Annotated in this window: 56 protein-coding genes (1 of these 56 only partly in view); 27 read left to right on the top strand and 29 right to left on the bottom strand. The window is 72.0% G+C overall.

Annotated features, from left to right (window positions below; all coding sequences use genetic code 11):
- Nucleotides 1-552: the 3' portion of a hypothetical protein gene (locus AC061S_RS28610; RefSeq protein WP_478688767.1), read on the top strand. Its footprint begins 579 nt before the window's first position; only the last 552 of its 1,131 coding nucleotides appear in the window; the start codon falls outside the window, past its left edge; the stop codon is at nucleotides 550-552.
- 96 nt (nucleotides 553-648) lie between these two features.
- Here AC061S_RS28610 and AC061S_RS28605 read toward each other — a convergent pair whose 3' ends face one another.
- The 3 genes from AC061S_RS28605 to AC061S_RS28595 form a co-directional block, all read right to left on the bottom strand.
- Complete coding sequence (locus AC061S_RS28605) at nucleotides 649-1,593, bottom strand: 3-oxoacyl-ACP reductase (RefSeq protein WP_478688766.1); 945 nt, start codon at nucleotides 1,591-1,593, stop codon at nucleotides 649-651.
- 24 nt (nucleotides 1,594-1,617) lie between these two features.
- Nucleotides 1,618-2,694, bottom strand: a complete 1,077-nt coding sequence (locus AC061S_RS28600) for a Zn-dependent alcohol dehydrogenase (RefSeq protein WP_478688765.1) — start codon at nucleotides 2,692-2,694, stop codon at nucleotides 1,618-1,620.
- A 68-nt stretch (nucleotides 2,695-2,762) separates the two neighbouring features.
- The gene (locus AC061S_RS28595) at nucleotides 2,763-3,635 is read right to left on the bottom strand and encodes a MaoC/PaaZ C-terminal domain-containing protein (RefSeq protein WP_478688764.1); all 873 of its coding nucleotides are present in this window, start codon (nucleotides 3,633-3,635) and stop codon (nucleotides 2,763-2,765) included.
- 318 nt (nucleotides 3,636-3,953) lie between these two features.
- Here AC061S_RS28595 and AC061S_RS28590 point away from each other — a divergent pair, with 318 nt between their 5' ends.
- Nucleotides 3,954-4,331, top strand: a complete 378-nt coding sequence (locus AC061S_RS28590) for a response regulator (protein WP_478688783.1) — start codon at nucleotides 3,954-3,956, stop codon at nucleotides 4,329-4,331.
- 109 nt (nucleotides 4,332-4,440) lie between these two features.
- Here AC061S_RS28590 and AC061S_RS28585 read toward each other — a convergent pair whose 3' ends face one another.
- The gene (locus AC061S_RS28585) at nucleotides 4,441-5,748 is read right to left on the bottom strand and encodes a cytochrome P450 family protein (protein WP_478688763.1); all 1,308 of its coding nucleotides are present in this window, start codon (nucleotides 5,746-5,748) and stop codon (nucleotides 4,441-4,443) included.
- A gap of 183 nt (nucleotides 5,749-5,931) precedes the next feature.
- Here AC061S_RS28585 and AC061S_RS28580 point away from each other — a divergent pair, with 183 nt between their 5' ends.
- A complete protein-coding gene (locus AC061S_RS28580; RefSeq protein ID WP_478688762.1) occupies nucleotides 5,932-6,957 on the top strand; it encodes an amidohydrolase family protein in 1,026 nt (341 codons plus the stop codon).
- A gap of 103 nt (nucleotides 6,958-7,060) precedes the next feature.
- On the top strand, nucleotides 7,061-7,573 hold the full coding sequence (locus AC061S_RS28575) for a hypothetical protein (protein ID WP_478688761.1): 513 nt from the start codon (nucleotides 7,061-7,063) through the stop codon (nucleotides 7,571-7,573).
- A gap of 35 nt (nucleotides 7,574-7,608) precedes the next feature.
- Here the strand turns inward: AC061S_RS28575 and AC061S_RS28570 are convergent, their stop codons facing one another.
- From AC061S_RS28570 to AC061S_RS28555, 4 genes are read right to left on the bottom strand one after another with little or no spacing between them, the layout of a single operon-like run.
- A complete protein-coding gene (locus AC061S_RS28570; protein ID WP_478688760.1) occupies nucleotides 7,609-8,820 on the bottom strand; it encodes a thiolase C-terminal domain-containing protein in 1,212 nt (403 codons plus the stop codon).
- A 31-nt stretch (nucleotides 8,821-8,851) separates the two neighbouring features.
- Entirely contained in the window at nucleotides 8,852-10,984 is a 2,133-nt protein-coding gene (locus tag AC061S_RS28565; RefSeq protein WP_478688759.1) for an acyl-CoA dehydrogenase, read from the bottom strand.
- Between the two features lie 38 nt (nucleotides 10,985-11,022).
- A complete protein-coding gene (locus AC061S_RS28560; protein WP_478688758.1) occupies nucleotides 11,023-11,589 on the bottom strand; it encodes a hypothetical protein in 567 nt (188 codons plus the stop codon).
- Nucleotides 11,590-11,597: 8 nt separating this feature from the next.
- On the bottom strand, nucleotides 11,598-12,236 hold the full coding sequence (locus AC061S_RS28555) for a hypothetical protein (RefSeq protein WP_478688757.1): 639 nt from the start codon (nucleotides 12,234-12,236) through the stop codon (nucleotides 11,598-11,600).
- Nucleotides 12,237-12,420: 184 nt separating this feature from the next.
- On the opposite strand from AC061S_RS28555, the gene AC061S_RS28550 reads away from it, so the two are divergent.
- Together AC061S_RS28550 and AC061S_RS28545 are read left to right on the top strand one after the other, a co-directional pair.
- On the top strand, nucleotides 12,421-13,692 hold the full coding sequence (locus tag AC061S_RS28550) for a sensor histidine kinase (RefSeq protein ID WP_478688756.1): 1,272 nt from the start codon (nucleotides 12,421-12,423) through the stop codon (nucleotides 13,690-13,692).
- Between the two features lie 4 nt (nucleotides 13,693-13,696).
- The gene (locus tag AC061S_RS28545) at nucleotides 13,697-14,365 is read left to right on the top strand and encodes a response regulator (RefSeq protein ID WP_478688755.1); all 669 of its coding nucleotides are present in this window, start codon (nucleotides 13,697-13,699) and stop codon (nucleotides 14,363-14,365) included.
- Between the two features lie 19 nt (nucleotides 14,366-14,384).
- On the opposite strand, the gene AC061S_RS28540 is transcribed toward AC061S_RS28545, so the two are convergent.
- The 5 genes from AC061S_RS28540 to AC061S_RS28520 all read right to left on the bottom strand — a co-directional run bounded on the left by AC061S_RS28540 (nucleotide 14,385) and on the right by AC061S_RS28520 (nucleotide 19,952).
- Nucleotides 14,385-16,382, bottom strand: coding sequence for a serine/threonine-protein kinase (locus AC061S_RS28540; RefSeq protein ID WP_478688754.1), 1,998 nt, complete (start codon nucleotides 16,380-16,382; stop codon nucleotides 14,385-14,387).
- Between the two features lie 182 nt (nucleotides 16,383-16,564).
- On the bottom strand, nucleotides 16,565-18,043 hold the full coding sequence (locus tag AC061S_RS28535; RefSeq protein ID WP_478688753.1) for a phosphodiester glycosidase family protein: 1,479 nt from the start codon (nucleotides 18,041-18,043) through the stop codon (nucleotides 16,565-16,567).
- A 2-nt stretch (nucleotides 18,044-18,045) separates the two neighbouring features.
- Nucleotides 18,046-18,816: a peptidase inhibitor family I36 protein gene (locus AC061S_RS28530; protein ID WP_478688752.1), complete on the bottom strand. Its 771-nt coding sequence runs from the start codon at nucleotides 18,814-18,816 to the stop codon at nucleotides 18,046-18,048.
- A 67-nt stretch (nucleotides 18,817-18,883) separates the two neighbouring features.
- Nucleotides 18,884-19,144: a DUF397 domain-containing protein gene (locus AC061S_RS28525; RefSeq protein WP_478688751.1), complete on the bottom strand. Its 261-nt coding sequence runs from the start codon at nucleotides 19,142-19,144 to the stop codon at nucleotides 18,884-18,886.
- Nucleotides 19,104-19,952: a helix-turn-helix domain-containing protein gene (locus AC061S_RS28520; RefSeq protein ID WP_478688750.1), complete on the bottom strand. Its 849-nt coding sequence runs from the start codon at nucleotides 19,950-19,952 to the stop codon at nucleotides 19,104-19,106. Before AC061S_RS28520 ends, AC061S_RS28525 begins: the two co-directional genes overlap by 41 nt.
- An 84-nt stretch (nucleotides 19,953-20,036) precedes the next feature.
- On the opposite strand from AC061S_RS28520, the gene AC061S_RS28515 reads away from it, so the two are divergent.
- The gene (locus AC061S_RS28515; RefSeq protein ID WP_478688749.1) at nucleotides 20,037-20,453 is read left to right on the top strand and encodes an ATP-binding protein; all 417 of its coding nucleotides are present in this window, start codon (nucleotides 20,037-20,039) and stop codon (nucleotides 20,451-20,453) included.
- Between the two features lie 14 nt (nucleotides 20,454-20,467).
- On the opposite strand, the gene AC061S_RS28510 is transcribed toward AC061S_RS28515, so the two are convergent.
- The 5 genes from AC061S_RS28510 to AC061S_RS28490 all read right to left on the bottom strand — a co-directional run bounded on the left by AC061S_RS28510 (nucleotide 20,468) and on the right by AC061S_RS28490 (nucleotide 24,339).
- The gene (locus AC061S_RS28510) at nucleotides 20,468-21,784 is read right to left on the bottom strand and encodes an outer membrane protein assembly factor BamB family protein (protein WP_478688748.1); all 1,317 of its coding nucleotides are present in this window, start codon (nucleotides 21,782-21,784) and stop codon (nucleotides 20,468-20,470) included.
- A 164-nt stretch (nucleotides 21,785-21,948) separates the two neighbouring features.
- The gene (locus AC061S_RS28505; RefSeq protein ID WP_478688747.1) at nucleotides 21,949-22,686 is read right to left on the bottom strand and encodes a CTP synthase C-terminal region-related (seleno)protein; all 738 of its coding nucleotides are present in this window, start codon (nucleotides 22,684-22,686) and stop codon (nucleotides 21,949-21,951) included.
- Nucleotides 22,687-22,895: 209 nt separating this feature from the next.
- Entirely contained in the window at nucleotides 22,896-23,246 is a 351-nt protein-coding gene (locus AC061S_RS28500) for a hypothetical protein (protein ID WP_478688746.1), read from the bottom strand.
- 358 nt (nucleotides 23,247-23,604) lie between these two features.
- Entirely contained in the window at nucleotides 23,605-23,856 is a 252-nt protein-coding gene (locus AC061S_RS28495; RefSeq protein WP_478688745.1) for a hypothetical protein, read from the bottom strand.
- A gap of 87 nt (nucleotides 23,857-23,943) precedes the next feature.
- A complete protein-coding gene (locus AC061S_RS28490) occupies nucleotides 23,944-24,339 on the bottom strand; it encodes a hypothetical protein (RefSeq protein ID WP_478688744.1) in 396 nt (131 codons plus the stop codon).
- Nucleotides 24,340-24,389: 50 nt separating this feature from the next.
- Between AC061S_RS28490 and AC061S_RS28485 the strand changes: the two genes are divergently transcribed.
- Nucleotides 24,390-24,566 (top strand): hypothetical protein, encoded by a 177-nt coding sequence (locus AC061S_RS28485; protein ID WP_478688743.1) that lies wholly within the window; start codon nucleotides 24,390-24,392, stop codon nucleotides 24,564-24,566.
- 516 nt (nucleotides 24,567-25,082) lie between these two features.
- On the opposite strand, the gene AC061S_RS28480 is transcribed toward AC061S_RS28485, so the two are convergent.
- Both AC061S_RS28480 and AC061S_RS28475 read right to left on the bottom strand, forming a co-directional pair.
- Nucleotides 25,083-25,298, bottom strand: a complete 216-nt coding sequence (locus AC061S_RS28480) for a hypothetical protein (protein ID WP_478688742.1) — start codon at nucleotides 25,296-25,298, stop codon at nucleotides 25,083-25,085.
- A 323-nt stretch (nucleotides 25,299-25,621) separates the two neighbouring features.
- A complete protein-coding gene (locus AC061S_RS28475) occupies nucleotides 25,622-25,744 on the bottom strand; it encodes a helix-turn-helix domain-containing protein (protein ID WP_478688741.1) in 123 nt (40 codons plus the stop codon).
- Between the two features lie 210 nt (nucleotides 25,745-25,954).
- Here AC061S_RS28475 and AC061S_RS28470 point away from each other — a divergent pair, with 210 nt between their 5' ends.
- From AC061S_RS28470 to AC061S_RS28445, 6 genes are all read left to right on the top strand, one after another.
- A complete protein-coding gene (locus tag AC061S_RS28470; RefSeq protein ID WP_478688740.1) occupies nucleotides 25,955-26,695 on the top strand; it encodes a TnsA-like heteromeric transposase endonuclease subunit in 741 nt (246 codons plus the stop codon).
- Nucleotides 26,696-26,745: 50 nt separating this feature from the next.
- Nucleotides 26,746-28,806, top strand: coding sequence for a transposase family protein (locus tag AC061S_RS28465; protein ID WP_478688739.1), 2,061 nt, complete (start codon nucleotides 26,746-26,748; stop codon nucleotides 28,804-28,806).
- Entirely contained in the window at nucleotides 28,797-29,843 is a 1,047-nt protein-coding gene (locus tag AC061S_RS28460) for an ATP-binding protein (protein WP_478688738.1), read from the top strand. The genes AC061S_RS28465 and AC061S_RS28460 overlap by 10 nt, the downstream gene beginning before the upstream one ends.
- Nucleotides 29,840-31,081, top strand: a complete 1,242-nt coding sequence (locus AC061S_RS28455; protein ID WP_478688737.1) for a hypothetical protein — start codon at nucleotides 29,840-29,842, stop codon at nucleotides 31,079-31,081. Before AC061S_RS28460 ends, AC061S_RS28455 begins: the two co-directional genes overlap by 4 nt.
- Nucleotides 31,082-31,170: 89 nt before the next feature.
- Nucleotides 31,171-32,076 (top strand): LysR family transcriptional regulator, encoded by a 906-nt coding sequence (locus tag AC061S_RS28450; protein ID WP_478688736.1) that lies wholly within the window; start codon nucleotides 31,171-31,173, stop codon nucleotides 32,074-32,076.
- A gap of 112 nt (nucleotides 32,077-32,188) precedes the next feature.
- Nucleotides 32,189-34,033: a serine/threonine-protein kinase gene (locus AC061S_RS28445; protein ID WP_478688735.1), complete on the top strand. Its 1,845-nt coding sequence runs from the start codon at nucleotides 32,189-32,191 to the stop codon at nucleotides 34,031-34,033.
- Nucleotides 34,034-34,043: 10 nt separating this feature from the next.
- Here AC061S_RS28445 and AC061S_RS28440 read toward each other — a convergent pair whose 3' ends face one another.
- Complete coding sequence (locus tag AC061S_RS28440; RefSeq protein WP_478688734.1) at nucleotides 34,044-34,667, bottom strand: hypothetical protein; 624 nt, start codon at nucleotides 34,665-34,667, stop codon at nucleotides 34,044-34,046.
- 215 nt (nucleotides 34,668-34,882) lie between these two features.
- On the opposite strand from AC061S_RS28440, the gene AC061S_RS28435 reads away from it, so the two are divergent.
- The 4 genes from AC061S_RS28435 (at nucleotide 34,883) to AC061S_RS28420 (ending at nucleotide 39,178) form a co-directional block, all read left to right on the top strand.
- Entirely contained in the window at nucleotides 34,883-35,524 is a 642-nt protein-coding gene (locus tag AC061S_RS28435; RefSeq protein ID WP_478688733.1) for a class I SAM-dependent methyltransferase, read from the top strand.
- A gap of 531 nt (nucleotides 35,525-36,055) precedes the next feature.
- The gene (locus AC061S_RS28430) at nucleotides 36,056-37,093 is read left to right on the top strand and encodes an N-acetylmuramoyl-L-alanine amidase (RefSeq protein ID WP_478688732.1); all 1,038 of its coding nucleotides are present in this window, start codon (nucleotides 36,056-36,058) and stop codon (nucleotides 37,091-37,093) included.
- A gap of 149 nt (nucleotides 37,094-37,242) precedes the next feature.
- On the top strand, nucleotides 37,243-38,064 hold the full coding sequence (locus AC061S_RS28425) for a hypothetical protein (protein ID WP_478688731.1): 822 nt from the start codon (nucleotides 37,243-37,245) through the stop codon (nucleotides 38,062-38,064).
- A 103-nt stretch (nucleotides 38,065-38,167) separates the two neighbouring features.
- Complete coding sequence (locus AC061S_RS28420; RefSeq protein ID WP_478688730.1) at nucleotides 38,168-39,178, top strand: LLM class F420-dependent oxidoreductase; 1,011 nt, start codon at nucleotides 38,168-38,170, stop codon at nucleotides 39,176-39,178.
- Nucleotides 39,179-39,189: 11 nt separating this feature from the next.
- Here AC061S_RS28420 and AC061S_RS28415 read toward each other — a convergent pair whose 3' ends face one another.
- Entirely contained in the window at nucleotides 39,190-40,140 is a 951-nt protein-coding gene (locus AC061S_RS28415) for an NADP-dependent oxidoreductase (protein ID WP_478688729.1), read from the bottom strand.
- Between the two features lie 81 nt (nucleotides 40,141-40,221).
- Here AC061S_RS28415 and AC061S_RS28410 point away from each other — a divergent pair, with 81 nt between their 5' ends.
- On the top strand, nucleotides 40,222-41,172 hold the full coding sequence (locus tag AC061S_RS28410) for an AraC family transcriptional regulator (RefSeq protein WP_478688728.1): 951 nt from the start codon (nucleotides 40,222-40,224) through the stop codon (nucleotides 41,170-41,172).
- 342 nt (nucleotides 41,173-41,514) lie between these two features.
- Nucleotides 41,515-41,979 (top strand): hypothetical protein, encoded by a 465-nt coding sequence (locus AC061S_RS28405; RefSeq protein ID WP_478688785.1) that lies wholly within the window; start codon nucleotides 41,515-41,517, stop codon nucleotides 41,977-41,979.
- 26 nt (nucleotides 41,980-42,005) lie between these two features.
- Here the strand turns inward: AC061S_RS28405 and AC061S_RS28400 are convergent, their stop codons facing one another.
- Together AC061S_RS28400 and AC061S_RS28395 are read right to left on the bottom strand one after the other, a co-directional pair.
- Complete coding sequence (locus tag AC061S_RS28400; RefSeq protein ID WP_478688727.1) at nucleotides 42,006-42,419, bottom strand: hypothetical protein; 414 nt, start codon at nucleotides 42,417-42,419, stop codon at nucleotides 42,006-42,008.
- Nucleotides 42,420-42,519: 100 nt separating this feature from the next.
- Nucleotides 42,520-43,017 carry a hypothetical protein gene (locus tag AC061S_RS28395; RefSeq protein ID WP_478688782.1) on the bottom strand — a complete coding sequence of 166 codons (498 nt, stop codon included), beginning with the start codon at nucleotides 43,015-43,017 and terminating at the stop codon, nucleotides 42,520-42,522.
- A 288-nt stretch (nucleotides 43,018-43,305) separates the two neighbouring features.
- On the opposite strand from AC061S_RS28395, the gene AC061S_RS28390 reads away from it, so the two are divergent.
- Nucleotides 43,306-43,608: a hypothetical protein gene (locus tag AC061S_RS28390; RefSeq protein ID WP_478688726.1), complete on the top strand. Its 303-nt coding sequence runs from the start codon at nucleotides 43,306-43,308 to the stop codon at nucleotides 43,606-43,608.
- Between the two features lie 73 nt (nucleotides 43,609-43,681).
- Here AC061S_RS28390 and AC061S_RS28385 read toward each other — a convergent pair whose 3' ends face one another.
- From AC061S_RS28385 to AC061S_RS28375, 3 genes are all read right to left on the bottom strand, one after another.
- Nucleotides 43,682-44,785 carry a prenyltransferase/squalene oxidase repeat-containing protein gene (locus AC061S_RS28385; RefSeq protein ID WP_478688725.1) on the bottom strand — a complete coding sequence of 368 codons (1,104 nt, stop codon included), beginning with the start codon at nucleotides 44,783-44,785 and terminating at the stop codon, nucleotides 43,682-43,684.
- The gene (locus tag AC061S_RS28380) at nucleotides 44,782-45,528 is read right to left on the bottom strand and encodes a class I SAM-dependent methyltransferase (RefSeq protein WP_478688724.1); all 747 of its coding nucleotides are present in this window, start codon (nucleotides 45,526-45,528) and stop codon (nucleotides 44,782-44,784) included. Before AC061S_RS28380 ends, AC061S_RS28385 begins: the two co-directional genes overlap by 4 nt.
- A gap of 61 nt (nucleotides 45,529-45,589) precedes the next feature.
- Nucleotides 45,590-46,927, bottom strand: a complete 1,338-nt coding sequence (locus AC061S_RS28375; RefSeq protein ID WP_478688723.1) for a glycosyltransferase family 4 protein — start codon at nucleotides 46,925-46,927, stop codon at nucleotides 45,590-45,592.
- A gap of 247 nt (nucleotides 46,928-47,174) precedes the next feature.
- Between AC061S_RS28375 and AC061S_RS28370 the strand changes: the two genes are divergently transcribed.
- Entirely contained in the window at nucleotides 47,175-47,849 is a 675-nt protein-coding gene (locus AC061S_RS28370) for a TetR family transcriptional regulator (RefSeq protein WP_478688722.1), read from the top strand.
- A 242-nt stretch (nucleotides 47,850-48,091) separates the two neighbouring features.
- On the opposite strand, the gene AC061S_RS28365 is transcribed toward AC061S_RS28370, so the two are convergent.
- The gene (locus tag AC061S_RS28365; protein ID WP_478688781.1) at nucleotides 48,092-48,325 is read right to left on the bottom strand and encodes a ferredoxin; all 234 of its coding nucleotides are present in this window, start codon (nucleotides 48,323-48,325) and stop codon (nucleotides 48,092-48,094) included.
- Nucleotides 48,325-49,803 (bottom strand): aldehyde dehydrogenase, encoded by a 1,479-nt coding sequence (locus AC061S_RS28360; protein ID WP_478688721.1) that lies wholly within the window; start codon nucleotides 49,801-49,803, stop codon nucleotides 48,325-48,327. The genes AC061S_RS28365 and AC061S_RS28360 overlap by 1 nt, the downstream gene beginning before the upstream one ends.
- A gap of 234 nt (nucleotides 49,804-50,037) precedes the next feature.
- On the opposite strand from AC061S_RS28360, the gene AC061S_RS28355 reads away from it, so the two are divergent.
- The 5 genes from AC061S_RS28355 to AC061S_RS28335 form a co-directional block, all read left to right on the top strand.
- Nucleotides 50,038-51,102 carry an MBL fold metallo-hydrolase gene (locus AC061S_RS28355; RefSeq protein WP_478688720.1) on the top strand — a complete coding sequence of 355 codons (1,065 nt, stop codon included), beginning with the start codon at nucleotides 50,038-50,040 and terminating at the stop codon, nucleotides 51,100-51,102.
- Nucleotides 51,103-51,402: 300 nt separating this feature from the next.
- Nucleotides 51,403-52,665, top strand: a complete 1,263-nt coding sequence (locus tag AC061S_RS28350; RefSeq protein WP_478688719.1) for a prenyltransferase/squalene oxidase repeat-containing protein — start codon at nucleotides 51,403-51,405, stop codon at nucleotides 52,663-52,665.
- Complete coding sequence (locus AC061S_RS28345) at nucleotides 52,665-53,327, top strand: SCO2322 family protein (protein WP_478688718.1); 663 nt, start codon at nucleotides 52,665-52,667, stop codon at nucleotides 53,325-53,327. Before AC061S_RS28350 ends, AC061S_RS28345 begins: the two co-directional genes overlap by 1 nt.
- Nucleotides 53,324-54,667, top strand: a complete 1,344-nt coding sequence (locus AC061S_RS28340; protein WP_478688717.1) for an energy-coupling factor transporter transmembrane component T — start codon at nucleotides 53,324-53,326, stop codon at nucleotides 54,665-54,667. Before AC061S_RS28345 ends, AC061S_RS28340 begins: the two co-directional genes overlap by 4 nt.
- Before the next feature lie 7 nt (nucleotides 54,668-54,674).
- Nucleotides 54,675-55,494: ABC transporter ATP-binding protein (locus AC061S_RS28335; RefSeq protein WP_478688716.1), on the top strand; the 820-nt coding region annotated here is incomplete at its 3' end.

The following is a 55,494-nucleotide window of genomic DNA, read 5'->3' as shown; positions in this document are numbered from 1 at the left end:
CGGCGGGCCGGGGAGATCTCGCCGCTGCTCCAGATCGCGGAGGCCAGCAACGACCGGCTGCTCCTGGCCGATCCCGACAGCGGGCTGCTGCTGATCCGCTCGGACGCGCCGGGCGAACCCCGGCTCGGCTGGGGGGTCCTGGGCAGTGCCCGCCCGGTCCGCTTCCCGGAGTGCCTGCGGGCCGTCGGGGCCACGGCGACGCCGTTCGCGGTGCAGCCGGGGCAGGTGCTGATGCCGGAGAGCTGCGGGGTGGCCCTGCGGGTGGACGAGGCCGGCGACGGCTACGGCGGCTCCGTGGCCGGGCTGGCCCTGTGGCGCCCCGCCGACCGGCACGTGTTCCGGCTCGGCGCCCCGGCCGGCTGGCTCGGCGCGACGGGCCGCTGGACCCCGGAGGGCCGCCTGCACCTCCCGTACGCCACCCCCGAAGTGCCGTGCGGCCTCCTGGGCATGACCCTCCCGGTCGCCCCGCCCCCGCCCATCCGCCTGGACCCCATCCCCCTCCCGCCCGCACCCGCCCGACCGATCCCGTTGCAGCAGGCCCCGCTGGGGTGAGCGACGACGCCGGGCCCGGGGTTCGACACCCCGGGCCCGGCGCTCGCGTACTGGCGTACTGGCGTACTGGCGTATCCGTTGTATCCGTTGCAGCCGTCAGCCGTCGTGCTTGAGGCCGAGGACTTCGGCCGCCGCGAAGGTCTCGTTCGGCGGGCGGGAGTCGTAGTGCGGGGTGAGGACTTCGTCGAGCTCCTCGTAGGAGAAGGACTCCTTGGTGGTGTCGAACTTCGCCGCCACCTTCGGGCGCTCCATGACGACCACGATGCCGCCGTGGACGACGAACAGCTGTCCGTTGGCCTTCGCCGAGGCCGGTGAGGCCAGGTAGCCGACCAGCGGGGAGACGTGCTCGGGGGCGAGGGCGTCGAGCTTGCCCTCCTCCGGGACCTGGAAGCCCGCGAAGACGTCCTCGGTCATCCGGGTCCGGGCGCGCGGGCAGATGGCGTTGGCCGTCACCCCGTACTTGGCGAGCGCCAGGGCGGTGGACGTGGTCAGGCCCACGATGCCGCCCTTGGCCGCCGCGTAGTTGGGCTGGCCGGCGGAGCCGCCGAGGAAGGCCTCGGAGGAAGTGTTGATGATCCGGCCGTAGACCGGTCCGCCGGCCGCCTTGGAGCGTTCGCGCCAGTGCACGGAGGCGAAGTGGGTCGTGTTGAAGTGGCCCTTGAGGTGGACCCGGATGACCGAGTCCCACTCCGGCTCCGACATCGAGAAGACCATCCGGTCGCGCAGGATGCCCGCGTTGTTGACCAGGATGTCGAGCTTGCCGAAGCTGTTCACCGCAAGCTCGACCAGCTCGCGCGCCTGCTCAAAGTCGGCCACGTCGCCCAGGTGCGCCACCGCCTGTCCGCCCGCGGCCCGGATCTCCGTCGCGACCTCCTCCGCCGGGGCGGCCGAGGCCTCGCCGGAGCCGTCGCGGCCGGGCTGCCCGAAGTCGTTGACGACCACGCTCGCGCCGAGCCGGGCGAGTTCGATCGCCTCGGACCGGCCGAGGCCGCGGCCCGCCCCGGTGACGATGGCGACGAGTCCCTCAAGTGGCAGTGACATCCGTACGGTTCCTCTCGAAACGGGTCAGAGTTCGATGCAGGTGCGCAGGGCCACGCCCGTACGCATCTGGTCGAGCGCGTCGTTGATCTCGGCGAGCTGCACGCGGTGCGTGATCAGGCCCGCCAGGTCCACCCGGCCGGCCCGCCACAGCGCGATGGTGCGCTCGTAGGAGCGGAGCACGTCGCCGCCGCCGTACATCGACGGCAGGATCTTCTTCTCGTCGAAGAAGAGGGAGAACATGTTGATCGAGTAGTTGTCGTCGAGGGCGCCCGCGCCGACCACGACGACGGAGCCGCCGCGGCGGGTCATGTCGTAGGCGGTCTTCGTGGTCGCGGACTTGCCGACGACCTCGAAGACGTAGTCGAAGCCCTCGCCCGCGGTGATGCGGTTCTTGGCGTCGGCGAACTCCTCCGGGGAGACCGCCTCGGTGGCGCCGAAGCGCAGTGCGGCCTCGCGCCGGGAGGCGACCGGGTCGACGGCGATGATCTGGGCCGCGCCCTGCACCTTGGCGCCCTGGATGACGGAGATGCCGACGCCGCCGCAGCCGATGACGGCGACCGAGGAACCGGCCTCCACCTTGGCGGTGTTGATGGCCGCGCCGAGTCCGGTGGTGACTCCGCAGCCGATCAGGGCGGCGATGTCGAAGGGCACGTCGTCGGGGATGGGTACGGCGCAGCCCGCCGGGACCACCATCTCCTCGGCGAAGGTGCCGGTGCCCGCGAAGCCGAAGATGCTGCTGTCGCCGCGCTGGAAGTTGGGGGTGGCCACGTTGCCGAAGGCCTCCAGGCACAGGTGGCCCTGGCCGCGCCGGCAGGAGGGACAGTGGCCGCAGGGCGGGAGCCAGCAGACCAGGACCCGGTCGCCGATCTTGTGGCTGGTGACGCCGTCGCCCACGTCGGTGATCACGCCGGAGCCCTCGTGGCCCGGGATGAAGGGGGCGGGCTGCGGGAGGACGCCGCTCATCGCGGAGAGGTCGGAGTGGCACAGGCCGGTGGCCTTGATGCGGATCTTGACCTTGCCGGGGCCGAAGCCCACGGCCTGCATGTCCTCGACGACTTCGAGCTTGTCCTGGCCTATCTCGCTCTGGAGTGCTGCGCGCACGGTGCGGCTCCTTCTGTGGGTGTGCGGGTTTCTCGCGTGCTTCGGCTGCTCCGGCTACTGCGTCCGGCTCAGCCGTGTTCGACGACGGTGTCGGCGAGGACCGGGGCGTCGTCCCGGTCGGCGGCGCTCACCGTGACGAGGACCCGGCCGGGCTCCTGCCACATCCGGATCCGCAGGGTCTCGCCGGGGAAGACGATCCCGGCGAAGCGGGTGCGGTAGGAGCGAACGCGGGACACGTCGCCGTCCAGGACGGTGTCGACCACGGCCTTCAGGGTCATGCCGTACGAGCACAGGCCGTGCAGGATCGGCTGGTCGAAGCCGGCCATCTTGGCGAACTCGGGGTCCGCGTGGAGCGGGTTCCAGTCTCCGGAGAGGCGGTACAGCAGCGCCTGCTCCTCGCGGATCTTCCGCTCCTCGATCCGGTCGGGCGCCCGCTCGGGCTGCTCGGCCTTGACGGAGGGGCCGCGGTCGCCGCCGAAGCCGCCTTCGCCGCGCACGAAGATCGACGCGTCGGAGGTCCACAGCGGCCCGTCGGCGTCCGCGACCTCGGTGCGCAGGACGATCACGGCGGCCTTGCCCTTGTCGTAGACCGCGGCGACCTTGGCGGTGGAGGCGGCCTGCCCCTTGACCGGGATGGGCCGGTGCAGCTCGATGGACTGGCTGCCGTGGAGCACGTTGGCGAGGTTGACCTCGATGCCCGGGGCGGCGAGGCCGCCCATCATGGCCATGCCGGCGCCGGCGACGGTCGCGAAGCTGGGGAGCACGTGGAGCTTGGACTCCAGGGTGTAGCGCAGCTCGTCCGGGTCGGTGGCGGCCCCGGGGTTGTTCGGGGAGGTCCCCGCGCCGAGTCCGAGGTGGTAGAGCTGGATGTCCTTGTGGTCCCAGGCGATGTTCCCCTGGCGGGGTTCGGCGGCGAGGGCCTTGGCGGCATCGATCGGCATGGGCGTGCTGCTCCCTGTGTTGGAAACACCGTCTTTGGGGCACCGGCTGTGTGGCACCGGTCGTGAACCGGCCGTACGGCACCGACTGCGGAAGCGCGGCGCCTTGGAAGACCTCGGCGCGGCCGTCCGCACCGTCGGCCGCACCGAGGTCGTATGCGGGACCGGCGCCTAGAACGCGTTCTAGGTTGCCGGTGAGGGAATGTATAACGCACGCCCCAGCACTTGGGAAGAGTCCTGACTCCCCGTCAGGCTCACTTCGTCCGCGGCGCGTTGCGCGGGCAGGCGGCCCTTCGCCCCTACCCTGGCCGGGTGGATGAGATGCCCGTTTCCCTGCCCCCCGCCCGATCCCTGCGGGTGCTCCTGGACCCGCCCAACCCGGCCCTGGCGGTCCTCCTCGGCCTCCAGCCGGACATCGAGGTCGTGACTTCGGCGCTCGCCCGCCCGGCGGTGGCGCTGACGGAGTCGGTGGACCGCGTCCCCGTGCTCCTGGCGGATGATCCGGAATGCCGGATCCTGGTGATGACGGGCTCCGCCCATCCGGGCCTGCCGGAGGCCGCGCTCGCCGCCGGCGCGGCGGGTCTGGTGCTGCGGGACGGCCCCGTCGAGGACCTCGCGGACGGCATCCGCCGCGCCTCCCGGGGGGAGTCGGTGGTCGACCCGGCGCTGGCGGCCCCACAGGCGCCGCAGGCCTCGTAGGCCCTGCCGCCTGCCGGACATGCGCCCGCCCCGCGGGTCCTTCCGGAGGATCCGCGGGGCGGGCGGGGTCGTGTGCGCGTGGAGGGTGTGGAGCGCGTGGAGGGCGTACTCAGCCGGAGGCGGGTGCCGTCCAGTCGTCGACCGTCCGCGACGGGTCCAGCGCGATCGGAAGCCGCTCCAGCCCGCGGAACGCGGGGAAGGGCCCCTTGAGCCACTCCTCCTCGCCCGCCCCCCGCGTCGCCAGGACCATGTCGGGGAACCGGTCGAACAGGGTCGTCAGAGCGGTCTCCAGCTCCATGCGGGCGAGCGGGGCGCCGAGGCAGTAGTGGGGTCCGTGGCCGAAGCCGAGGTGGGTGCTCTGCAGTCCCTCCCGCGTCACGTCCAGGGTGTCCGGTGCGGGGAACTTCTCCGGATCGCGGTTCGCCGAGGCGATCGCGATCTGCACGAGAGAACCCTTGGGGATGGGGGTTCCCCCGATCTCCATGTCCTCGATGGCGTACCGGAACGTGGAGGTCTCCACCGAGCCTTCGAACCGGACGAGCTCATCGATCGCGTGGGGCAGGAGTTCCCGGTCCTCCTGAAGGAGGTGGAGCTGATCGGGGTGCGTCAGCAGGTCGAAGACGGCGTTCCCGATCTGGTAGGTGGTGGTCTTGTGCCCGGCGAAGAGCAGCACCCAGATCATCGACACGAGTTCGTCGTCGGTCAGGGACCCCCCGTCGTGCTGTGCCTCGATCAGCACACTGAGGAAGTCCTCCGAGGGGCGCGCGCGTTCGCGGGCGATGAGGCCGGTGAAGTAGGTCCGCAGCCAGTTCTCGGCCGCGGCCAGGTCACTCGCCATGTCCTTGCTGAACCGGGCGCGCGTCACGTTGCCGAACCACTTCAGGACGTCCGTGCGCTCGTCGCCGACGATTCCGAGCAGTTCGCAGATGACCATCACGGGAAGCGGAAGGGCGAACGACGCCATCAGGTCGACGGGAGAGTCCGTCGGGCACCGGTCCAGCAGTTCGTCGGCGATCTCCTGGATGCGCGGGCGCAGGTCTTTGACGTGGCGCGGTGTGAAGGCCTTGTTGGCGATCTGGCGCAGCCGGGTGTGCCGGGCGCCGTCGGCGAAGAGCAGGTTGTCGTCGAGCGCCTCGCACGTGTCCCCGAAGACGGCGTGGTAGAGGTCGGGGCGCTCGTGCATGTCCTTTCCGATGCGCGGATCGGAAAGCACCTGCAGGGCATCGTCGTACCGGGTGATCAGGTACGTCGCCACCCCGTTCCGCGTCGTCAACCGGGCGACGGGGGCCTGCTCGCGCAGTGACTGGTAGACCGGATAAGGGCACGTCCGGTACTCCGGCGTGCCCATGGACACGGCTGCCACGGCTTTGTCGACCGGGAGGCCGTCACTCACTGCCACTGCGGGTTCGGTCGTCACGGGCTCAGACCTCTCGTGGGGCTCGACTGTCCAGCCACCTCACTCCCTCTGCCCGGGGGCCGAAAAACGCCGAAAAACACGGATTACCCCGTTCGGGCCCGAAACTACGCCCGCCCGAGCGGATCGGCCGGGTCCCCGTCCTGTCCCGCGAACACCCGCGCGGGACGGCCGTAGGGTCCCCCCATGCCGGACATCGCAGACCTCACCCCGCCGGACGACGGCAGTCGCCACCGGATCGACGTCCACCACCACTTCTGCGCCCCGGAGTGGTTGGAGTGGGCCGAGGGCCAGGGCCTGGTGAACCGGAAGGCCCTTCCGCCGTGGGCGCGCTGGGATTCCGCGGCGGCCCTGGACCTGATGGACCGGGCCGGCATCGCCACCGCCGTCCTCAAGCCGATGCTGCCGGCGCGCTACGCGACCTCCGCGCAGCTCCGCGAAGCCACGGCCGTCACCCTGCGGGCGGCGGCGGAGGTGGCGGACGCGCATCCGGGCCGCTTCGCGTTCCACGCCCCGCTGTTCCTCGACGACCCGGAGGTCTCGCGCTGGGCGCTGCGGCGCGGGCTCGACGAGCTGGGGGCGGTGGGGGTGAACGTGACGGCGAACTACGGGGGCGTCTACCTGGGCGATCCCTCCTACGACCCCCTCTTCGCCGAGCTCGACGAGCGGTCCGCCGTCGTGGACACCCATCCGCACAACCTGCCGCTGCCCGGCGGGGGCGCGGGCGGAGGCCCGGGGGCGGTGGCCGTTCCGGGGATCCCGCACTTCCTGTGCGACTTCCTCCTGGACACGACGCGGGCCGCGCTGAACATGATCCACAAGGGCACCCTGGACCGGTTCCCGAACCTGTCGGTGATCCTGCCGCACGCGGGCGGCTTCCTCCCGCACATCGCCACCCGCGTACAGGCCTTCGCGGGCGCGCTCACTCCGCCCGTGGAGCCGGCGATGGTCCGGGACCACCTGCGCCGCTTCTACTACGACACGGCCGGGCCCATGTCCCCTGCGGGCACCCTGCTGGCGATGGCGGACCCCGACCGCATCCTCTTCGGCAGCGACTGGCCGGCGTGCCCGGCGGCGATGGTCACGGACATCGCCCTGCCGGCGCTGGCGGACGACCCCGCGCTGACACCGGCTCACCGTCGGGCGGTCAACCGGGACAACGCGCTGCGCTTGATGCCGAGCCTGGCTCCGCTGAGCCCGGCGCGCGTCTGAACAGCGACTCGGCCGGAACCCGGTTCTCTGCGGAGTCTAGGATCCACACGGCGGTCAGCGCAGAGCAACGACCGGTCCTCGACAAGAGAATGGAAGGCTGATCGTGGCCCGTTACATACGCGTGGGAGCGGTTCTGCTCATCGGGGGCCTGATCGCGGGCGGCACGGTGTGGGGCGGGGTGACGTTCGCCGAAAGCATGGAAGCCGAACTCGGCGACCCCGCCGCGGTTGCCACCGCGGCCCCCGCCGAGCGGCCCGTCGGTGACGTCCTCACCGCTGCGCAGCGCGCCGACCTCGGGCCCGACGTCGCCACCGGCCGCGAAGGCGGCGACGCGGTCGCCACCGCCCACGCGGCGGTGTGGGAGGACAAGGACATGCGCCTGGCGAAGATCCCCGTCGTCCTCACCAACCCCGGGGATGCGCAGCGGCGCGTCGAGATGCGCCTGAGCGTGTACTCCGCACGCGGCGAGGGGGCGCACTCGCTGTGGGAGGGAACGGTGGACGCCGACGGCGAGCTGGCCCCCGGCAAGTCGGTGGTGACGCATGTGATCGTGCAGGGCGTACGTGACCTAGCGGCGTTGAGGATCGAGCTCCGGCAGACGTCCGGCGAAGGCTGACCCCGTGGTGAGCCGTGGCCGGCCCGCCCGCGGAGCTATTTGCGCAGCAGGGTGACCACCGCCGCGCCGCCCAGGCCTATGTTGTGCGCCAGGGCGACCCGCGCCCCGGGGACCTGGCGGGGGCCCGCCTGGCCGCGGAGCTGCCAGACGAGTTCCGCCGCCTGCGCCAGGCCCGTCGCGCCCAGGGGATGGCCCTTGGAGATGAGGCCGCCCGAGGGGTTGACCACCCAGCGGCCGCCGTACGTCGTCGCCCCCGACTCCACCAGTTCCCCGGCGCCGCCGTCCTCGCACATGCCCAGCGCCTCGTACGTCAGCAGCTCGTTGATCGAGAAGCAGTCGTGCAGCTCGATGACGTCCACGTCCCCGATCCCGAGCCCGGACGCCGCGAAGACCGCCCGCCCCGCCGCCGCCGTCATCGGTTTGCCGACCACGTCGATGCAGGAACCGGAGGAGAAGGACGCCTCCGTGTCCGTGGTCATCGACTGGGCGACGATCTCCACCGCCCGGTCCCCGAGCCCGTGCCGCTCCACGAAGCGTTCCGATACGACCACGGCCGCCGCCGCCCCGTCCGAGGTCGGCGAGCACTGGAGCTTCGTCAGCGGCTCGTGGATCGTCTTCGCCGCGAGGATCTCCTCCACCGTGTACACGTCCTGGAACTGCGCGTTCGGATTGTTCGCCGAGTGCCGGTGGTTCTTCGCCCCGACCGCCGCCAGCTGCGCGGCCGTGGTCCCGTAGAGCTTCATGTGCTCCCGCGCCGCGTTCCCGAAGATCTGCGCGGTCGGCGGGGACATCTCGAAGCCGTGCCCGGCGGCCATGATCCCGTAGTGCCGGGCGACCGGGGAGGCCTTGAAGGATTCATCAGCGGCTCCGCCGCGGGCCCCGCCGTCCGCCCCGCCGCCCAGCGCGCCGCGCTTCATCTTCTCGAAGCCGAGCGCCAGCACGCAGTCGTTGATCCCGCCCTCCACGAACTGCCGCGCCATCATCAGCGCCGTCGAGCCCGTCGCGCAGTTGTTGTTGACGTTGTAGACGGGGACCCCGCTCAGCCCCAGCTCGTACGCGGCCCGCTGGCCGGCCGTGGAGGCCTGGAAGCAGTAGCCGACCGGTACTTGCTCGACCAGCCCGTAGTCGATGCCCGCGTCCGCGAGCGCCGCGTCGCCGGCCTCCTTGACCATGTCCCAGTACTGCCAGTCCCGCGACTCCGGCTTCTCGAACTTCGTCATGCCGACGCCCACGATGTACGACTTCATGTGTGTCCCCACTGCCCTTCAGTCCTTCGGTTCAGTCCCTGGGAAGGCCGAGAATGCGCTCGGCGACGACGTTGAGCTGGACCTGTGTGGTGCCCCCGGCGATGGTCAGGCAGCGGGACATGAGCATGCCGTGCACGGCCCGCTTCCCCGCTCCCTCGCTCACCGCGCCCGCCGGGCCCAGCAGTTCGAGCGTGAGCTCGGCGGTCCGCTGCTGGTGCGGGGTCTGGACGAGCTTGCGTACGGACGCGCCCGCGCCCGGCTCCAGTCCGGAGACCTGCTGGAGCGTGGTGCGCAGCCCGATGCAGGCCAGCGCGTGCGCCTCGGCGGCCAGGGCTCCGATCCGCACCCGGTACCCGCCTTCGAGTTCGGCGGAGCGGGCGAGCAGCGCCTCCAGGCCGGTGTCGAAGGTCATCTGGTCGGCCATGTGGACGCGTTCGTTGCCGAGGGTGTTGCGGGCGACCTTCCACCCCCCGTCCTCCGCGCCCACCAGGGCGTCCGGCGGCAGCGGCACGTCGTCGAAGTAGACCTCGTTGAAGAGGGCCTCGCCGGTGATCTCCTTGAGCGGCCGGACGTCGATCCCGGGGGTCTTCATGTCCACGATGAAGTAGCCGAGCCCCTTGTGCTTGGGGGCGTCCGGGTCGGTGCGGGCCAGCAGGATCCCGTAGTCGGCGCTGTGCGCGGAACTCGTCCACACCTTCTGCCCGTTGACCAGCCAGGAGCCGTCCCCGGAGGCCGAACGCTCCGCCTTGGTCCGCAGCGAGGCGAGGTCCGAGCCCGCGCCCGGCTCGGAGAAGAGCTGGCACCAGGTGACGTCCCCGCGCAGCGTGGGGAGCAGGTAGCGCTCCTGCTGCTCGGGGGTGCCGTAGGCGAGCAGCGAGGGGACGACCCAGGTGGCGATCCCGAGGTCGGCGACCTTGACCCCGGCGGCCGCCAGTTCCTGCTGGACGACGAGCTGTTCGACGGGGCCGGCGCCGAGCCCGTACGGGGCCGGCAGATAGGGGGCCGCGTACCCGGTGGGTGCCAGTACCCGGCGGGCGGTGGCGGGGTCGAGCCCGGCCGCGTCCGCGATGGCGCTACGGGCCTTCGCGCGGTGGGTCTCGGCCCGCGCGGGCAGCTCCAGGCGCAGTTCGCGCCGGGCTCCGGCGGCGGCGAGCCGCACGGCGCGGACCCGGTGGCCGTCGCCGGGGCCGAGAAGCTGGCGGGCGACGAGGGAGCGGCGGAGGTAGATGTGGGCGTCGTGCTCCCAGGTGAAGCCGATGCCGCCGAGCACCTGGACGCAGTCCTTGGCGCAGGAGTACGCGGCGTCCAGCGCCGTCCCGGCGGCCAGCGCGGCCACCAGCGAGCGCACCTCGGCCGGCTCCTCGGTGGCCTGCGCGGCGTCCCAGGCGAGCGCCCGGGCCTGCTCCACCCGCACCAGCATGTCGGCGCACAGGTGCTTGATCCCCTGGAACTGCCCGATGGGCCGCCCGAACTGCTCGCGCACCTTCGCGTACTCGGCGGCGGTGCGCAGCGCCCAGGCGGCGGTGCCGCAGGCGTCGGCGGCGAACAGCACGCAGGCGAGGTCCCGTACGAGGGCGGCGTCCAGTTCCAGCAGGGCGCCCGGCCCGGCGGTGACCCCGCGGGCGCGGACCTCGGCGGTGGGCCGGGTGGGGTCGGCACTGTCCTGGGTACGGACGTCCAGCGCGGCGGCGTCGACGGCGAACCAGCGGGTCCCGTGCGCGGTCTCGGCGGCGAGCAGGACGAGCTCGGCCTCGCCCGCGCCCAGCACCGGCGGCGCGGTCCCGTCGAGGAGGTACCCGCCCTCCACGGCCACGGCGGTCAGGTCCCCGGGCCCGAGCGCCACGGCCCCGACCCGACCGCCGAGGGGTTCGGCCCCGGCCCGGTCCAGGAGTACGGAGGCCAGCACGCTCGGCAGGTACGCCCCGGGCAGCGCCGCCCGGGCGGCCTCTTCCACCGCGACGGCGAGGTCGAGCAGGGTCCCGCCCTCCAGGTGCGGCTCCAGCAGCCCGGAGGCGAGCAGCCCGTCCCAGTAGGCGGGGCGCGACCCCGTCTGCGGCGGGGTGTCGAGGAGCTTGCGCACCTCCTCGGGCGGCACGGCCCGCGCGACCCAGCCGCGCACGGCTTCGGCCAACTCCCGCTGTTCCTGTGTGATTCCGATGCCCATGCGCGGCAGAGTAGAACACGTTTCATTCTGACGGAAGGTCAGAACTGAAACGTGTTCTCGATTTGACGGCGCCCGGTGCCGAGACGAGGGGCCCGCCGGGGAGCCCGTCGGCGGCGGTGGTACGCCACGGTGACGACCGCCAGCAGCGGCCCCCAGGCCAGCAGGGGCAGGTAGCAGGCCGTCATCACCCAGTACGCCACGCCCGTTGGGGAACCGGGGGCGCCCATGTTCCCCGGGTCGTTCCAGCCGATGGCCCCCAGGACTCCCAGCAGGGTGAGCGCGGCGGCCCCCAGACCGGCGGGGATCACGGCGGCGAGCGGCCGGACGACCCTGCCGCCGATCAGCGGCAGCCAGTGCGGAGCGACTTCGCCCCAGCGCTGCACGAGGCCCAGGGCGAGGAATCCCAGCACCTCGGCGAACACGCTCAGGCCGATCATGTAGAGGGAGAACCCGCTGCCGAACCTGACGTCCGCCAGCGGGTCGCCCCCGGAGAAGCCGAGCGGCACTCCGCACGCTCCGGCGATCCGCCACAGCCCGGTGGGCAGCGGGGCGAGCGCGGCGAGCTGGGCGAGCCGCACCACTCGGCGGCTCGGTCGGCGCTCCACGGCCGCTCTCATTCCTTGTCCCCCGAGTTCGCGGAGTTCGTGGAGTTCGCAGACGGGTTCGGCGGGAGCACGTGCACGACCTTGAAGTCGCCGCTCTCGGCGATCTCGTACGGTGCGGCGCTCAGGCACTTCGGCACCTCCAGACCCTCGAAGCCGGACACGGCCCAGCTGTAGCCGACCCGGTCCTTCTTCCCGTCGCCCTTCCCGTCGTAGACGGTGAAACCGACGCGCTTGCCGACGGCACCGGGGGGCAGGTCGGAGCTCGTGATGATGCCGGTGGCGGTCGCGACCGGACCGCCGGTCAGCAGGCAGTCGATACGGCCTTCGGCGTACGCGCCCTGCTTGCCGTCGGCGGTGTAGTGGCTGAACCGGAAGGTGCCGCGCGAGGTGCCGGCCGGGGCGTCCGGCTCGTCGGGCTCGGCCGGGGCGAAGCCGTGTGCGTCGAAGGAGAAGCGGACCTGCTGGCCGTCCTCCCGGTACATCTTGGCGGAGCCGGTGAGACTCGATTCCTTCGGCGCCTTCCTCGCCCCATCCGAGACGGAGGCGAAGGCGGAGGCAGAGGCGGAGGCGGAGACGGCGAGGCCGCCGATGACCGCCAGTGCGGTGATGCCGACGACGGACGTACGGAGAGAGACACTGCGCGACATGGTGAACTCCTCGATCCCGGCGGCCGGTTGAGCCGCTGTTCGGTGTGGCATCAGCCTCTGCCACCGGGACGGTCCGGGACCATCGGCCGAAGGGGAGATCCCCTCGGGGGCCCGGCGGACCCTCTATGCCGTTCGGCAGAGGCCGCCGGCCCGGACAGCCCCTAAGGTCGTGGAGGTGAAGATCATGGGCATGGCACACCGGGACCGCGCGGTCGTCGGCGTCGTGGCCGCCGCCTGCTGCGCCGCCGCACTCTTCCTGGGCGTACGGACGCTGCCGGCTCTCGCGGCCGCCGGAATCGCCCTCGCCGCCTTCGGCTGCCTGCCGCGGTCGCGCGCGTGGACCGGAGCCGCCACCGGCGGCGCCGGCGGCCTGCTCCTGGTGGCCGCGTTCGCCTGGCCCGGACACGGAACGGCCGAAGGAGCGGCGTGGCACATGGTGGCCGTAGGAGCGGTGCTGCTGCTCCTGACGGCGGCGGTGCGCTGGTCGCCCCGGCGGCAGCTCCTGACGGGCGGCGGGCTCGGCGCCGTGGCCGTCGCCGTGTGGACCGTCCCGCTCGTACCGGAGGCCTCCTTCTTCGAGCGCCTCGGCCTGATGGCCTTCTGGTCGGCGCCCATCGTCGTCTCGGCCGTCATCGGCGGCTATCCCCGCCTGATGGCGGACCGCCGCCGGCAGGCGGTCCTGGCGGCACGCCGCGCCCAGCAGCTCGAACTCGCCCATGATCTCCACGACTTCGTCGCCCACGACGTGAGCGGCATCGTCGTGCAGGCCCAGGCGGCCCGGTTCGTGGCCGAGCACGATCCGGCGGCTGCGGCCCTCGCGCTGGAACGGATCGAGCGGGCCGGACTCGCGGCACTGGAATCGATCGACCGGACGGTCCGGATGCTGCACGCGGCCGACGAGAACACCGGCGAGAACACCGGTGACGGCGGTGCCGACGGTGACAGCGGCGACAGCGGCGGCCCGGCCGGAGGCGGGGCCGCCGGCGGCGCCCGTACGGTCCTCCCGGGCACTGGCCAACTCCGCGAGGTCGTGGACCGGTTCAGCGAGACGGGCCAGATCCGGGCCCGCCTCGACCTGGCTCCGGACGTCGCCGACGCCCTCTCCCGCGAGGGGGCCGCCACGGTCCACCGGGTCGTGGTGGAAGCGCTCACCAACGTGCGCCGGCACGCGCCGGGAGCGGCCGGTGTGCGCGTCGCGCTCAGCACGGACCGTACGACCGTCGAGGTCAGCGTGACCAACGACGGCGGCCGCGGCCGCTCTTCGCACCTGCCCACGCTCCCCCGCCTCGAACGGGGCGCCCGGGGCGCCCGGGGCGCCCGGGGCGGCGGCGGACTGCTCGCGCTGGCCGAACGCGTCCGCGCCTCCGGCGGCACCTTCGCCTCGGGCCCGCACCAGGACGGCTGGCGCGTGATCGCGACACTTCCGGCCACCGGATCGCACGCCACGGCATCATGATCCCGTGACCACCCGCATCCTGATAGCCGACGACCAGGAAGACGTGCGCAACGGCTTCCGGCTCATCCTCGACTCGCAGCCCGACATGACCGTCGTCGGGGAGGCGGCCGACGGCGAGACAGCGGTCGAACTCGCCCGTACGCTCCGGCCCGACGTGGTGATCGCCGACATCCGGATGCCGCGCCTGGACGGCCTGGAAGTGACCCGGCTGCTGGCGGGCCCGAACGCCGAACACCCCGTCCGCGTCGTCGTCGTCACGACGTTCGACCTCGACGACTACGTGCACACCGCACTGCGCAACGGCGCCTGCGGCTTCCTGCTGAAGCGGTCGGGCCCCAACCTGCTGATCGAGGGCGTACGGGCGGCGATGGCCGGGGACACCCTGATCAGCCCGCAGCTCACGGTCCGGCTGCTGCGCGGCCTGTCCGCGCCGCAGGCCCGACCGGATGCCCGACCGCAGGCCGCGGCCGAGGACCCCCTGACCGTGCGGGAGCGCGAGATCGCCCTGCTCGTCGCACGCGGACTGACCAACGCCGAGGTCGGCGCCGAGCTGTTCATCTCGCCGGGCACCGCCAAGACCCATGTCGCCAACATCCAGGCGAAGCTGGCGGTGCGCAACCGGGTGGGCATCGCCGCGTGGGCGTGGGAGACCGGCCTGGCGAGCGGTACCTGACACCGTTCTTTCACGGACGTCAGGACCGTTCGTAGTAGTAGCCCTCGCCGTGCGAGGGGCCCACGTTGTGCTGGAGGCCGGCCGGCAGGCTCTTGGTGAAGAAGGAGGGGTCCAGGACCCCGCAGAACTGGCTGGTGGACTTGGACTTGTCCACCGCTGCCGCGCCGATGTTGATCCGGGTCCCGCCGGAGGCCAGGGACGTCACCTTGGCGATGTTCTCGCAGTGGCCCATGTTGGAGTCGCTGATCAGCCGGACGGCCCCGGACCGGCTGATGGTCACCGTCCCCGGCTGGTTGATGTTGAACTGCCCCTTGTAGGTCCAGGTGCCGGCGAAGTACGCGGGGACCGCGTCGGCGCCGCCGGACGAGCCTCCGCTGGGCGAGCCGCCACCGCTCGGCGAGCCTCCGCCGCTCGGCGAGCCCGATCCCCCGGGGGTGGCACTCGGGGCGGTGCCCGTACCGGTGCCGGCGCCTCCGGCGGGGGTGCCCCCGCCGCCCTGGCTCGCGCTGCTGCCGCCCGGGGTGCCGGAGCCTCCGCCGGGGGTGCCCGCGCCCGCAGCGGCGGCCTGGCCGTCCGGCACCGGTACGGGAGGGCTCTGGGCGGCCTGCGGACTCTCGGGGTTCGGATCGGCCGGGGCGGCGGGCGAACCGCTCGCCGCCGAAGGGGGGCCCGAGGACGCGCCGGGCGTCACGGGCGCACTGCTCGCCGGGGGCGCGGCCTGCGACCCGCCGCCACCGCCCCCGAACGGCTGGAGCAGGGCCACCGTGCCTCCGCCGACGGTCAGCACCAGGACGGCGGGCACGGCTATGGTCCAGCGCCGCCGGGCCCCGCGCCGCTCGTTCTCCGCAGCACCGCTCCCGACGGCCGGTCCGGTCACCGGCGCGGCCACCGACCCGCCGACCGGCTCGACGACCTCGACGACCTGCTCGCCGGACCCGCCGGACGCACCGGCCTCGCCACCGGCCCCGCCCGCCTCCGGCCGCAGCCCGACCGTCTCCCGGTCGAGGGGCTGCCCGTCCCCCGTGGCCCCGCCTTCCACCACCGCGGGTACCGCCTCCGCGTCGAGCAGCCGGGCCGCCTGCCGGGCGAGCCGCTCCACCACCTCGGGCGGCAGCCACGCCCCGCCGCGCACCGCCGGGCGGACCCGCTCCGGGTCCGCCAGCAGCTCGTCCACGCCCGGCCGTTCCTCGACGCCCTTGACCAGGCAGCGGCCGATGAGCGCGCGCAGGGAAGGGTCGGCCACCCGCTCCAGGGCCGGTTCGCCCTCCACGATCTGGAACATCACCGCGTGCTGGTTGCTGGCACCGTGCCCGAAGGGCAGCTCGCCCGTGGCCGCGTACATCAGGACACAGCCGAGCGTGAACACGTCGCTCTTCGCCCCGGCCCGCTGGCCGCGCACCTGCTCGGGCGACATGAACCCGGGCGAGCCGACGACCATACCGGTGCTGGTGAGCAGCGATTCGACGGAGGTCTCCAGGGCGCGCGAGATCCCGAAGTCGATGACCCGGCTGCCCTCGACGGTCAGCATGACGTTCGACGGCTTGAGGTCGCGGTGCACGATCCCGGCCGTGTGGATGTCCTTCAGCGCGTGCAGCAGCCCGTCCGCGAGGGCGTGTACGGAGTCCACGGGCAGGGGGCCGTGCCGGCGCACGATCTGCTCCAGCGAGAGTCCGGGTACGTATCCGGTGGCCACCCAGGGCCGTTCGGCGTCGGGGTCGGCGTCCAGGACGGGCGCGGTGTACCGCTCGCCCACCTTCCGGGCGGCGTCGATCTCGCGGCGGAAGCGGGCCCGGAACTGCGCGTCGGCCACGTGCTCCTCGTGCACCACCTTCACGGCGACCGTACGCCCGCCCTCGGAACGGGCCAGGAACACCCGGCCCATCCCGCCGGCGCCGAGGCGCCCGAGCAGCAGGTACGGCCCGATCCGGCTCGGATCCCCCGCCGAGAGTGGCTTTATGCCGCCGTCGACGTTGTCATCACTGCCGCCACCCTGCCCCTTGCTGGTCCCGCTGCCCATGCTGCCCGTCCCCCGGTGATCCCCTGCGGCGGACCGACCGGCCCCGCCCCTCCGAACTCGGCCAAGGGTAGAGGCAGTTCGTCGACCGCCATGAGGAAGGGGGGTGGTCCGCGGCATTTCGTGCCACGCACCACCCCCCGCCGTTCGTCCCGGGCCCTCCACGGAGGACTCGGAACTCGGGCCTACTTGAGGCCGTATCCGCCGTGCCCGGCGTAGACGCTGTCGTAGACCCGGCGTTCCCCGGTGGCGTCCGACACCACGTTGTGCACCGTGCCGCCCACGACGAACGTGGTCGAGCCACCACCGTCGAGGTTGAGCGCATCGATGGCGCCGAGATCCTGCATGATCTTCGCCAGGTCGAAGATGCCCACCCCGTTACGGACAGGGTCGGACCGGACCCCACCGGTGACGGTGACGAGGAGCGTACGGCCGTAGCCGTCGACGCCCAGGGCGGTGCGAGGGTCGTTCGCGGGGTTCTGCAGCTCGGTGGCCTGCATCACGCCGTCGCGCATGAGGAGGTACGTACCGTTCACGACGTCGATGGACGGGTGCGCGGGGTCGAGCGGCAGCACGTCGCCGACGGCGTCGGTCGCCTTCTGCGTGTAGGAGAGGGTGGACCCGACGACGGCGTGCTCACGGAGCCACTTCTCTCCGCCACCCGCCGCGTCCACCTTGTTGAGAGCGGGGTCGCGCTCCCCGGCCACCTGGTTTCCGATGCCCTGGAAGACCCTGCCGCCCGCGGGGATGGCCATGCCGCCCAAGGTGTTGTCGACGGCAACGACGACGCCCGCGGCGTTGACGGCCACCTCGATGCCCGCGGCGTTGTCCGCCTTCACGAAGTTCGAGTGGTTGGCCTGCGGAGTCGTGGCGCCGTACTCGGAGGTGAAGACGACGATCTCGCTGTCGTCCTCGAAGAAGTACTTCCCGTTCAGGATGTCCCGGCCGGACTCGTCGAGGTAGACCCTCTCCCCCTCCGTGGTGGTCCTGAAGGGGATCAGCCGGTCGTCATCACCCTGCTTGCACGTGGGGACCCAGCCTGCGTAGCGGTTGGCCGCGTCGACCTCCCGCGAAGCGCCGTCCGATGCGGTCAGCCGGAGCTCGGTCTTCACCTTGGAGATGTAGGGACGCCCGTGCTGGAGCACCACGGATTCACCCACGTTGAAACAGGAGACGCCTTGTACGACATCCCCTTGAACGGTCGCCCCGGTCGGGACCGACAGCTCTTCCTCGATCAACGCGGAGGCCGCGTCCTGCCCCTTCTTGGGCACGGAGAAGCCGCCGTTGACGCCGACGTACGGCTGCGGCTGCGCCGTGCCCGTACCGACGGTCTTCAGCATGTCGGTCGTCTTCTCCCGCTCGCTCACCGACTTGCCCACGGTGCTCGACAGGGAGATCCCGCCCAGGTCGGGATCGATGGAGACCACGCGGACGACGCGGTCGTCCACGTCGCTCGAATACGTCGTCCTCGTGATCCCGTCCGCGACCACGAGCTCGTGGGGGGTGAAATTGTCGATGAGGGAATTGACCTTACCGACGCCCTCGCCCACGGGGACATCGGCCGCGAAAGCGGGCATCTGGGTCAGGGACAGCGAGCCGAAGGCGAGTGCCACGGCGGCGAAGCGGTTGCCGAAGCGGCGTGCAGAGCGCGTGTTGGTCGACATGGTCAGCACTTCCCTTCATCGGCGACCAGCTTGTGCGAGCTGAAATCGAGGTCGTAGAGCGTCGGAACGGTGGTTTCCTCACCCGGCTGCACGACGAATGCCCGGTACCCGCCCGTCCACGTGCCGGAGTAGCCGGCGTCCTTGTAGAAGCACGCGACCTGGGTCGTGCGGTTCGAGACGGACACGACCTTGTTGTCCCACGACGTCGTGCCGTAGTCCCTGTTGCCCTTGCCCCCGTTACCGAGGTCCTCGGTCTGCGCCGTCACGGAGCCGATGCCCCGCCCGCTCGGCTCCCGGAAGATGCAGAGCAGCCCCGCCTTGCAGCGCTCGTATCCCGTGTAGCAGCCGGCCTTCGACTTCGCGAACTTGTGCGACGACGGCGTAACCACCTGGGTGCCGTCCAGGGGGCCGGAGGTGTAAGTCGGCATGTCCAGCCCGGCGTGGCCCGGCCGGACCGCCTGGATCCGGGACCCGTAGCTGTCCTCGTTGTACAGGCAGGCCCAGTACGTCGTCGAGTTACGGACGGAGACGACGGTCTTGCCCGCCAGGGCAGCGTCATCGGTGTAGTTCAGCCGGGTGTCGGTGGAACCGAACTGCGCCGACGTACCGGTACCGCCCGAGCCCGTGTACAGGCAGAGCCTGTCAGCACCACAGTCGTCGTAGCCTGCGGCCTGGGCCGGTGCCGCCTGGATCCAGACCAGAGCCGCGGCCAGGATCCCCAGCACGAGACCGGCCGCGGGTATGCGGCGTAGAGAATACTTAAAGATCTTCACGGTCGTGACCATAGCGGTTCACTTCCGGACCCTTTCGGGCGCCACCGTGAAGCGGCGCCCGTGCCGGTCAGAGACCCCGGACGAAAGCCGCGAAGGCGGCGGGGGCGACGGTGAAGACGGGGCCGTCGGGGACCTTGGAGTCCCGGACGGCGATTTGGCAGGGCTGGGGGGCGATCTCCACGCAGCAGCCACCGGTGTCACCGCTGTACGTGGACTTGTGCCAGGCGGCGGCGCCGAGCGGGGCGCACTCGACGCAATCACCGCCGGTGTCACTGCTGTACGAGGACTTACGCCACCGCGCGCCCGTCAGGTTCTGGATGGTGTCCATAGCGTTCCTCCATTACGCGGGCGATCAGTTCCGCCGATTTCTCCACGGAGAGCGCGGCGGCCTGCAGGTGATCGTAACGGAGCGAACCCTCCCTGAGGGCTTCCGGATTGGCCGTCATGTGCCCCTGCACGAAGTCCTCGGTGTAGACGAGATCCGGGTCGTCGTCGAAGCGCAGGAGGTTGAACGAGCCCGGCAGCCCCGCGTGCGCGCCCGCCTCGAAGGGCAGGATCTGCACCCGCACCCACTCCCGGTCCCGCAGCTCCAACAGGTGGGCGAGTTGGCTTCGCATCACCTCCCGGCCGCCGATCTCCTGGTGCAGGACGGCCTCGCTGAGCACCACCCACATCAGCGGCGGGTGCTCGCGGTCCAGGATCCGCTGCCGCTCCATGCGGGCGGCCACCTGCGCGTCGAGGCGCTTGTCGTGCCGCACGCCGAGCACGGCCCGTGCGTAGGCCTCCGACTGCAGCAGTCCGTAGACCAGCTGCGCCTGGAAAGTGGAGATGTAGGTCGCCTTCGCCTCCATCTCCGCGTACGCCTGGAACCAGGTCGGCAGCTGGCTCCGTAGCACCAGCCCCACCAGGCGGGAGAACACCCCGCCCGTGTCCAGCGCGACGTCGATCCGTTCCGAGAAGTCGCGGGTCGGGACCTTTCTCGCCGTCTCGATCTGCCCGATCAGCGAGCCCGCGCAGAAGATGATGTCGCCCAACTGCCCCTGTTTGAGCCCTGCGGCCTCCCGCAGGCGGCGCAGTTCGGCGCCGTAGTAGTCCAGCGGGGAGGCGCTGGGATCGAGGCTACGGATGTTGACCATGGAGCGGTCACCCCCAAGTACACGCCAGGCGGCGTTCGTTTCGGTCCATAGCCGAGCGTAACGACGCCGCCTCACCCTGATGTCATGAATCTCACAACTGGCCCCTCATCAGCAGGAATTGACGGCAGCTATCGCATGGGCTTCACCGTCGGTGACCATTCGGCCCGACACATGCGCCGCATCCTGCGGATGTTCCTCACCCAGTGGGAGCTCGACGCCCTGGCCGACGCCGCCGAGCTCGCGCTCACCGAGCTGGTCGCCAACGTCGTGCGCCACGTGCCCGGACGCGGCTGCGCGGTCCTCATCCTGCGGCAGCCGCACGGACTGCGCGTGGAGGTCTCCGACGGCTGTCCATCGCCCCCACGCCCGGCGCCCGACTCCGGGGAGTTGAGCGAGGGCGGGCGCGGCCTGCTCCTGGTCGAGGCGGTGACGGACCGCTGGGGCACGGACGCGAACTCCACGGGCAAGACCGTGTGGTTCGAGTGTGACGCCGGGCCGTGAGCGTCCGAGCAGGATCACGAGCGTTCGAACGCCGTGAACGAGGGGTCCGTCGGCTCGTTGTCGCTCAGGTCGGCGCCGATGAACAGGCCCTTGTACTTGAAGATCCTGGCCGTGGAGACGCCGTCGTGGAAGCTGCGGACATCACGCTCCTTGCCGGTGGCGGCGTCGAGGACGTACAGGTCCTCGTGCCCGAGCGCCGAGGTCGGGCTCGTACTGACGATCACCGTGACCTTGCCGTCGTGGAGGTTCAGGCCGAGACCCTGGGTGTGGTCGAGTCCGGTCTTCCAGACCTGCCGGCCGGTGGCCAGGTCGAAGGCGACCGCGTCGTGGCGGGTGGCGCCCTTCCCGTAGTAGCCGGCCAGGGCGTAGAGCCGGGTGCCGTCCGTCGCCGCCTCGAGCGGTTTCTTGCCGTCGAGGGTGCCGTAGGCGCCGATGTAGTCGATGGGCGGATTGGGGCGGCCGTCGTTGCCGAAGGAGTGGAAGGCCCCGTCCTTATAGCCCACCACCAGCGGGTCGGCCGAGATGACGGACGTGGCCGCGTCGTAGCGGACCGGCTCGCGATCGCCGAACGGGGTGGACCACAACAGCGCGCCGGTGGCGGGATCGAAGGCGGCCGCGTGCAGTTCGGCGCCTACGGGGACGCCGCCGCTCGTTCGCTTCTCGGGGCCGCCGCAGGCGAGGAGGGCGGCGACGTGCCGTTTGGCCGGCGCGGCTTCGCGGGGGACGCAGTTCTTGGGAACGGCCGCCGTCCAGCGGGACGCGCCGGTGCGCACGTCGACGGCGCGCAGACCCTGGTCGGCGAGTACGGCGAAACCGCCCCCGGCGGCCACCGGGTCGGGCTCGAAACCGCCCTCCCCGTCGGCGGCCGGGATCGGCGCGCGCCAGATCTCCCGGCCGTTCTTCATGTCGATGGCGGCGACGGCGGTGCAGAGTTCCCGCTTGGACGAGGCGGGTCGGGTCTCGTCGTCGCGGGTGACGAGCAGGACGGAGCTGTCGAGGTCGGCCTCGGCGGCACAGATCTCGGAGCGGCCGGGCGGCCGGTACTCCCAGGCCCGCTTTCCCGTACCGGCGTCGTAGCCGGTCACCGCGTCGGAACGGCTCCGCACGAGGGTGTCGCCGGCCAGCCAGGCCCCGTTGCCCTGCTTGGAGGCCTTGCCGTCCGCCGGGGTCTTCCAGGCGATGTCCATGGAGTCGCCCGGGAAGCGTTGCGTGACGGCGAGGCATCCGGCGGTGACGGCGCCGATCAGGACCATGGCGGCGCCGCCCGCGATCAGCGTGCAGCCGAGCCGTCCGATGCCGTTGGGCACGTCGTCGTCCGTACGCGTGGCCATGTTCACTACCCCCTGGTGCGACGCCGCCGGATGACAGGTGTGCAGGACGTCGCGCGTTCCCCCCCGGCGGGATGATCATAGGGATTCGGCCAACCGGGCGGGAGGGGCGTTCCGTCGCGGTGCGGTCAGCGGGTGCAGTCAGCCGGTGCGGTCAGCCGGTGCGGTCAGCGGGTGCGCGCGTGCTCCACGGCGGCCGCCGCCAGGCCGGTGACGAGCGGGTGGGCGCGGGTGCCGTCGCCGTCCAGTTCGGGCTGGAAGAGGGTGGCCAGGAAGAAGGGGTGCTCGGCCAGTTCGGCGATGCGGATGTCGCCGGATTCGTCGGCGCCGGTGAAGGTCATGCCGTGGGCCCGCAGCAGGTCCAGGTGGAGCGGGTTGGGGCCGTAGCTGCAGTGGTACCGCGCCTGCGTGCGGTCCGCGCCGAGCAGCCGGGCGGCGCGGGAGCCGGGGGTGACCCGTACGGTCCCCTCGTGGCCCACGAGCGAGCAGGCCAGCGGGACGACCACCGCGTCCGCCTCGGCGGTCGCCGGGTCGTTCTCGGCGTGGGCGGCCCGGTCGAGGCCGCAGACGGTACGGGCGAACTCCAGCAGGGCGTGCTGGAAGCCGCCGCAGGTGCCGAGGAAGGGGATGCCGTTCTCGCGGGCGTCCCGGATCGCGGCGAGCACTCCGCCCTCGCTGCGGTAGGGGCTGCCGGGCAGGACCCAGACGGCGTCGAAGCCGTCCATGCCCTCGCCCGCCTCCTCGGTGGGGATCCAGTAGGCGTCCAGGTCCAGGCCCTCGCGCAGGCGCAGTGCCGCCAGCAGGCCGGGCACGCGGGCGTGGGAGCGTACGGCGTCGGAGCGGTCCGCGATCAGGGCGATGCGGGCGGTGGGCGCGGTCTGCCCCGTGGTGTGGTTCGCGTTCATGACGGCCATCCTCCGAGCCGCCGGCCCATCACGTCCAACGATGATCCGCACTACCCGCATCAGCAATACTGATGCGCATGGATCCGCATCTGCTGCGCACCTTCGTCGCGGTCCTCGTGTCCCGTCTCACGAGACCTTGCCTCTGTCTCATCTGACCTTGTCCGGTTCGCACGCTAGGGGCAAGGTCAGGTGAGACAGCCAAGGGCAGGTCAGCCCCTGTTTCCGATCCCCAACGAGGAAAGGAAGTCGCGCAGGTCGGTGGCACGCTGGGGCGGACACTGGCCGTGGTCAGCTCGGCCGCAGCCGTGGCACGTGTCGCAGACACCGTCGATCGACAGGAGCGAGCCATCGGGGGTGGTCAGTGGGACGTAGTACGTCTTGATGCCGCTGCCGTGGCCTTCGCAGTACGGGCATGCCGGTACACCATGACGATCTGGTTCGGGCAGGTGAGCCAGCGTTTCACGGGTACAGATGAAACCGTTGACGGCGGCTTGGTAGCTGATGCCGGTGGCGGATGCGAGCTGCTTCGCGGTCTGCTTGCGGCCGTGGTGCATGACCATCGTGTTCCTTGGTCCGGCGCGGCTCGGTCCCGTGACCCGACGCGCCTACAGGGCACGATCGGAAAGACGTGATCGGTGGTGATGCACAAGCGCACCTTCGGGCCGTCGGCGCACTGGTCACGGGCCAGCGCTCAGGCCGTAGCTACCACCAGGCAGCTGTTACGGCTCAGAGTAGCGCAACCAGCCGTCCCGCTCAGCGCGTTCGGCCTTGGGGGCCATCGGGGCAGCCGCTGCCCTAGCGGCTGCCCCGATGGCCCCCAAGGCCGGCTCTGCCCACGCAGCCGCGACCACCCGCCATCTGACGGACGAGTGGGCCGCCTCACCACGAGGGAAGCGACCCACCTTCGACGACGTCAGCTCAACGCGATCGACCCCTTCCTCGACGCACCCGCCGCGGCGCGGCGGAGGGCTCAGACGGGGTTTCCTGCGTTTCACTCTGACGACGGGTCAGGATCATCAGCACCTCGATTGCCGCCTGACGGCGCTCTTCGGCCTTGGTGAAGAGCGCAACTACAACGGCCAGAGCGATGAGGCCAAGCAACACAGCTACCACCACGAAGACGGGCGTGGCGAATCCCTGCAGCAATGGGAGAATTTGGGCAGCCGACACGGCTCCTCCTCAGAGGATCACGCGTCGAGTGCCTCAAGTTCGACAGTGGCGAGCGGCCCCGCCTCAGGCGATTAATGTGCGACCAGCTTAGCGCACCACGTCTGGATCGATCGGGCTGAGCGGCACCCGTTTCTTCCGACCGGTTGTGCGATACGCGCCCGCAGCCGTACGACAGACGCGGGCCGTGACAACCAACGGGGCATGCCCCCGCCAGCACTTCAGCGGCGCGCTCTCCTCGTCCGGCATGGAATCGTCGATCAAGGCAAAGAAGGTCCAGCCGACCCTGCGGCCATTGGGATCGCTCGGCGCACTCGCCGCAGCCGGAATCCAGGCGGACACGGCAATCCCGTCGGGGGCGTCGAAAAGCCGGGCCATCACGTTGTCGCAGTCCGGGCAGACGAGCTCTCCCATGCACCGCTGCGACCCCAATGAACGCGTGTCGCCGTCGTAATGCGGGCCGATTTGGGTACTCCAGAAGACCATGGCCCCACGCTATCGGCCCGGTGGGGACCCGGTACCCGAAGTTCAACACGTTGGACTTGACAGGGAACGGCGACTACAAGGGCCACGGCCTCTACGACGGCCAGGCGCTCGAGCACTTCGCCGACCGGGCGGCGCTGGAGAAGGCGAAGCACAACGGCCGGATGCTGAACCGCACGGCCGCGGCGAAGCACCTGGGCGTCCGGTCTCGGACTTCAACCACCTGGTGAAGGCCAAGTGGCTCCGCCCGTCGACGTGGGTCCACAGCGGATGGCAGCGCCAGCGTGACGTGTCGTGCGTGGCCCTGTTCCGGCTCGGCGACCTCGACGTGCTCCAGGTCCCACCCGGCCATCGACTGGGAGGCGGTCTGCGCCACCCAGAAGGGGCGGCCCTCCCCGCTCGCCCGGCTCACCGCCCCCACCCCCTGAAGGAGTAGCCACCTGTGCGAGAACTAGGCGGGTGGCGAGCTGCCGATCTCCGGCGTCAACCAGCAGATGTCCATCATGGAGGCCTCCATGATGGACATCTGCTTGTGTCCATCGACGATGGCCACGCTAGACTTGGACCCGCGAGGGAAGTACACGCTATGGCCGTGCGTACGGCGCTCCAACACGGTACGGACCTTGTGAAAAGAGTGAGGACCCCGCCAATTTCGACGGGGCCCTCAAGGGTTGAACAGTTACATACGGGAACATTCCCCGCACGGCCTTCAGGACTCGCGATCCTGGAGGTCGTTTGCGTTTCAGCTACAGGCGGGGGGCGACGTACATCCCCCACCCCCAGATGAACGCCCAGATGATCAGGGCGGCCAGCAGGTTGATCACGGTGCCGAGCAGGATCTCCCGCGTGATCTTCGTAAGCTTGCGCTTGCGGATCTGTCCCCGAGCGGTGTCCATCGCCTTGGCCTCCTTCGCCTTGCGGCGCTCCGGCTTGGGCTCCTGGTCCTTCTCGGGCAACTCCACGTCTCCGGTCTCCTTCCAGTCGGTTCTTCGTGGGTGGTGGCAGGACGACACGGGGAAATCTGTGTCGTCCCACGCCCACACACGATGTGGACCGGCTGGAGCGAGGTGACCATCGTATCGACCATCGCGCGCCGATATCGACGCTACGGAGGCCAATCCGAAACTGATGCCGGTGGCAAATGCCCAGTGACACGCGCGGAGTTGGGGTACCGGTAAGAACCGTGCCACCAGCCACCAACGGCGGTGATCAGTCCTTGGGTTTGGCCGGCGCCGGGGCAGTTCGGACCTGCTGGTCGCCTCGGCGAGCGCAAGGCGACCGCTCTTCAGCTCAGTACGTAGTTGTAGATGGTGTTGCGGGAGACGCCGAGCAGCTTCGCGATCGAGGCCACGGTGTTCTCTGGACGGGTGAGCAGGTCGCGGGCGTGACGTACCTGTGCGGGTGTCATGGCTGGCGACCGTCCGAGGGTGGGCGCCGCGGGCGCGGGCGGCGTCCAATCCCTCGTTGGTGCCCTGCACGATGAGTTCGCGGATGAATGCTCGTCTCACATGACCTTCCCTCTCCGGGGTGGTTTGAGGGCGAATCTCGAGTGGGCGGTGCCTGCTCGGGGCTTTGCTCGGATCTGTGTGATCGGTCCGGGAAATTCGTCGGGGGATGAGTGGTGGATGCCGGGTTGCTGGGGCAGGCGTCGTTCGAGGTTGAGTACGTGGAGGAGGGCCTGGTTCGCCGCCGTGAGCCGCTCCCGGTCTGCTGGACCTTGCGGTTCGAGCGTCTGCCCCCGGTCCGTACGGTTCGGTCCTACAAGGGGCAGAGGTCTGTGACCCGCGACTACTGGGCGGCGACGACGGCCGAGCAGTTGTCCTGCGAGTCACATCTGGAACGGCATCACGCGATGCTGATGGACTTCGACGCGCGAGTGACGGGGATGGCAGCCCAGCCTTTCCGCCTGTTCTGGCCCAGCCAGCGAGGCCGTCGCGGGCACGTCCCGGACTTCTTTGCCCGCCTCGATGACGGCGGCGGCCTGGTGGTGGACGTGCGCCCCGACGACCGGATCGAGCCGGACGACGCGGAGGCGTTCGCGGCGACCGCGCGGGCCTGCGAGCTTGCGGGGTGGTCCTTTCGTCGGGTCGGTGCAATCGATCCGGTCCTGCTGGCGAACGTCAAGTGGCTCGCGGGCTACCGACATCCACGCAATCACCGGGAACCGGTGGCCTCGGAGCTGACGGTGGCCTTTACCGAGCCGGAGGGACTGATGGCCGGGGCCGAGCGAGTCGGGGACCGCCTCGCGGTGCTGCCGGTGCTTTATCACCTGTTGTGGCGCCGCGTCCTGGAAATTGACCTGGCGGCGGGGCCATTGGGGCCGGCCAGTGTGGTCCGGCAGGCGGTGACGACTCAGTGAGGCATCCACTGGTGGTCAGTCCCGGGGACCGGGTCCGGTTCGACGGCTTGGTGCACACCGTGGTCGGTATTTCCGGCGTCCTGGTCCGGCTGGCCGATGAGCACGGCCGGCCCAGCGCGATGCATCTGCCGACGCTGATGACCTCGCCCGGCTTCGAAGTGATCGGCTCGGGCGGCACCCGCAGGCTTCCGCCGGGGTTGCTGGATGGACTGCCACCCGGCCAGGCGGAAAATGCCTTGTGGTGGCACCGACACATGGCCGAAGTTCTCACCGGTCTGCCGCCGGACGCCGAGGTCGGGGCGATGCCTCGGCCCGAGTTCGATCCCGCGTTGCGAAGCCTGGCCGAGCGGGAAGCGGCCAAGGCCACCGAACTGACTCGGGAGAGCGGGCGTCCTGTCAGCCCGCACACCATCCGCTGGCGCCGGCGCCGCTACCAAAAGCGCGGAGTGCTGGGCATGCTGGACGGCCGCCAGGCCCCGCGCCGCCCGGTGCTGGGGCAGGTGGACCCGCGGGTTGTGGAGGTGCTGCGACGGCTGATGGACCAGGCCACCGACGGCTCCACCCACACCGTCAGCTTCTACTTCGTACGCGTTGGCCAGGCGGTGAAAAAACTCGACGGGCCGCCACTCGACATGCCGTCCCGGGCGACGTTCTACCGTCTGTTCAACCGGTTGGAGGCCGGGCGGCACACAACCGGTTCGGCCCGCACCCGCCGCTCGCTGGCGACTCAGCCTGACGGAGTCTTCGATCAGATCGTCGTGTGTCGTCCGGGTGAGTTGATGGAGATCGATTCCACCCCGTTCGACGTGTTGGTCCGGCTGGACAGTGGCGTCGTGGACCGGTGCGAGCTGGTCGGTATGGTCGACGTCGCGACGCGGTCCATCACCGCGGCGGTGCTGCGGCCGACCACGAAGTCGCTGGACGCCGCACTCCTGCTGGCCCGGTCGGTGACCCCGGCCCCGATGCGTCCGGGCTGGCCCGAGGCCCTGCGGATGGAACACTCCGCGCTTCCGTTCGAGAGGCTGCTGTCGGTTGACGAACGGCTGCGGCACGCGGCCGAGGTCCCCTTGATCATCCCGGAGACAGTGGTTGTCGACGGCGGCAAAGCGTTCTTGTCGAAGAACTTCCACGCGGCTTGCAACGCGTTCGGCACCGAAGTGATCCATGCGCCGCCCCGCACGCCAACTCACAAGCCCCATATTGAAAGAACACTGGGTTCAGCAGCCTCTTTGTTCGCGCAGTTCCTCACTGGGTATACCGGCCGCTCGACCGAGTACCGAGGCCGCAAGGTGGAAGACGAGCCGTTGTGGTCCCTGCACCAGCTCCAGGAACTTCTTCAGGAGTGGATCGTCGCCAGGTGGCAGACCAGGCAACATGACGGACTACGTGACCCGCTCGCCCCGGGACGGACGTTCTCCCCGAACGAGAAGTACGCCGCGCTGGTGGAGACCGCCGGTTTCCTGCCTCTCGCGCTGACGGCGGAGGACTACCTGGAACTGCTGCCGAGCCGCTGGCAGGTCATCAACTCCTACGGCATCAAGATCAACCACCGGATCTACGACTGCGAAGGGCTCGACGGCCTGCGACGGGAAATGTCCGGAATCATCGAGAGGAAGAACCGGTGGGAGGTCCGCCACGACCCCTACGACATCCGGCTGGTCTGGCTCCGGAACCATCGCACCGGGCAGTGGGTCACTGTTCCCTGGCGGCTGTTGTCCACCACGGCTACCCCCTTCGGTGAACTGGCCTGGAACCACTCCGCCCGCGACCTGCGCGACCAGGGAGAACAGGTCACCGAGAACGCCATCGCCGAAGCAGTCGACGACCTGCTGGAGCGGGCAGGGGCCGGTCCCGGGGAGAAGGAAGCGTCCCCGGCCAAGCCGGCCCGCGGCCAACGAAGCCGACGTCGGGGCGCCAAGGTCGCAGCCCGCACGCAGGCCACCAGCCAGCCCGCATGGCCTCGGCCCGAACCTCCGCAGCCTCCGCCAGCCCAGCCAACGGCCGGGGCCGGGGCCGGGGCCAACCAGGAGGACGAGGAGGACGAGACGGTTGCCAACGTCGTCCCGCTGAGGATCTTCGACGCACGCAAGGAGGCCAGGAAATGGTGGTGAACGCGGACGAGTTCGGGCTGCCCGAGGACCGGCGGATGCCCACAACGACTCTGGAGGGCTGGCGCCGCTTCATCGACGATGACCCGATGGCCTTCGACCTCCTGCCCGAGGACGAGTGGAAAGCCCTCGACCCGCGGGCCCAGGACGAGTACGACGAGGGCAGGGTCAACTACCACTCCGAGTTGGTCATCGTGGAGACCCCGACCGTCCGCGACGTCCTTCACCAAGGCCGGCTGCTGACCCTCGTGAACCGGCGGGAGATCAGCGCCCGCCGAGGGCTGATCGTCTCCGGGCCCTGGGCGACGGGCAAGTCCACCGCCATCAAGCAGCTCGGCAGGGCCCACGAACTGCGAGTACGCCAGCGTTTCCCCGACCACGACCGGATCCCGGTGGTCTACGTCTCCGCCCCGCCCAACGGCTCCCCGCGCAAGCTCGCCACCCGGTTCGCGCACTTCCTGGGCCTGCCCTTGAAGGCCCGGCACAACGAGATGGACATCGCGGACGCGGTCTGCGAGATCCTCACGGACGCCCGCTGCGACCTGGTCCTGGTCGACGAGATCCACAACATCCAGATGGCCACGTCCACCGGCAAGGACCTGTCCGACCATCTGAAGTACTTCGCAGAGCACATCCCCGCCACGTTCGTCTACGCCGGCATCAACGTCGAGCGTGAGGGTTTGTTCACCGGGGTCCGAGGCAAGCAGATCGCGGCCCGCTGCGTGATGAAGTACACCGGGAGCTTCCCTTACCAGTCCGAATGGCGCTCGATGATCGCGCTGATGGAGGATTCTCTGCGGCTGCACCACCACGAGCCCGGCAGCCTGCTCCGGCTGGCGAAGTATCTCCACACACGCACCGGCGGCAGCATCAGCAGCCTGTCCCACCTCGTCCGCGCGGCCGCCATCAGCGCGATCGCCGACGGCAGCGAACGCGTCACCCGCCGCCTGCTGGAGTCCATCCCGGTCGACCACAACACCCAGTCCGACACCCCCCGCACAGCAGACGACGGGGACAGCGAGGCCGGGGAAGCGGCATGATCAGCCACCTGCCGCCGCCCCGTCTTCGGCGGCTCCCGCACGCCCTCGCCCCACTGCACCGCGAAAGCTCGGACTCCTACGTCGCCCGGCTCGCGACAGCAAACCGGATTTCCCATCTCGATCTCCATGGACAGATCAACAACCAGCACCGGATCCACCCTGCTCCGCTGGGCCGGCTGGACGCCATCAGCAGCCTGTCCGGGCACCCCCGCGACCGGCTCCTGAAAGCCCTGCCCGACCTGCGGACTCCGGACCTCACCCGGCACCTTCCCGCCCAATGTCAGCCGCTCGACCACGGCTGGCAGGTCCAGGCGGCCTGCACGCTCTGCCTGGCAGCCAAGGGCGTCTTCGACCAGGCCCGGCGCTGGGTCCCCGAAAGCACCCGGCTCTGCCTCCGCCACGGCCGCTGGACCGACACCTACCACGCACAGTTCGACATCCGTCCGCTGCCCGAGATCATTCAGGCACAGCGCGACCACGACCGTCTGGTTGGCGAACACGGCTGGCAGACCGTGGTGGTCGCCATGCGCCAGGCGGCCGCATGGTGTTGGCGCTGGTGGGACGGCCGCAGGTTCCGTCAGCAGCGCGATCGCAGACTACGACTCCTCATTCCACCCGGAGGCGGCACTTACCGCGAAGACCCCCGGCTCATGGCCAGTAGCTATCCCGGCATCGTCGCCCTCACCGGCATCCTGGCCTCGCCCAAGCTCCGGAATCTTCCCTTCACCGGCTGCGACCGGGACTTCCGTCTGTTCATCAGCGAAGTTCGCGAACGGGTCGCGCCTGGATACCGATACGAAGGCGCCGGAGTCGCCGACCCACTCGTCCGCTGGATCGAGGAGGAGCGCTACTACCGCACCCTCCCCAACCACCCCTTTCCGATGCCCAACGAACCCAAGACACACATCCCGGAGACACTGGGCGATCTCACCCGCCGACTCAACGCTCTCCTCGCGCCCGACCAGGACGACGACCGGAGTCGATGCGCAGGCTGCGGCGGCCTCTTGCTAGATCCTCATCACAGAACGCGGTTCTGCACGCCAGCCTGCAAAGCGCGTCACCATCGGCAGAAGAAGCAACAACGTGAGCTCAGCAGCCCACTCCGCTCCCACAGGGAGTGCCCAGTCTGCGGTGTCACCTGGACGCCCGGCGACGACCGACGCCGAGACACGCGCTACTGCTCGGCGCGATGCCGACAAGCCGCCTACCGGCGACGCCAGGCGGTCAAAGACGACTGACCGGCAACTTCAAGTGAGAAATCCTTGAGCAAGTGCCGCTGAGGGACAACACCTTCTGAGATTCCCACACGATTCCATCTCACCTCGTATTGCATCAGCCCAGGTCACAACCCCAAGCGCAGGCAAGATCAAATGCGACGGGACACCTCGAACACCGCTCCTTCTCCACCGCCGCCTCGGTCCTCGGCTACACGCAGTCGGCCGTCTCCCAGCACATCGCGGCGCTCGAAGCCGACTTGGGAGCCAGGCTGGTCGAGCGCCGGCCCGTCGCCGCCACCGAGGCGGGGGTCCGGCTGATGGAACACGCCCCCGCGCTGCTCCTGCGCCTGGACGCGGCCCGCGCCGACATCGCCCGCCTGCACCGGGCGCCCGACGCCCGGCTGCGGGTGGCCTGTTCCCCCGCGGCCTTCGGCCCGGCGCTCGCGCAGGCCCTGACCCGGCTGCGCGCCGCGGGGCCGGTGGAGGTGGACCTGCACGTCCTGGGGCGGGACGCGGTGGTCGAGGAGGTCCTGACCGCCCGCGCCGACCTCGGCCTCCTGGACGGGGTGGCCGCGCCCAGCGACCCCCTCCCGCTGCCGGACCTGGGCCCCACCGTCACCCTCGCCGTCACCGAGGAGCCCCTGGCGGTGCTCTTCCCGCACGCCCACCCCCTGGCGCGGCGGAGCTCGGTCCGGCTGCCCGACCTCGCGCAGGCGCAGTGGATCGACGCCCCCGACACGGCGGTCCCCCTCGCCCGGCTCCGCGAGGTCAGCCACACCCCGGGCTTCCACCCGCGCACCCGCCACCACGGCACCGACCCGCACGCCCTGGCCGCCCTGGCCGCCGCCGGCCACGGCCTGACCGCGCTCCCCCTCTCCCTGGCGTCCGCCTTCCCCGGCACCACGGCGGCCCCGGTCCGCACCCCCCGCCTGGTCCACCGCACGGAACTCCTCCACCCGACGGACCCGTCCCCACACGCGGCCCGACTGGCGGCCCTCCTCACGGGCCACGGGTAGCCGACCGTTCGCGCCCCGCGGCCCCGACGCCCCGACGCCCCGACCACGTAGAACGCGGCCGGACATAGGCTTCGCCTCGGCGGGACGAGGATCGTGGCGGGGAGACGAGCCAGTGCGGGAACTGATCGAAGACCGGTACGAGTTGGAGGAGCTGCTCGGCCGGGGCGGGTTCGGCGAGGTGTGGCGGGCCACGGACCGCCGGGTGGGCCGCCCGGTGGCCGTCAAGATCGGGTACCCACTGACGTACGAGGACACCCGCCGGTTCGAGCGGGAGGCCAGCCTCGCCGGGAGCCTCGCCCATCCCCACATCGCCACCATCCACGACTTCGGCCGCACCGAACGTGCCGGGCGACCCACGGTGTTCCTCGTCATGGAGCTGCTCGCGGGACGCAGCCTCGCCGAGATCCTGGACGAGGGGGTGCCGCCCCTCGCCGACGCCCTGGTCTGGGCACGGCAGATCGCGGACGCCCTCGGGGCCGCCCACGACGCCGGGATCGTCCACCGGGACATCAAGCCGGCCAACGTGATGGTGGTCGGGAACGGGGTGGCGAAGGTACTCGACTTCGGCATCGCCAAGGCCCGGGGAGGCGGTACGGAGCTGACGGGCACCGGCATGATCATCGGCTCCTTCCCGTACATGGCCCCGGAGCGCTGGACGGGTGGCGCCAACGGGGTCCCCGTGGACGGCCGCAGCGACCTGTACGCCCTGGGCTGCGTCCTGATGGAGCTGCTCACCGGTGAACGGCCCTTCCCCGCGCGCGAGATGCACGAACTCCTCGCCCAGCACCTGACGGCCGAACCGCCCGCCCCCGGCTCGCTCCGGCCGGGGCTGCCCCCCGGCCTCGACGAACTCGTACTGGGCCTGCTCGCCAAGGACCCCGGGAACCGTCCCGCCGATGCGTACGAGGTGGCACGGCGGCTCGCGGAACTCACCCGGGGCGGCGCCTCCGGAGCACCCTCCGCGCCCGCCCTCACACCCTCACCCGAGCCGGGGCCCGTCCCCTCCTCGGCCCCTCCGGTGCCGTCCTACTCCCCGACCGTGCACGTCCTCACGGCGGAACCGGCCGACGATCCCGTCCGGGCCCTGTTGCGGCGGCGCCTGGAGCTGCTCTTGGCGGACGGCCCGGCCGACCTCGTGGAACGGCTGGACATGCTCGCCGCCGACTCGGCGGAGGAACTCGGCGCGAGCGACCCGCTGACGGTGCGGGCCGCGTACCACCGGGCGGTGCGCGTACGCGGGCAGGCCGGCGTCGAGCTGGAGCGCATCCTGCCCCGCATGGTGCGGGTCCTCGGACTCGAACACCCCGACACGATCACCGCGCGCGTCGCGTACGTCGGCGAAGCGGCAGCCCACGGGCCCGGCGACGGCCACCGACACGAGGCGGAGCTGCACGAGATCATCGAGCAGGCGGTCCGGGTGCTCGGCCCCCACGACCCGGTAACCATGACCGCCCGGTACTACCTGGCCTCGGCGATGCAGCGCGGCGCCCACGACCGCGACGGCCAGTGGGACGCCCGCACCCCCGAGCGGGCCGAGAGCGAACGCGCCCTGCTGGGGCCGCTGCTGCCCGGGCTGGAGCGGGCCCTGCCCTCGGACGGCCCGATCCTGCTCGACGTACGGCGTCGGCTGGCGCACGACGCATGGCTGGTCGGCGACTTCGCGGCGGCCGCGCCGCTGTACCTGCGGCTGTTCCCGGACGTGGAGGAGCTCGTGGAACACGGCGACCCGGAGGTGGCGCACCGCGTGATCCGCAGCATCGGCGAGGCGGGGGACCCCGAGCTCGCCCTGCGCCTCATCAGCCCGCTGCTGCACCGGCTCCCCTTCGTCTTCGGCAGCGGCGACTGGCTGACCCAGGAGGTCACCGACACCCGCGCGGATCTGCGCCGCGCACTGCGCGAGCGCCGTCGCGGCGCCGGCCCGGGGAGCGGCACCCTCTCCCGCCTCTTCGGCCGCTGACCGGAAGGGATCAGGAAGCCGGCTCGTCCGGCTGGGCGCGGCCCAGGAGGAACTCGGTCGCCCGGGCGATGGCCTCGGCGTACGTGGGGTGCACGGCCTCCGATTCCTCCTCCTGTCCGTCCGCGGCGACGGCGGTGTACCACCAGGCGTCGGCATCCGGGTCGTGGTGGATGACGGCGGTGCCGCCCGCGTAGCGCAGCGGGATGGACTCGCTGGCGGAGCGCTTCGCCACCGCGTGGGGCCATTTGAGGCGGGCCGACTGGCGCTTGATGCCGCCCCAGGCCGCGCCGAGCTGCGTATAGCTGGCTCCGCTGCGGCCGGCCACGGTCGCCGCGCTCTCCGCCATCCGGTCGACGGACCGCTTGGCTTCGTAGAGCGCCCGCAGCAGGGCCAGTTGTACGTCGGGCGCGGCCATGAGGGCGGCGTCGAAGGGCTTGCCGGCGGCGTGGTAGGCCTGTGCGCGCGTCGAGATGCGCCGGGCCAGCGGGCGGACCGCGTCGAGCACCTGGTCGTCCATGGCGAACGCCTCGTCCTCGGCGGGCTCGCTCCAGGCGGGCTCCACCAGGTTCATGACGGTGGCCCAGAAGTCCTCGTCGTTCCGGTCGGGGGTCGGGATCGGTGTCGAATCATCCATGTGACATGTTTACCTGCCGCAAGCCAGAACGACAAGTATAACTGTCGACGCGTCGATCGACAGCCATTCATGTCGCCGCCGCAGGGCTCGGCCCGGCGCGGTGGGCCGGAGCCCCTGCCCATGGCGCCCTACCAGCGGGTAAGGCACCATGGGCCGCCGATGTACGTCGGTGTACGCCGTATCCCGTACGCCACCCACCCCGCAGGAGGAACACCATGGCCAGCCCCAAGCCGGAGACCCTCGCCGCCTTCGAGGCCGCCAAGGGGTTCATGCCCGTAGGGGAAGGGCTCGCCCTGTACGAGGCGGCCGCCTCCGCGGCGCGGCTCGGGCTGCCGCTCCTGGAGGTCGGCACCTACTGCGGGCGCTCCACGATCCTGCTCGCCGACGCCGCCCGCGAGGCGGGGGTGAGCGCGCTCACCGTGGACCACCACCGGGGCAGCGAGGAGCAGCAGCCCGGCTGGGAGTACCACGACCCGAGCGTCGTGGACCCGGAGATCGGGCTGATGGACACCCTGCCCACCTTCCGCCGGACCCTGCACAAGGCCGGCCTGGAGGACCACGTCATCGCGATCGTCGGCCGCTCCCCGCAGGTTGCCGCGGCCTGGGGCGGCAAGCTCGGCCTGGTCTTCATCGACGGCGGCCACACCGACGAGCACGCCACGGGCGACTACGAGGGCTGGGCCCCGCACGTCGCCGAGGGCGGCACCCTGGTGATCCACGACGTGTTCCCCGACCCGGCCGACGGCGGCCAGGCCCCGTACCGCATCTACGTACGCGCCCTGGCCTCGGGCGCCTTCGAGGAAGTCTCGGCGACCGACTCCCTGCGCGTCCTGCGCCGCACGGGCGAGGGCATCTGACCCTCGGGCCCGGGATCGAGCCTGGGCTCGGGCTCAGGCCCGGGCTCGGGCTCAGGCCCGGACTCGGGCTCAGGCCCGGACTCAGGCTCAGGCCCGGACTCGGGCTCAGGCCCGGACTCGGGCTCAGGCTCGGGCTCAGGCTCAGGCTCAGGCCCGGACTCAGGCCCGGACTCAGGCCCGGACTCAGGCCCGGACTCAGGCCCGGACTCAGGCCCGGACTCGGGCTCGGACTCGGGCTCAGGCCCGGACTCAGGCTCGGGCTCAGGCCCGGGCTTAGGCCCGGACTCAGGCTCGGGCTCAGGCCCGGACTCGGGATCGGGCCCGGGCTCAGGCCCGGACTCAGGCTCAGGCCCGGACTCAGGCCCGGGCTCGGGCTCGGACTCGGGCTCAGGCCCGGACTCAGGCTCGGGCTCGGGCTCAGGCCCCCGCTCAGGCCCCGGCCCCGGCCCCCGCCCCGGCATATAACCTCACCGCGCCCCCGGATGGCCCAGGGTCCGTACACCCGACCGACCTCCGGTCTAGCATCGCCGGGTGCGCTACGACGAAAGCTCCCCGCCGCTCCCCGAGTCCTCGACGTCCATCAGCCCGGACCGGCCCTGGTACGCCCGCCGGTCCACCCTGGTGGTCGCGGCGGCCGCGATCGCCCCGGCCGCTCTGGCCGGGTGGGTGCTGACCGAGGTGCTGAGCGGGGGTGCGGGCGACGACTCGCGGCCGCCCCGGATCGTGATGCCGCTCTCGGCGGCGGCGGCTGCACCCTCCGCGTCGGCGGCAACGGGATCCGCATCGGCATCCGCATCTGCGTCGGCTCCGGCCGCGAGCCCGGCCCCCGGCGCGGCCCCCGGCACAACCCCCGGAGGGACCGGCACCGCTCCGAGTCCCGCCTCGGCCAACCCCCTCGCCGGCCGCACCGTCGTCATCGACCCCGGCCACAACACGGGCAACTTCAAGCACACCACCGAGATCAACCGCCGGGTGGACATCGGCACCAACCGCAAGGAGTGCGACACCACCGGCACCACCACCAACTCGGGCTACATGGAAGCCGAGTTCACCATGGACGTGTCCCGCCGCCTGCGCACCGTCCTGGAAGCCAAGGGCCTCAAGGTGGTCCTCACCCACGAGGCGGGCAAGGAGCGCCCCTTCGGCCCGTGCATCGACGAGCGCGCCCGCATCGGCAACCAGGCCGCCGCCGACGCCGTGGTCTCCGTCCACGCGGACGGGGTCTCGGCCGGCAGCCGCGGTTTCCACGTGATCCTCCCCGCCAAGGTCAAGGGCGGCAGCGCCGACACCGCGAGGATCGTCGAGCCGTCCCGGCAGCTCGGCGAGCGGATCGCCGGGAACTTCGCCCGGACGACCGGTTCCGCCCCCGCCAACTACCTGGGCGGCGGCACCGGATTGGTCGTCCGCGACGATCTCGGCGGACTGAACCTCTCGACCCGCCCCAAGGTGTTCATCGAATGCGGCAACATGCGTGATGCCAAGGACGCGGCGCAGATGTCGAGTCCGGAGTGGCGGCAGAAGGCGGCCCAGGGCATCGCGGACGGCATCGTCGGCTTCCTCGGCGGGTAGGGCCACCGGGACCGTCCTTCCGGACGGCCCGCAGCCCCGATCCTCTCGGCCGCGGCAATGCTCCGTACCATGGTGCCGCCCGCCCCCTGCTTCACGGCGGGCGACCCACGGCACCACGAGACGACGAGACCGAGAAGGACACCTGACACGTGAACATCCGATCCCTCACTCGAGGCGACGGCGTGGTGATCGGAGCAGCGGCGCTGCTGTTCATCGCCTCGTTCCTCGATTTCTATTCCGCGACCGGCGTCGACGCACCGAGCGTGTGGGACACCGACGCCTACAGCCTGGCGCTGCCGAGCGTCTTCCTGCTCGCGTTCATCGCCGTCGGCCTGCTCGTCGCCGCCCGCCTGCAGCCCGCCGGCCGCCAGCTCCTGGGCCTGCCCTTCCGGGCCTGGGGCACGGTGCTCTCCGTCGCGGCCGCCTGGTCCGCGCTCTGGGCGCTGATCACCTGCCCGACCGGGCTCGACCTCGGCGCGGGCTCCGTCATCGCCTTCCTCGCCACCGCGGCGCTGGCCGGCGTCACCCTCTTCGGCCCGAAGGTCCCCGCGCTCGCCGCGCAGCTCGTGCCGGACCCGAAGCCCGCCGTCACCGCCGTACCGCCGTACGGCGGCCAGCAGCAGCCGCAGCCGGGCGCCGGGTACGGGTACCCGGGCGGCCAGGAGCCGCAGCCGTACGGGGCCGCCCCGCAGCCGGCCCCGCCCTACGGCGGCGGTCACGAGCAGCCCCAGGCCCCGCAGGACGCGAACCCGCAGCCGGCCCCGGCGGCGGACTTCACGCCGTTCTGGTTCGCCGTTCCGGTGGCCCGTCCGCTCTTCGCCGAGGACGGCAGCCCCGCCCCGATCGCGGAGCTGGCGCCCGGCACCTGGTACCTGGCCGTGGAGCAGCGCGGTCCGGCCACGCTGATCGCCCAGACCCAGGACGGCCGCCGCGGCGTCCTGAACGACACCTCGGGCATCCAGCGCGGCTGATCCCGGGCACGCTCACGCACAACGGCCCCCCGCCCTTCCGGGCGGGGGGCCGTTGCCCTACAGTCACCTGACGCATCGTCAGATTCGTGGAGGGGACCGTCACATGCGCCTCGGACTCGCACTCGGCTACTGGGGCCGCGGCCCCAACCCGGACCACCTCGACCTCGCCGCCGAAGCCGAGAACCTCGGCTACGACTCCGTCTGGACCGCCGAGGCCTGGGGCTCGGACGCCTTCACCCCGCTCACCTGGATCGCCGCGCACACCTCGCGCATCCGCCTGGGCACCGCCATCGCGCAGATGGCCGCCCGCACCCCGACCGCCACCGCCATGCAGGCCCTGACCCTGGACCACCTGTCCGGCGGCCGGATGATGCTCGGCCTCGGCCTGTCCGGCCCGCAGGTGGTCGAAGGCTGGTACGGGCGCCCCTTCCCCTCCAGCCCGCTGACGGCGACCCGGGAGTACGTGGACGTCATCCGCCAAGTGCTGCGCCGCGAGGCCCCGGTCGCGCTGGACGGCCGCTTCCACAGCCACCCGTACCGGGGCGCGGACGGCACGGGCATCGGCAAGCCGCTCAAGCCCATCACCCACCCGCTGCGGGCGGACCTGCCGGTCCTGCTCGGCGCGGAGGGCCCGAAGAACATCGCCCAGACCACCCGCATCGCGGACGGCTGGCTCCCCCTCTACTGGTCGCCGACCCGCACGGACGTCTACCAGGCCTCGCTGTCCGAACTCCCCGAGGGGTTCATGATCGCTCCGATGGCCCGGGCGAAGGTCTGCGACGACGTCGCGGAGGGACTCCTCCCGGTGAAGGCGATGCTGGGCTTCTACATCGGCGGGATGGGGCACGCGGCCCGCAACTTCCACGCCGACCTCATGGGCCGGATGGGCTACGAGGAAGAAGCGCACCGGATCCAGGAGCTGTTCCTGGCCGGGCGCAAGGAAGAGGCCGTCATGGCCGTCCCGGACGCCTTCGCGGACGAGATCTCCCTGATCGGACCACGGGAGCGGATCGCCGAACGCCTGGAGCTGTGGCGCAAGGGCCCCGTGACCGACCTGCTCCTGACCGCCCCCGACCCGCACACCCTGCGGGTCCTGGCGGAGCTGAACAGCTAGGTTCCGGCCCGTCAGAGGGACGCGCGCCCGCTCGCGTCCGGAACCAGGATCGTCTTTCCGCGGACGAGGGTTCCCGCTTCCGCTTCCGCGTGTACGTCGGCCAGGTCGGCCAGCGGGCGGACCGCGGCGGGGGCGACCTCCAGGTCGCCCGCGTCGACCAGCGCGACCAGCCGCGAGAGCTGCCCGGTGTCCCGGCGGGCCACCAGGTGGATGCCGCCGGGGATCGGAGTCGCCACCGAGACCGCCACGCCGCCCGGGCCGAGGAGGGCCGGCAGGGCGGCGGCCGCCGCCGGGCCGAGCGGGGCCAGGTTGAGCACGGCGTCGAGCGGTTCGCCCTCCAGGGCCGCGCGGAGCGGGCCGGCCGTGTGGTCGATCACCCGCTGCGCCCCGTACCGCCGCACCGCCGGCGCGCTGCGCGGGCTCGCGGTCGCCACGACGGTGGCCCCGGCCCAGCGTGCGAGCTGCACGGCGAAGGCGCCCACGCCGCCGCCGGCCCCGTTGATCAGGATCCGGCTGCCCCGGCCGATCCCCGCCGCCTCGAACAACGCCTGCCAGGCCGTCAGGCCGGCCACCGGGATCGCCGCCGCGGCCGTGAGGGGGAGGGAGCGGGGGGCCGGGACCAGCAGGTCGGGGGCGACGGACACGTACGGCGCGGCGGCTCCGCCCGCGTCCAGCCGGCCGATCACCCGCTCCCCGGTGGTGACGACCGTGCCCGCCAGGTCCCAGCCCGGGACGTACGGCAGGTCCAGGGGCAGGACCTGCCGCAGCAGCCCGGCACGCAGGGCGAGTTCGGACGGGTTGAAGGAGGTGGCCGCCACCTCCACGAGAACCTCGCCGGGAGCCGGGACGGGGACCGGCACCTCCTCGTGGCGGATGACGGCGGGGCCGCCGTAGGCGTGGACGCGGGCCGCGCGCATCGTGGCGGCGGGCTGTCGGGTTTCGTTCTGTCGGGTTTCGTTCATGCCCCCACGCTACGAACCGGACGGAAGACGATCCATGCGTGAAGATCCATGTTTCCTGCGCATCCGTCTAAGCTGCCGGGCGTGGACGTACTCAGCGATGTCATCGCGCTCATGCGTACGGGCAGGCCCACGTCGGCGCTCGTACGGTGGCACGCGCCCTGGGGCCAGCGGTTCCCCGCGGTCCCCGGGTCGGCGGGCTTCCAGGTGGTGCTCAGCGGGAGCTGCCTGCTGGCGACCGCCTCGGAGCCGGTCCGTCTGAACGCCGGGGACGTGCTGTTCCTGCCGCACGGACACGCGTACACCCTGCTCGGCGAGCCGTCGGCGGAGCCGGCCGAACCCCGCTGGGACCCCGACCGCGAACCCGCCCTGCTCGTCCGGGACACCGTCGGGGAGCCGGGCGGCGGGCCGGTCACCGTGACCCTGTGCGGCGGGTACCGGATCGAGGCGGAGCACGCGCATCCGCTGTTGCGGGAACTCCCCGAGGTGCTCCACCTGCCGGGCGGACAGCCCGGCGCGGCCGAGGCGGTGGCCCTGCTGGCCCGGGAGGCCGAGGAGCCCGGGCTGGGGACGGACACGCTGCTCCCGGCCCTGCTGGACGTGCTGCTGCTGTACGTGCTGCGGGCGCACGTGGGCGGGGCTTCCGGGCCGGGCGGGGCCGCCGGGGAGGCCGGGCGGACGAGCTGGGCGGCGGCGCTCGCCGACCCCGCCGTCGGCGCCGCGCTGGCGGCCATCCACGCCGAACCGGACCGCCCCTGGACGGTCGCCTCCCTGGGGGCGCGGGCCGGACTGTCGCGGGCCGCCTTCGCCCGCCGGTTCCACGAACGCGTCGGGCAGCCGCCGCTCGCCTACCTGACGTGGTGGCGCATGACCACGGCCGCCCGCCTGCTGCGCACCACCGACACGCCCCTGTCGGTCCTGGCGGCCCGCTCCGGCTACACCGCGGAGTACGCCTTCGCCCACGCCTTCAAACGGACCTACGGGATCCCGCCCGGGCGCTACCGCGGCGGACGGCGCGACGAGGAGACCGCCTAGGCGTGTTGTCCCGGGACTGCCCGCTGTGTCGTGGACGACGGCTGGCCCTTGCGGCGGGCCGCGGAACGTTTGCAGGTCAGCCACACCGGCATCACAGGCCAAGCACCCGCCAGCCGCGTCACCAACCTGTCCGGACAACACACCTGGGCCGTTTCGTTCGGATCACCGGGCCGGGGCGTCGCCTGCCCGCGGGATATCTGGCCAGCGCCGTCGACTTCGGGTCATGTCCCTGCCTTGTGCGCCAAGGCTCTGGAAACGCGAGCCTGTGAACCGCATGCTTGCGGCCAACCAACGGCAGCAGCAGCCCGTCGGAGACCCGGCACGCCATTCCTGGGGGGAACCATGAAGAAGCCCGGCATTCTTGCCGTGATAGCTCTGACACTCGTGGCCACACTGAGCCCCATCGCCACCGCGCAGGCGGCACCGGCTCCGGGCACCACAAGTGCCCCCGCCCTCAGCGGGACCCTTGCCGCCAGCGAAGCCTGCAACGTCGAATTCTTTGGGAACGGTCCGGCCCCCGCGGTGAAACTGTGTGGATCCATTCCCAAGCGCTTGGACTGGCCGGACGGCCGGTACGAGTTCGTGCTGATCGGTAGCGACCGCCAGGTCTGGCACAGCTACCAGTCCAGCGCGAACGGATCATGGTCCACCTGGGCCAGGCTCGGCAACAGCAACAACGTCCAGGCCGGAGTCTGGGGCTGGTTCTCCGGTGGAAACCCCACCGTGGAAGTGCTCGGCGGTAACGGCGGCTACTGGTGCAACACGTTCAACGGCAATGGCACGTGGACCAACTGGTACGCCTGCTGAAGGCTGTTGCGGAACTGCTCCAACTGCTAGGCCGTCTCCTCCCCCTCGGGCTCCGCCTCCGCCTGCTCCACCGCGGCCAGCAGTTCCCGCAGGTCCAGCGGCATCACGGCGATCTCCATGACGCCGCTGTCCCCCGCGAACTCGACGGTCACGATCCGCGAGCCGGGGTTGATGGAGATCCCCTCCTTCACCGAGGGCGCCCGTACGCCGGTGGCGCGGCCGCCGGTCAGGACCACAGTCTCGCCCCGGCCGGGCACCCAGCGGGCCGCGCCCGAGTCGGCGTAGACCCGGCCGCTGCGCCAGCGGCCGGTGCCCGCGGGCCGGCGTGCCATGCACGGGATGCCGGGCACGGGCGCGACGGCCTGGCGCCGGAGGTGCTTGCGGCGCATCAGCCAGCCGGTTCCGGCGGCGGCGCCGGCGAGGACCACGTACTCGATCACCCGCCCATTCAAACAGGTGGAACAGGTGGAACAGGCCGGGCCGGAATGCTCCGGTCCGGCCTGTTCCAGGGCGGCGGCCTCGGGAAGGCCGCGCGTGCGCTCAGCCGGTCAGCTGCCCGGCGCTCGGGATCTTGTCGGTCACCGTGGCGCCCGCGCTCTTCCCGGCTTCCTTGACGCCGTTGATGACGTCCTCGAAGGCGCCGATGTCGGCGTCGCCCGCCTGGCCCTTGCGCAGCTTGGAGCCGAGTCCCTTGAGGGAGTCGATGCCGGCCGTCAGCGGGCCCACGGCCTTCGACAGCAGCGGGTCGCCCTTGGCGTTCTCCGTGGCCGCCTTGAGCCGGTTGTAGGCGAAGGCGCCCGCGAGGCCCGCCTTGACCAGGGCGAAAGTGCGGCCCTTGGCGCCCTTCTTGAACTTGCCGTCACGGTACGGCTTGATGATCCACTGGTAGGTGGCACCGGCCGCGAGCCCCGCGTTGGCGACGAAACGGGTCTTGGCGAACTTCTGCTTCTCTTCCTGGGTGCTGGCCGAGGGCGTGGCGGCGGCCGCTTCCGCGTCCTCGGCGGAGGCCGCCGCGTCGGCCTCGGCGAACGCGGCCATGGCCACCGAGACCTCGTCGGCCTGACCGGCGGCGGTCTTGTCGCCACCGCCCGAGCCGCAGGCGGTGGCACCGCCGAGCAGGGCACAGGACAGGAGCACCGCCGTGAGGGCACGGCGGAAGCGGACGGCTGGGGTGGGTACGGACACGGGTTTCCTCCGGGGACTGAGGCGTCCCCCGCAGCCTCACCCGGGCCACCCGACTCCGCCACCCGGGGGACCCGTTCGGGTTCACGCGCTCGGGTTCACGCGCTCGGGTTTACCCGGCCAGGGAGCGGCCAGAAGCGCGGCATGACCACACACACGCGAGCGCACACCAGAGGAAGCAGCCAGGCGGGCCGTGCCGTCGCGGTCGTGGCGGACGTCATGGCCTTCGTCATCGGCCTGTGGATCCTGCTGTACCTGCTGGACGCCAACCAGGGGAACGCACTGGTCGACTTCATCCACGACGCGGCGAGCTGGCTGGCCGGCTGGTCCTACGACCTCTTCACCTTCAACCGCGACTGGGTCCAGGTGGTGATCGGCTACGGCATCGCGGCCGTCGCCTACCTGGTCATCGGCCACGCCATCGCCGGCCGGCTGTACCGCCGCTGACGGCAGCCGACCGGCGTCCCCCGGAACGGGCCGGGGGACGAGCCGGAGGGCGAGCCGAGAGTACGGGAAGTGCTCAGGCGGCCGTCTCGGCGCAGCAGTCCGGCTCCAGGCCGGCCGGCAGCGTCAGCCCGCCGAAGACCATGCCGGTGGCCTCGTCGCCGCCCAGGGCGGCCACCGCGAGGAGGAGCGAGCCCGCCGTCCAGGTGGTCTGCTCCACGGGCCAGACCGCCCGGTCGTCGAAGACGTACCCGGTCCAGTACATGCCGTTGTCGGCCCGCAGGTGGCCTATCGAGCGCAGGATCTCCAGGGCCCGGTCCGACTCCCCCGTCGCCCACAGCGCGAGCGCCAGTTCGCAGGACTCCCCGCCGGTCACCCAGGGGTTCGGCAGCACGCACCGTACGCCGAGGTCCGGGACGACGAACTCCTCCCACCGCTCCTCGATCCGGGCCTTCGCCTCCGCGCCCGTCAGCGCCCCGCCCAGCACCGGGTAGTACCAGTCCATGGAGTAGCGGGACTTGTCGAGGAACCGCTCCGGGTGCCGGCGTATCGCGTGCCCGAGGGCGCCCGCGGCCAGTTCCCAGTCCGGCTGCGGATCGCCCCGGTACTCGGCGATGGCCAGCGCGCAGCGCAGTGCCTGGTGGATGGAGGAGGATCCGGTGAGCAGCGCGTCCGCGACGTCCTCGCCGGACGGTTCGCGCTTCCAGCCGATCTCGCCGCCGGGCTGCTGGAGCCGCAGGACGAACTCGACGGCCGCGTACACGGCGGGCCACATCCGGTCGAGGAAGGCCTCGTCGCCGGTGGACAGGTGGTGGTGCCAGACGCCGACGGCGAGGTACGCGACGAAGTTGGTCTCCAGGCTCGCGTCCTGCGGTTCCCGGGTGTCGACCCCGTCCTCGCGGTCGGCGTAGGCGGCGAACCAGGAGCCGTCCTCGTTCTGGTGGCGCGCCAGCCAGTCGTACGCCCGCTCCGCGGCCTCGTGCTCCCCCGCCGCGTCGAGCGCCATCGCGGCCTCGGTGTGGTCCCACGGGTCGAGGTGGTGCCCGCGGAACCAGGGGATGGCCCCGTCGGCGCACTGCGCGGCGAGGATCCCGGCGACGGTGGCGGCGGCCTGATCGGCGGTCAGCACGCCGTCCAGGACCAGGTGTTCGGGTGCGGTGCGGCGCCCGGGAGAGCTCACTGCGCGGCGCCCACGGCCGCGGCCACGGGGAGGTGCGGCTTGGTGGCGTAGGCGACGAAGCTCTTGCCGATGACCGGGTTCAGGGCCTGCTCCGCGAGCCGGGTCAGCGCCGGCTTCTTCATGATGTCCCAGACCAGGAGCTTGTGGTACGCCTTGACGGGCAGGGCCTTGTCGTTGTCGACGCCGAAGGCGCACTTGAGCCACCAGTACGGCGAGTGCAGGCCGTGCGCGTGGTGGGTGCCGTAGGGCTTGAGGCCCGCGGACTCCATCTTACCGAGCAGTTCCTCCGCCTTGTAGATGCGGATGTGGCCGCCCTCGACCTCGTGGTAGGCGTCGGACAGCGCCCAGCAGATCTTCTCGGGGCCGTAGCGCGGCACGGTGATGGCGATGCGTCCGCCGGGCTTCAGGACGCGGACCATCTCGGCGAGGACGCCCTTGTCGTCGGGGATGTGCTCCATCACCTCGGAGATGATGACGACGTCGAAGGACTCGTCGGGGAAAGGCAGCGCGAGGGCGTCGCCCTCCATGGCGGTGGCGGTGGCGCCGGCCGGGGCCTCGCCCGCCTCCTTCATCGCGGCGAACCACTTGGCGACCTCGCGGATCTCCTCGCCGTTGCGGTCGAGGGCGACCACTTGGGCGCCGCGCCGGTAGCACTCGAAGGCGTGCCGGCCTGCGCCGCAGCCCAGGTCGAGTACGCGGTCGCCTGCGGCGAGCGGGAACCGGGAGAAATCGACGGTCAGCACGTGGTCCTGCCTTCGCGGTCGCGGGGTGGGGAGGGGAACTGCATCGGACGGAAGGGGGAGGTCACCGGGCGGTACGGGACTTCGCGCCCGCCGCCCGCTCGATGGCGGCGCGGTAGTGGACGACGGTGCCCTCGGCGGCCTTGGCCCAGGTGAAGCGGGACAGCACCCGCTCGCGGCCGGCGGCGCCGAGCCGGGTGCGCAGTTCGGGATCGTCCAGCAGCCGGCCCAGCGCGGCGGCCAGCGCGCCCGCGTCGCCGGGCGGCACGGCGAGACAGGTCTCGCCGTCGGGGCCGGTGACCTCGGGAATCGCGCCGCCGGTGGTGGCGACCAGCGGGGTGCCGGTGGCCATGGCCTCGGCGGCCGGGAGCGAGAAGCCCTCGTACAGCGAGGGCACGCAGGCGATCTGGGCGCTGCGGACGAGGTCGACGAGCTCGGTGTCGGTGATGCCCTTGACGAAGCGGACGGCGTCCTGGAGCCCGTACGTCTCGATCGCGCGGGCCACCGGGCCCTGTTCGGCGCGCTTGCCGACGACGACGAGGTGGGCGTCGGGCTGTTCGGTGCGGAGCTTCGCGAGCGCCTCGACGAGGTGCACGAGCCCCTTGAGCGGGACGTCGGCGCTCGACGTGGTCACGATCCGCCCGGGCACCTCGGCCACGGAGGGGTCGGGCGACCAGAGGTCGGTGTCGGCGCCGATGTGGACGACGTGGATGCGCTCGCCCTGGACGCCGAGGTGCTCGGCGATCTCCTTCTTGGAGGAGCCGGAGACGGTGAGCACGGAGGACAGCCGCCGGGCCACGCGGCGCTGCATGCGCGTGAAGCCGTACCAGCGCCGCACGGAGGCGCGCTTCCTGCGGTCCTTGGCGGCGGCCAGGTCCAGTTCGCGGTCGACGGTGATGGGGTGGTGGATGGTGGTGACCAGCGGGGCGCCGAGGTCCGCCAACAGCCCGTAGCCGAGGGTCTGGTTGTCGTGGATCACGTCGAACTCGCCCGCGCGGGCCGCGAGATGGCGGCGGGCGCGGAGCGAGAAGGTCAGCGGCTCGGGAAAGCCGCCGGTCCACATGGTGGCGACCTCGACGGCGTCGATCCAGTCGCGGTACTCGTCGCGCTTGGGGGTGCGGAACGGGTCGGGGCTGCGGTAGAGGTCCAGGCTGGGGAGCTCGGTGAGGGTGGCTCCGGCGCCGGTGAGGGCGTCGGTGTCGAGCACCGGGTAGGGCTGCGCGCCGATGACCTCGACGGAGTGGCCCAGCTTCACGAGCTCGCGCGCGAGGTGGCGGACGTAGACGCCCTGGCCACCGCAGAACGGGTTCCCCTTATAGGTGAGGAGTGCGATCCGCAACGGGCGGCTGTCGTCGGCGGCCGGGCCCGTGAGAGGGCTCGTCACCATGGCCTCTGCGGTCACTCTCAGCCCCCTTCTCCCTGCACTTTCGCCGGAGCGTAACCGCTCGGATAATGTAGAACAAGTTTCAGACTTGATCCGTTGAAGAGCATTGAATCTACCGGCCGGAAACCACACCGTAAGAGGGGTGGCGGGTGATTCGCGCCACGGATCGGGCGCCTGCCATGCTGGGGCGCGCGACAGCCCGACGCGGCCCAGCACAGACATGAAGACCGTGGAACTGGAACGCCTTGGAACCGGAACGGGACAGATGACAGCGGAAGCGAAGGCCGTGACCCCAGCCGTCACCACACCGGCGTCTCCGCCCCTGACGGAGCGCCAGGAGGCACGCCGCAGGCGGATCCTGCACGCCAGCGCCCAGCTCGCGAGCCGGGGCGGCTTCGACGCGGTGCAGATGCGCGAGGTGGCGGAGTCCTCCAGCGTGGCCCTGGGCACCCTCTACCGGTACTTCCCCTCCAAGGTGCACCTGCTCGTCGCGACCATGCAGGACCAGCTCCAGCACATGCACGGAACGCTGCGCAAGCGCCCGCCGGCCGGGGACGAGCCCGCGGCCCGGGTCGCGGAGACCCTGATGCGCGCCTTCCGCGCGCTGCAGCGCGAGCCGCACCTGGCGGACGCGATGGTCCGGGCCCTCACCTTCGCGGACCGCAGCGTGAGCCCCGAGGTGGACACGGTCTCCCGGCTGACGACGGCGATCATCCTGGACGCGATGGGCCTGGAGGCCCCGCCGACGGCGGAACAGCTGTCGGCGGTCCGGGTGATCGAGCACACCTGGCACTCGGCGCTGATCACCTGGCTGTCGGGCCGGGCGTCGATCGCCCAAGTGAAGATCGACATCGAAACGGTCTGCCGCCTGATCGACCTCACGGCCCCGGCCCCGGAGCCCGGGCCGGCGACGCCGCAGGCACCCTCGAAAAAGTCCTGATCTGGCTGTTCGCGGCCAGGGCGTTGTCGGGGCAGGAGTCTCACACGCCGCCACGTACAGGCCGGGGCCGGCAAAAATCCAGCCCCGCCGGCGTTTGAGGCGCAGGGGTCCGGGGACTGGTCCCCGGCAACGGCGCCGCACGCGGCAACGGGCCAGGGGTCACAGGCCAGGGGTCACAGGCCAAGGGCCAAGGGCCGAAACTCCGCCCCCCGACCCCCGGCCCCGGCCCCCCGGCGGCCCCCTCACTCCTCCGGAGGGAACACCGCCTCGCCCCTCCCCAGCAGGGAGATCGCGATCGCCTCGACCGGGCACCCCTCGGCCGCCGCGAGCACCGGCTCGCTCGCGTCCGTCTCCACCGCCCGCGGATGCGACTGCCGCGCCGAGTCGAGGGCGAAGCCCTCCGGGGCGTGGTTCACGCACATCCCCGAGCCGATGCAGACCGAGCGGTCCACCTCGACGTGCCACCGGTCACCCATCACGCACCGGCCGCGGGGGGTACGTACCCTGCCGGGAGGTGGATCATCTTGTGCTCCAGGTACTCGCTCAGCCCCTCCGGGCCGAACTCCCGCCCGACGCCGCTGTTCTTGTAGCCGCCGAACGGCCCGAGCATGTCCAGGCTGAAGGTGTTCACGTTGAAGGTGCCGGTCCGCACCTGCCGCGCGAAGTCGATGCCGTGCTCCACGTCGGCGGTCCAGACGCTGCCGCTGAGCCCGAACTCCGAGTCGTTGGCCACCCGTAGCGCCTCCGCCTCGTCCCCGTACGGGATCAGGCAGACGACCGGGCCGAAGATCTCCTCGCGGGCGATCCGCATCGAGTTGTCGACGTCTCCGAAGAGCGTCGGCTCCACGTACCAGCCCTGGTCCAGGTCCTGTCCCGCCGGACGACCGCCGCCGGACAGGACCTTGGCACCCTCCTCCTGGCCGATCCGGATGAAGTCGAGCGAGCGCTGCTGCTGCCGCCTGGCCACCAGCGGGCCGAGCTGCGTCGCGGGGTCCAGCGGGTCGCCGACGACCAGTGCCGAGGCCGCGGCGGCGAGCGCCTCCGCGATCTCCTCGTAGCGGCTGCGCGGGGCGAGGACGCGGGTCTGGGCCACGCAGGCCTGGCCGTTGTTCATCCAGGCCGCGGGGACGATGCCGGCGATGGCGGTGTCGAGGTCGGCGTCCGGGAGGATGACGGCGGCGGACTTCCCGCCGAGTTCGAGGGTCACCCGGGTGAGGTTCTTCGAGGCGACCTCCATGACCCGCCGGCCGGCGGCGACGGAGCCGGTGAAGGCGACCTTGTCCACGTCCGGGTGGCCGACGAGGTACTCGCTGACCTCGCGGTCGGCGGGCAGGATCGACAGCACGCCCTCGGGCAGTCCGGCCTCGCGGGCGATGTCGGCGAGGATGTAGGAGTCGAGGACCGCCTCCGGGGACGGCTTGAGGATCACCGTGCAGCCGGTGAGCAGCGCGGGCGCCAGCTTGGCGGCGGCCACGAACTGCGGGACGTTCCACGGGATGACGGCGGCGACCACGCCGACGGCCTCGCGCCGGACGAGGATCGGGCCGAGGACGCCCTGGCGGAACTCCTCGTAGGGGTAGTCCCGGGCCACGGTGATCGCGGCGTCGTAGACCATCATCGGGCCGAGGGCCTGGGCGAGGATGCTCCAGGAGTACGGGGATCCGTTCTGGGAGCTGATCGAGCGGGCGATCTCCTCGTGGCGGACGGCTATGGCGTCCTTGATCCGGGTGACGACGGCGATCCGCTCTTCGAGCGTGGTGCGCGGCCACGGGCCCTCGTCGAAGGCCTTGCGGGCCACGGCGACGGCCCGGTCCACGTCCGCCTTCGAGGCGTGCGGGACGCTGCCGATGACCTGCCCGGTGTGGGGCGAGACGACCTTGATCGTGTCGGAGCCCAGCGGATCCGTCCACTCACCGCCGATGAACAGTTTTCCGTGTTCCACGAGCTCGGTCATGGCTGATGCCTCCTGCGGCTTGGCGTTCCAGAACTGATACCAGTTCTAGTTCTAGGAGTCCACGGCCCTGACCGAACCGCCCTCTCGCCGTCCCGCCCGACACCCCGCCCGACACCCCGAAGATCCAACGACTAGTCAGGAGCCCGCAGAAGTGGTCGACTTGGGCGACTATTGCAACACGTTCTCGTTCGACACGTTCTCGTTCGACCTGTTCTCGTTAGAGCGGAGCCCCTCATGGCAGAGGACACCCCAGGCGTGGCACCTCACGTCACCGATCACGGCGGCGGCGTGTGGGGCATCAAGGTCCCCATCCCCGACAATCCGCTCGGCCACACCCTCGTCCACGTCCTCGACACCGACCGCGGCCCAGTCCTCATCGACACCGGCTGGGACGACCCCGAGTCCTGGGACACCCTCGTCGCCGGCCTCGGCGCCCTCTCCATCGCCGTCGCCGACGTGCACGGCGTGGTCATCACCCACCACCACCCCGACCACCACGGCCTGTCCGGCCAGGTCCGCGACGCCTCCGGCGCCTGGATCGCCATGCACGCCGCCGACACCGAGGTCGTCGTACGGACCCGGGCCTCCGAACCCGGCGTCTGGTTCGACTACATGAGCGAGAAGCTGGCCACCGCCGGAGCCCCCGAGGAGCACATCGCCCCGCTGCGCGCCGCCCGCGCGAGCGGCCGCATGCGTACCCTGCCGGGGCTGCGGGCCGCCGTCCCCGACCGGGAGATCGTCCCCGCCGAGCTGCTGCCGCTGGCCGGCCGCCGGCTGCGGGCGATCTGGACCCCCGGGCACACCCCCGGCCACGTCTGCCTGCACCTGGAGGAGAAGCACCCGGCGAACCTCCCCGGCAACGGCCGCCTCTTCTCCGGGGACCACCTGCTGCCCGGGATCTCCCCGCACATCGGCCTCTACGAGGACCCCTCCTCCGAGCAGGTCACCGACCCCCTCGGCGACTACCTCGACTCCCTCGAACGCATCGGCCGCCTCCAGCCCGCCGAGGTGCTCCCGGCCCACCAGCACGCCTTCACCGACGCCCCGGCCCGCGTACGGGAGCTCCTGGACCACCACGAGGAGCGGCTGACCGGACTGCGGGAACTGCTGGCCGCCGAGCCGCTGACCCCGTGGGCCCTGGCGGAGCGGATGGAGTGGAACCGGCCCTGGGAGCAGATCCCGTACGGCTCCCGCAACATCGCCGTCTCCGAAGCGGAGGCCCACCTGCGGCGCCTGGTGAAGCAGGGCCGGGCGGAGGCGGTACCGGGCAGCGACCCCGTGACGTACCGGGCGGTGTAAGGGGCGCGGGTGGGCGGCGCCACCCGGCACCGGAGCTACGGGCCGGTAGAGTATGGGCGTCGTCCACACTTCCGTACGGGGGGAAGCCGGTGCGAATCCGGCGCTGACCCGCAACCGTGACCCAACCCGGCAGCATCGGGGCGGGGAGCCGGATTGCCCCGTGCCGGAGGTGCGCGGCTCGTGCCGCCGGGTCCCCGGCGGCCGGCACCGTCGAGGTAAACGGAGCCGGAGCCCGGTGCCAGCCTCCGCTGCTGTGCTGCCTGCCTCCGGGTCCCCAGCACGAGAGGCCCCCGCCCCGCCATGAACGTCCGCCGCAGCGCCGCCACGCTCGCCGTCTCCGCCGTGCTCTGCGTGGGCGCGGCCCCCGCGGCCCTCGCCGATGTCGCCACGCCGTCCCCGGCGCCCGTCGTGCCCTCCGGGCTCTTCGGCAAGAACGACCCGACGTACGACGGGGTGTGGCGGCAGTCGTTCGCGCTGCTCGCCCAGCACACCGTGGGCGTGAAGCCCGCGCAGCAGGCCGTGGACTGGCTGGTCGGCCAGCAGTGCGCCGATGGCGGCTTCGCCTCCTTCCGCGCGGACACGGCAGCCGCGTGCGACGCGAAGACGATGCTCGACACGAACGCCACCGCGGTGGCCGTGCAGGCGCTGAAGGCGCTCGGCGGCCAGGACGCCGCCGTGAAGAAGGGCGTGGACTGGCTGAAGTCCGTCCAGAACGAGGACGGCGGCTGGGCCTACGTCCCGGGCTCCCCGAGCGAGGCCAGCTCCACCTCCGTGGTGATCAGCGCGCTGGCGGCGGCGGGCGAGAAGCCGGCCGAGGTCAAGTCCAAGGCCGGCAAGTCCGCGTACGAGGGCCTGCTCGCCTTCCAGCTCGGCTGCTCGGCCGAGCCGGCCGCCGACCGCGGTGCCTTCGCCTACCAGCCGACGGCCGACGGCAAGCTCCCCGCCAACGCCGACGCGACGGCCGCCGCCGTACTGGCCGGCCTCGGCACGGGCGCGCTCGTCTCCCCCTCTTCCTCTCCTACGGACACCCCCGCCGCCCCGCTCGCCTGCCCGGCGACCGCCGGTGACCCGGCGGCGGCGGCGCAGGGCGCGGCCGGATACCTGGCGGAGGCCCTGAAGAAGGACGGCCACCTCACCGCCCTCACCCCGGGCGCCGACCAGCCGACCGCGGACACCGGCAACACCGCCGACGCGGTCATCGCCCTGGCCGCGGCCGGGCACAAGCAGTCCGCCGCGGGCGCCCTGGAGTGGCTGAAGACCAACTCCGCCGAGTGGTCCAAGGGCAGCCCGGCCGGCCTTGGCACCCTGATCCTGGCCGCGCACGCGACCGGCACCGACCCGAAGTCCTTCGGCGGCACCGACCTGGTGGCGGCACTGAACGCCACGGGCCCGGCGCCGCAGAGCACCTCCGCGAAGGCGTCGGAGCAGCCGGCGGAGAAGAAGGACGAGAAGAAGGAGAAGGACTCCGGCAGCAACGTCTGGTGGATGATCCTCGCGGGCGCGGCGGCCGGCATGGGCATCGGCATCGTGCTGAGCGGCCGCCGGAAGCGGAACCAGCTCTGATGCGCCGCCGCAGCCGTCCGGCTCTGCCGGTCTTCGCCCTCGGTGTCATCCTGACGGTGCTGGCCGCCTCCCCCGCCCTGGCCTCGACCTACCGCTACTGGTCGTTCTGGGACGGGGCCGGCGGCACCTGGGCGTACGCCACCCAGGGCCCCTCGTCGGCGCGACCGGCGGACGGCTCCGTGCAGGGCTTCCACTTCGTGGTGAGCAAGGACGCGGCCGACCAGGCCGCCCCGCCGCGCGCGGAGGCCGATTTCGCGGCCATCTGCTCGGCCACCGCCCCGGTGGCGGGCAAGAAGCGGATCGCCCTGGTCATCGACTTCGGCACGTCGGCCGAAGCCCAGGCGGGCGAGACCCCGCCGCAGGACGCTCCGCGGACGGCGTGCGCGCAGGTCGGCCCGGACGCCACGACGGCCGAGGCGCTGGCGGAGGTGGCCAAGCCGCTGCGCTACAACAGCGCGGCGCTGCTGTGCGCGATCTCGGGCTACCCGAAGCAGGGCTGCGGCGAACCCGTCGCGGACACCGCCACCACGCCTGCCGCGGACAAGCCCGCTGCCGACTCCGACAGCGGCGGCCCGTCGGCGGGCCTCCTCGCGGGCATCGCGGCGGTGGCCGCCCTGGGCGCAGCCGCCTTCTGGCAGTCCCGCCGCCGCCGCACCCGATGACGGTGGTGGGCGGGAGCGGCGGGGCGGACGCCGACGGCGGGCAACCCACCACGAGGGCCACCCGCACCCGCCCGCCCACCCGCACGGGTGGTGCGGGTGGGAACCCCGCCCGGCCGCAGGCCGGGCGCACGCCCCACGGCGCGGCGGCCGACGTCCCGCCCCCGACCGGCCAAGTCGCCGACCGGGCAACCCGCACCCCGCGCGTGCCGACGTACAAAAGAATCTGGCACGCCCCTGAGGCCACGCGTGGCAACGCCCTGCACGCGGGTGCCTGGTGGCTCTGGGCCCTCGGTCTCGCCACCGCCGCCTCCCGCACCACCAACCCGCTCCTGCTCGGCCTGATCGTCGGCGTCGCCGGGTACGTGGTCGCGGCCCGCCGGACCGATGCCCCCTGGGCGCGTTCCTACGGGGCGTTCGTCAAGCTCGGGCTGTTCGTCATCGGCCTGCGCCTCGTCTTCTCCATGCTGCTCGGCTCCCCCATCCCCGGCGTGCACACCCTCTTCACCCTCCCGGAGATCCCGCTTCCCGACTGGACGCAGGGCATCCGGCTCGGTGGCCGCGTCACCGCCGAGCAGCTCGTGTTCGCCTTCTACGACGGCGCGAAGCTGGCCACGCTCCTCATCTGCGTCGGCGCCGCCAACGCGCTCGCGAACCCGGCGCGGCTGCTGAAGTCGCTGCCCGCGGCCCTGTACGAGGTCGGCGTCGCCGTGGTCGTCGCGATGACCTTCGCGCCGAACATGGTCGCGGACGTGGTGCGCCTGCGTACGGCCCGCCGTCTGCGCGGCCGCCCCACGGGCGGGATCAAGGCGATCCTCCAGATCGGCCTCCCGGTCCTGGAGGGCGCGCTGGAACGCTCAGTCGCCATCGCCGCCTCCATGGACGCCCGCGGCTACGGCCGCACCGCGCAGGTCCCGGCTGCCGTGCGCCACACCACCAACGTGCTCACCCTCGGCGGGCTGCTCGGCATCTGCGCGGGTACGTACGGCCTGCTGGCGGCGGAGGGCGCCGAGTACGGTCTCGCGCTCCTCCTCGTCTCCCTCCTGCTGGCCCTGGCCGGGCTCCGCCTCGGCGGCCGCCGGTCGATCCGGACCCGGTACCGGCCGGACCGGTGGGGCGTACGGGCCTGGCTGGTCGCCGGTTCGGGCGCGGCGGTCGCGGCGCTGCTGATCCGGGCCGCGTCCCTGGACCCCGAGGCCCTGCGGCCCGGCGTGGTCCCCCTGGTCGTCCCGACCCTGCCGCTCCGGCCGGCCGCGGCGATCCTGCTGGGCCTGCTCCCGGCGCTGGTGGCCCCGCTGCCGCCCTCACCCACGTCTGCGACCTCAGCGCCGAAGGAGGCGTAAGACCCCCGTGATCCATTTCGAAGACGTATCGGTGACGTACGAGGGCGCGGCCGCGCCCTCCCTCGCCCACGCCGATTTCACGCTCCCCGAGGGGGAGCTGACCCTCCTGGTCGGCCCCTCCGGCGTCGGCAAGTCCACCCTCCTCGGCGCCGTCTCGGGCCTGGTCCCGCACTTCACCGGGGGCACCCTGAAGGGCCGGGTCACGGTCGCCGGCCGGGACACCCGCACGCACAAGCCGCGGGAGCTCGCGGACGTGGTCGGCACGGTCGGCCAGGATCCGCTGTCCCACTTCGTGACGGACGTCGTCGAGGACGAGCTCGCCTACGGCATGGAGTCGCTGGGCCTGCCGCCCTCCGTCATGCGCCGCCGCGTCGAGGAGACCCTCGACCTCCTCGGCCTGAACGACCTCCGCGACCGCCCCATCGCCACCCTGTCCGGTGGCCAGCAGCAGCGGGTGGCGATCGGTTCGGTCCTGACCCCGCACCCACGCGTCCTGGTCCTGGACGAGCCGACGTCGGCCCTCGACCCGGCGGCGGCGGAGGAAGTCCTGGCCGTCCTGCAACGCCTGGTCCACGACCTCGGCACGACCGTCCTGATGGCGGAACACCGCCTCGAGCGGGTAGTCCAGTACGCCGACCGCGTCCTGCTCCTCCCCTCCCCGGGCGCACCCCCCGTCCTGGGCACCCCCTCCAAAATCATGGCCGTCTCCCCGGTCCACCCCCCGGTGGTCGCCCTGGGCCGCCTCGCAGCCTGGTCCCCCCTCCCCCTCTCCATCCGCGACGCCCGCCGCCAAGCCACCCCCCTACTAGCCCGCCTCTCCACCCCCA

This window comes from Streptomyces sp. CA189 (assembly GCF_056428985.1).
This window is presented reverse-complemented; position numbering and strand designations above follow the sequence as displayed.

Bases quoted from the DNA above. Each gene is read 5' to 3' on its own strand.
- AC061S_RS28395 (WP_478688782.1), bottom strand. From the start codon at position 43,017: ATGGCCGCGTTCGCCGAGGCCGACGCGGCGGCCTCCGCCGAGGACGCG.
- AC061S_RS28420 (WP_478688730.1), top strand. From the start codon at position 38,168: ATGCGCCTCGGACTCGCACTCGGCTACTGGGGCCGCGGCCCCAACCCG.
- AC061S_RS28580 (WP_478688762.1), top strand. From the start codon at position 5,932: ATGCCGGACATCGCAGACCTCACCCCGCCGGACGACGGCAGTCGCCAC.
- AC061S_RS28440 (WP_478688734.1), bottom strand. From the start codon at position 34,667: ATGGATGATTCGACACCGATCCCGACCCCCGACCGGAACGACGAGGAC.
- AC061S_RS28555 (WP_478688757.1), bottom strand. From the start codon at position 12,236: ATGTCGCGCAGTGTCTCTCTCCGTACGTCCGTCGTCGGCATCACCGCA.
- AC061S_RS28540 (WP_478688754.1), bottom strand. From the start codon at position 16,382: ATGGGCAGCGGGACCAGCAAGGGGCAGGGTGGCGGCAGTGATGACAAC.
- AC061S_RS28340 (WP_478688717.1), top strand. From the start codon at position 53,324: ATGACGGTGGTGGGCGGGAGCGGCGGGGCGGACGCCGACGGCGGGCAA.
- AC061S_RS28390 (WP_478688726.1), top strand. From the start codon at position 43,306: ATGACCACACACACGCGAGCGCACACCAGAGGAAGCAGCCAGGCGGGC.
- AC061S_RS28500 (WP_478688746.1), bottom strand. From the start codon at position 23,246: ATGGTCATGCACCACGGCCGCAAGCAGACCGCGAAGCAGCTCGCATCC.
- AC061S_RS28475 (WP_478688741.1), bottom strand. From the start codon at position 25,744: ATGACACCCGCACAGGTACGTCACGCCCGCGACCTGCTCACCCGTCCA.
- AC061S_RS28515 (WP_478688749.1), top strand. From the start codon at position 20,037: ATGAATCTCACAACTGGCCCCTCATCAGCAGGAATTGACGGCAGCTAT.
- AC061S_RS28510 (WP_478688748.1), bottom strand. From the start codon at position 21,784: ATGGCCACGCGTACGGACGACGACGTGCCCAACGGCATCGGACGGCTC.
- AC061S_RS28520 (WP_478688750.1), bottom strand. From the start codon at position 19,952: ATGGTCAACATCCGTAGCCTCGATCCCAGCGCCTCCCCGCTGGACTAC.
- AC061S_RS28535 (WP_478688753.1), bottom strand. From the start codon at position 18,043: ATGTCGACCAACACGCGCTCTGCACGCCGCTTCGGCAACCGCTTCGCC.
- AC061S_RS28590 (WP_478688783.1), top strand. From the start codon at position 3,954: ATGCCCGTTTCCCTGCCCCCCGCCCGATCCCTGCGGGTGCTCCTGGAC.
- AC061S_RS28505 (WP_478688747.1), bottom strand. From the start codon at position 22,686: ATGAACGCGAACCACACCACGGGGCAGACCGCGCCCACCGCCCGCATC.
- AC061S_RS28595 (WP_478688764.1), bottom strand. From the start codon at position 3,635: ATGCCGATCGATGCCGCCAAGGCCCTCGCCGCCGAACCCCGCCAGGGG.
- AC061S_RS28570 (WP_478688760.1), bottom strand. From the start codon at position 8,820: ATGAAGTCGTACATCGTGGGCGTCGGCATGACGAAGTTCGAGAAGCCG.
- AC061S_RS28370 (WP_478688722.1), top strand. From the start codon at position 47,175: ATGACAGCGGAAGCGAAGGCCGTGACCCCAGCCGTCACCACACCGGCG.
- AC061S_RS28490 (WP_478688744.1), bottom strand. From the start codon at position 24,339: ATGGTCTTCTGGAGTACCCAAATCGGCCCGCATTACGACGGCGACACG.
- AC061S_RS28365 (WP_478688781.1), bottom strand. From the start codon at position 48,325: ATGGGTGACCGGTGGCACGTCGAGGTGGACCGCTCGGTCTGCATCGGC.
- AC061S_RS28455 (WP_478688737.1), top strand. From the start codon at position 29,840: ATGATCAGCCACCTGCCGCCGCCCCGTCTTCGGCGGCTCCCGCACGCC.
- AC061S_RS28565 (WP_478688759.1), bottom strand. From the start codon at position 10,984: ATGGGCATCGGAATCACACAGGAACAGCGGGAGTTGGCCGAAGCCGTG.
- AC061S_RS28460 (WP_478688738.1), top strand. From the start codon at position 28,797: ATGGTGGTGAACGCGGACGAGTTCGGGCTGCCCGAGGACCGGCGGATG.
- AC061S_RS28405 (WP_478688785.1), top strand. From the start codon at position 41,515: ATGAAGAAGCCCGGCATTCTTGCCGTGATAGCTCTGACACTCGTGGCC.
- AC061S_RS28355 (WP_478688720.1), top strand. From the start codon at position 50,038: ATGGCAGAGGACACCCCAGGCGTGGCACCTCACGTCACCGATCACGGC.
- AC061S_RS28435 (WP_478688733.1), top strand. From the start codon at position 34,883: ATGGCCAGCCCCAAGCCGGAGACCCTCGCCGCCTTCGAGGCCGCCAAG.
- AC061S_RS28525 (WP_478688751.1), bottom strand. From the start codon at position 19,144: ATGGACACCATCCAGAACCTGACGGGCGCGCGGTGGCGTAAGTCCTCG.
- AC061S_RS28345 (WP_478688718.1), top strand. From the start codon at position 52,665: ATGCGCCGCCGCAGCCGTCCGGCTCTGCCGGTCTTCGCCCTCGGTGTC.
- AC061S_RS28550 (WP_478688756.1), top strand. From the start codon at position 12,421: ATGGGCATGGCACACCGGGACCGCGCGGTCGTCGGCGTCGTGGCCGCC.
- AC061S_RS28415 (WP_478688729.1), bottom strand. From the start codon at position 40,140: ATGAACGAAACCCGACAGAACGAAACCCGACAGCCCGCCGCCACGATG.
- AC061S_RS28605 (WP_478688766.1), bottom strand. From the start codon at position 1,593: ATGTCACTGCCACTTGAGGGACTCGTCGCCATCGTCACCGGGGCGGGC.
- AC061S_RS28360 (WP_478688721.1), bottom strand. From the start codon at position 49,803: ATGACCGAGCTCGTGGAACACGGAAAACTGTTCATCGGCGGTGAGTGG.
- AC061S_RS28350 (WP_478688719.1), top strand. From the start codon at position 51,403: ATGAACGTCCGCCGCAGCGCCGCCACGCTCGCCGTCTCCGCCGTGCTC.